Annotated in this window: 48 protein-coding genes (1 of these 48 only partly in view); 30 read left to right on the top strand and 18 right to left on the bottom strand. The window is 45.3% G+C overall.

The genetic code is table 11. From position 1 onward, the window contains the following. Positions 1-221 precede the first annotated feature (221 nt). The 3 genes from ACXAGP_RS20455 to ACXAGP_RS20445 are packed head-to-tail and all read left to right on the top strand — an operon-like array spanning position 222 to position 4,214. Positions 222-938, top strand: a complete 717-nt coding sequence (locus ACXAGP_RS20455) for a fimbria/pilus periplasmic chaperone (RefSeq protein ID WP_475263574.1) — start codon at positions 222-224, stop codon at positions 936-938. A gap of 55 nt (positions 939-993) precedes the next feature. Beyond that, positions 994-3,306 (top strand): fimbria/pilus outer membrane usher protein, encoded by a 2,313-nt coding sequence (locus ACXAGP_RS20450; protein WP_475263573.1) that lies wholly within the window; start codon positions 994-996, stop codon positions 3,304-3,306. Continuing rightward, entirely contained in the window at positions 3,303-4,214 is a 912-nt protein-coding gene (locus tag ACXAGP_RS20445; protein WP_475263572.1) for a hypothetical protein, read from the top strand. The genes ACXAGP_RS20450 and ACXAGP_RS20445 overlap by 4 nt, the downstream gene beginning before the upstream one ends. 69 nt (positions 4,215-4,283) lie before the next feature. Here ACXAGP_RS20445 and ACXAGP_RS20440 read toward each other — a convergent pair whose 3' ends face one another. From ACXAGP_RS20440 to zwf, 5 genes are read right to left on the bottom strand one after another with little or no spacing between them, the layout of a single operon-like run. Next, positions 4,284-4,940: a bifunctional 4-hydroxy-2-oxoglutarate aldolase/2-dehydro-3-deoxy-phosphogluconate aldolase gene (locus ACXAGP_RS20440; RefSeq protein WP_475263570.1), complete on the bottom strand. Its 657-nt coding sequence runs from the start codon at positions 4,938-4,940 to the stop codon at positions 4,284-4,286. 4 nt (positions 4,941-4,944) lie between these two features. Beyond that, a complete protein-coding gene (locus ACXAGP_RS20435; protein WP_475263569.1) occupies positions 4,945-5,898 on the bottom strand; it encodes a glucokinase in 954 nt (317 codons plus the stop codon). Beyond that, positions 5,898-7,724, bottom strand: coding sequence for a phosphogluconate dehydratase (gene edd / locus ACXAGP_RS20430; RefSeq protein ID WP_475263568.1), 1,827 nt, complete (start codon positions 7,722-7,724; stop codon positions 5,898-5,900). Before edd ends, ACXAGP_RS20435 begins: the two co-directional genes overlap by 1 nt. A gap of 9 nt (positions 7,725-7,733) precedes the next feature. Continuing rightward, entirely contained in the window at positions 7,734-8,414 is a 681-nt protein-coding gene (pgl, locus tag ACXAGP_RS20425; protein ID WP_475263566.1) for a 6-phosphogluconolactonase, read from the bottom strand. Positions 8,415-8,443: 29 nt separating this feature from the next. Next, positions 8,444-9,931 (bottom strand): glucose-6-phosphate dehydrogenase, encoded by a 1,488-nt coding sequence (gene zwf / locus ACXAGP_RS20420; RefSeq protein ID WP_475263565.1) that lies wholly within the window; start codon positions 9,929-9,931, stop codon positions 8,444-8,446. 258 nt (positions 9,932-10,189) lie between these two features. Between zwf and ACXAGP_RS20415 the strand changes: the two genes are divergently transcribed. From ACXAGP_RS20415 to ACXAGP_RS20375, 9 genes are all read left to right on the top strand, one after another. After that, entirely contained in the window at positions 10,190-11,035 is an 846-nt protein-coding gene (locus tag ACXAGP_RS20415; RefSeq protein WP_475263563.1) for a MurR/RpiR family transcriptional regulator, read from the top strand. Between the two features lie 182 nt (positions 11,036-11,217). Then, positions 11,218-12,654: a pyruvate kinase gene (pyk, locus tag ACXAGP_RS20410; protein WP_475263561.1), complete on the top strand. Its 1,437-nt coding sequence runs from the start codon at positions 11,218-11,220 to the stop codon at positions 12,652-12,654. 235 nt (positions 12,655-12,889) lie between these two features. Continuing rightward, the gene (locus tag ACXAGP_RS20405; RefSeq protein WP_475263559.1) at positions 12,890-13,894 is read left to right on the top strand and encodes a paraquat-inducible protein A; all 1,005 of its coding nucleotides are present in this window, start codon (positions 12,890-12,892) and stop codon (positions 13,892-13,894) included. Next, complete coding sequence (gene pqiB, locus ACXAGP_RS20400) at positions 13,891-15,555, top strand: intermembrane transport protein PqiB (protein ID WP_475263558.1); 1,665 nt, start codon at positions 13,891-13,893, stop codon at positions 15,553-15,555. The genes ACXAGP_RS20405 and pqiB overlap by 4 nt, the downstream gene beginning before the upstream one ends. 5 nt (positions 15,556-15,560) lie before the next feature. After that, positions 15,561-16,166, top strand: coding sequence for a PqiC family protein (locus ACXAGP_RS20395; protein ID WP_475263557.1), 606 nt, complete (start codon positions 15,561-15,563; stop codon positions 16,164-16,166). A gap of 55 nt (positions 16,167-16,221) precedes the next feature. After that, positions 16,222-17,340, top strand: a complete 1,119-nt coding sequence (locus tag ACXAGP_RS20390; RefSeq protein WP_475263555.1) for a GGDEF domain-containing protein — start codon at positions 16,222-16,224, stop codon at positions 17,338-17,340. Positions 17,341-17,498: 158 nt separating this feature from the next. Further along, the gene (locus ACXAGP_RS20385) at positions 17,499-18,215 is read left to right on the top strand and encodes a SapC family protein (protein WP_475263554.1); all 717 of its coding nucleotides are present in this window, start codon (positions 17,499-17,501) and stop codon (positions 18,213-18,215) included. A gap of 239 nt (positions 18,216-18,454) precedes the next feature. Then, complete coding sequence (locus ACXAGP_RS20380; RefSeq protein WP_475263553.1) at positions 18,455-19,492, top strand: UDP-glucose--hexose-1-phosphate uridylyltransferase; 1,038 nt, start codon at positions 18,455-18,457, stop codon at positions 19,490-19,492. 1 nt (position 19,493) lies between these two features. After that, positions 19,494-20,639: a galactokinase gene (locus tag ACXAGP_RS20375; RefSeq protein ID WP_475263551.1), complete on the top strand. Its 1,146-nt coding sequence runs from the start codon at positions 19,494-19,496 to the stop codon at positions 20,637-20,639. A 96-nt stretch (positions 20,640-20,735) separates the two neighbouring features. On the opposite strand, the gene ACXAGP_RS20370 is transcribed toward ACXAGP_RS20375, so the two are convergent. Together ACXAGP_RS20370 and ACXAGP_RS20365 are read right to left on the bottom strand one after the other, a co-directional pair. Further along, entirely contained in the window at positions 20,736-22,190 is a 1,455-nt protein-coding gene (locus tag ACXAGP_RS20370) for an SLC5 family protein (protein WP_475263550.1), read from the bottom strand. Positions 22,191-22,252: 62 nt separating this feature from the next. After that, complete coding sequence (locus ACXAGP_RS20365; protein ID WP_475263549.1) at positions 22,253-23,503, bottom strand: ABC transporter substrate-binding protein; 1,251 nt, start codon at positions 23,501-23,503, stop codon at positions 22,253-22,255. 523 nt (positions 23,504-24,026) lie between these two features. On the opposite strand from ACXAGP_RS20365, the gene ACXAGP_RS20360 reads away from it, so the two are divergent. The 4 genes from ACXAGP_RS20360 (at position 24,027) to ACXAGP_RS20345 (ending at position 31,401) form a co-directional block, all read left to right on the top strand. Continuing rightward, complete coding sequence (locus tag ACXAGP_RS20360; protein WP_475263547.1) at positions 24,027-26,822, top strand: TonB-dependent receptor; 2,796 nt, start codon at positions 24,027-24,029, stop codon at positions 26,820-26,822. 133 nt (positions 26,823-26,955) lie between these two features. Then, the gene (locus tag ACXAGP_RS20355; RefSeq protein WP_475263546.1) at positions 26,956-28,494 is read left to right on the top strand and encodes a tryptophan halogenase family protein; all 1,539 of its coding nucleotides are present in this window, start codon (positions 26,956-26,958) and stop codon (positions 28,492-28,494) included. A 13-nt stretch (positions 28,495-28,507) separates the two neighbouring features. Continuing rightward, positions 28,508-29,266 carry a SapC family protein gene (locus ACXAGP_RS20350; protein ID WP_475263545.1) on the top strand — a complete coding sequence of 253 codons (759 nt, stop codon included), beginning with the start codon at positions 28,508-28,510 and terminating at the stop codon, positions 29,264-29,266. 17 nt (positions 29,267-29,283) lie between these two features. Further along, positions 29,284-31,401: an alpha-galactosidase gene (locus tag ACXAGP_RS20345; protein ID WP_475263543.1), complete on the top strand. Its 2,118-nt coding sequence runs from the start codon at positions 29,284-29,286 to the stop codon at positions 31,399-31,401. Between the two features lie 68 nt (positions 31,402-31,469). On the opposite strand, the gene ACXAGP_RS20340 is transcribed toward ACXAGP_RS20345, so the two are convergent. Beyond that, a complete protein-coding gene (locus ACXAGP_RS20340; RefSeq protein ID WP_475263541.1) occupies positions 31,470-32,990 on the bottom strand; it encodes a methyl-accepting chemotaxis protein in 1,521 nt (506 codons plus the stop codon). A 299-nt stretch (positions 32,991-33,289) separates the two neighbouring features. Between ACXAGP_RS20340 and ACXAGP_RS20335 the strand changes: the two genes are divergently transcribed. Together ACXAGP_RS20335 and galE are read left to right on the top strand one after the other, a co-directional pair. Next, a complete protein-coding gene (locus ACXAGP_RS20335; RefSeq protein WP_475263539.1) occupies positions 33,290-34,486 on the top strand; it encodes an ABC transporter substrate-binding protein in 1,197 nt (398 codons plus the stop codon). Between the two features lie 27 nt (positions 34,487-34,513). Continuing rightward, on the top strand, positions 34,514-35,491 hold the full coding sequence (gene galE, locus ACXAGP_RS20330) for a UDP-glucose 4-epimerase GalE (RefSeq protein WP_475263538.1): 978 nt from the start codon (positions 34,514-34,516) through the stop codon (positions 35,489-35,491). Positions 35,492-35,563: 72 nt separating this feature from the next. Here the strand turns inward: galE and ACXAGP_RS20325 are convergent, their stop codons facing one another. Then, a complete protein-coding gene (locus ACXAGP_RS20325; RefSeq protein WP_475263536.1) occupies positions 35,564-36,160 on the bottom strand; it encodes a 1-acyl-sn-glycerol-3-phosphate acyltransferase in 597 nt (198 codons plus the stop codon). Positions 36,161-36,522: 362 nt separating this feature from the next. Between ACXAGP_RS20325 and ACXAGP_RS20320 the strand changes: the two genes are divergently transcribed. The 5 genes from ACXAGP_RS20320 to ACXAGP_RS20300 all read left to right on the top strand — a co-directional run bounded on the left by ACXAGP_RS20320 (position 36,523) and on the right by ACXAGP_RS20300 (position 39,949). Then, positions 36,523-36,915 carry a hypothetical protein gene (locus ACXAGP_RS20320; RefSeq protein ID WP_475263535.1) on the top strand — a complete coding sequence of 131 codons (393 nt, stop codon included), beginning with the start codon at positions 36,523-36,525 and terminating at the stop codon, positions 36,913-36,915. 152 nt (positions 36,916-37,067) lie between these two features. Then, the gene (locus ACXAGP_RS20315) at positions 37,068-37,619 is read left to right on the top strand and encodes a glycine zipper 2TM domain-containing protein (protein WP_475263533.1); all 552 of its coding nucleotides are present in this window, start codon (positions 37,068-37,070) and stop codon (positions 37,617-37,619) included. A 94-nt stretch (positions 37,620-37,713) separates the two neighbouring features. Further along, positions 37,714-37,956 carry a PepSY domain-containing protein gene (locus tag ACXAGP_RS20310; RefSeq protein WP_475263531.1) on the top strand — a complete coding sequence of 81 codons (243 nt, stop codon included), beginning with the start codon at positions 37,714-37,716 and terminating at the stop codon, positions 37,954-37,956. After that, positions 37,956-38,630 (top strand): response regulator transcription factor, encoded by a 675-nt coding sequence (locus tag ACXAGP_RS20305; RefSeq protein WP_475263530.1) that lies wholly within the window; start codon positions 37,956-37,958, stop codon positions 38,628-38,630. Before ACXAGP_RS20310 ends, ACXAGP_RS20305 begins: the two co-directional genes overlap by 1 nt. Further along, on the top strand, positions 38,627-39,949 hold the full coding sequence (locus ACXAGP_RS20300; protein ID WP_475263528.1) for an ATP-binding protein: 1,323 nt from the start codon (positions 38,627-38,629) through the stop codon (positions 39,947-39,949). The genes ACXAGP_RS20305 and ACXAGP_RS20300 overlap by 4 nt, the downstream gene beginning before the upstream one ends. Positions 39,950-39,969: 20 nt before the next feature. Here the strand turns inward: ACXAGP_RS20300 and ACXAGP_RS20295 are convergent, their stop codons facing one another. The 3 genes from ACXAGP_RS20295 to pdsO form a co-directional block, all read right to left on the bottom strand. Then, positions 39,970-40,575: a class GN sortase gene (locus tag ACXAGP_RS20295; RefSeq protein ID WP_475263526.1), complete on the bottom strand. Its 606-nt coding sequence runs from the start codon at positions 40,573-40,575 to the stop codon at positions 39,970-39,972. Next, complete coding sequence (locus tag ACXAGP_RS20290) at positions 40,562-42,613, bottom strand: VIT domain-containing protein (protein ID WP_475263524.1); 2,052 nt, start codon at positions 42,611-42,613, stop codon at positions 40,562-40,564. The genes ACXAGP_RS20295 and ACXAGP_RS20290 overlap by 14 nt, the downstream gene beginning before the upstream one ends. A 94-nt stretch (positions 42,614-42,707) precedes the next feature. Continuing rightward, complete coding sequence (gene pdsO, locus ACXAGP_RS20285; RefSeq protein ID WP_475263523.1) at positions 42,708-43,478, bottom strand: sortase-associated OmpA-like protein PdsO; 771 nt, start codon at positions 43,476-43,478, stop codon at positions 42,708-42,710. Positions 43,479-43,760: 282 nt separating this feature from the next. Here pdsO and ACXAGP_RS20280 point away from each other — a divergent pair, with 282 nt between their 5' ends. The 4 genes from ACXAGP_RS20280 to ACXAGP_RS20265 all read left to right on the top strand — a co-directional run bounded on the left by ACXAGP_RS20280 (position 43,761) and on the right by ACXAGP_RS20265 (position 47,649). Next, on the top strand, positions 43,761-43,898 hold the full coding sequence (locus ACXAGP_RS20280; protein ID WP_475263521.1) for a hypothetical protein: 138 nt from the start codon (positions 43,761-43,763) through the stop codon (positions 43,896-43,898). A gap of 35 nt (positions 43,899-43,933) precedes the next feature. Next, positions 43,934-44,626, top strand: a complete 693-nt coding sequence (pdsR, locus tag ACXAGP_RS20275) for a proteobacterial dedicated sortase system response regulator (protein WP_475263520.1) — start codon at positions 43,934-43,936, stop codon at positions 44,624-44,626. A gap of 20 nt (positions 44,627-44,646) precedes the next feature. Next, positions 44,647-46,797, top strand: coding sequence for a proteobacterial dedicated sortase system histidine kinase (pdsS, locus tag ACXAGP_RS20270; RefSeq protein WP_475263518.1), 2,151 nt, complete (start codon positions 44,647-44,649; stop codon positions 46,795-46,797). Between the two features lie 96 nt (positions 46,798-46,893). Continuing rightward, the gene (locus ACXAGP_RS20265) at positions 46,894-47,649 is read left to right on the top strand and encodes a hypothetical protein (RefSeq protein WP_475263517.1); all 756 of its coding nucleotides are present in this window, start codon (positions 46,894-46,896) and stop codon (positions 47,647-47,649) included. Here the strand turns inward: ACXAGP_RS20265 and ACXAGP_RS20260 are convergent. Further along, positions 47,646-48,713: an AI-2E family transporter gene (locus ACXAGP_RS20260; protein WP_475263516.1), complete on the bottom strand. Its 1,068-nt coding sequence runs from the start codon at positions 48,711-48,713 to the stop codon at positions 47,646-47,648. The genes ACXAGP_RS20265 and ACXAGP_RS20260 overlap by 4 nt on opposite strands. Before the next feature lie 148 nt (positions 48,714-48,861). On the opposite strand from ACXAGP_RS20260, the gene folX reads away from it, so the two are divergent. Beyond that, entirely contained in the window at positions 48,862-49,227 is a 366-nt protein-coding gene (gene folX, locus ACXAGP_RS20255) for a dihydroneopterin triphosphate 2'-epimerase (protein WP_475263514.1), read from the top strand. 2 nt (positions 49,228-49,229) lie between these two features. Then, positions 49,230-50,150: a TIGR01777 family oxidoreductase gene (locus ACXAGP_RS20250; protein WP_475263513.1), complete on the top strand. Its 921-nt coding sequence runs from the start codon at positions 49,230-49,232 to the stop codon at positions 50,148-50,150. 69 nt (positions 50,151-50,219) lie between these two features. Here ACXAGP_RS20250 and ACXAGP_RS20245 read toward each other — a convergent pair whose 3' ends face one another. The 4 genes from ACXAGP_RS20245 to ACXAGP_RS20230 form a co-directional block, all read right to left on the bottom strand. Beyond that, positions 50,220-51,197, bottom strand: coding sequence for an AraC family transcriptional regulator (locus ACXAGP_RS20245; RefSeq protein WP_475263511.1), 978 nt, complete (start codon positions 51,195-51,197; stop codon positions 50,220-50,222). A 129-nt stretch (positions 51,198-51,326) separates the two neighbouring features. Beyond that, on the bottom strand, positions 51,327-51,758 hold the full coding sequence (locus ACXAGP_RS20240) for an anthrone oxygenase family protein (RefSeq protein WP_475263509.1): 432 nt from the start codon (positions 51,756-51,758) through the stop codon (positions 51,327-51,329). Next, positions 51,755-52,588, bottom strand: a complete 834-nt coding sequence (locus tag ACXAGP_RS20235) for an NmrA family NAD(P)-binding protein (RefSeq protein ID WP_475263508.1) — start codon at positions 52,586-52,588, stop codon at positions 51,755-51,757. The genes ACXAGP_RS20240 and ACXAGP_RS20235 overlap by 4 nt, the downstream gene beginning before the upstream one ends. 459 nt (positions 52,589-53,047) lie before the next feature. Then, the gene (locus tag ACXAGP_RS20230; RefSeq protein ID WP_475263506.1) at positions 53,048-53,392 is read right to left on the bottom strand and encodes a MerR family transcriptional regulator; all 345 of its coding nucleotides are present in this window, start codon (positions 53,390-53,392) and stop codon (positions 53,048-53,050) included. 104 nt (positions 53,393-53,496) lie between these two features. Here ACXAGP_RS20230 and ACXAGP_RS20225 point away from each other — a divergent pair, with 104 nt between their 5' ends. After that, entirely contained in the window at positions 53,497-54,378 is an 882-nt protein-coding gene (locus ACXAGP_RS20225; protein WP_475263504.1) for an alpha/beta hydrolase family protein, read from the top strand. Between the two features lie 34 nt (positions 54,379-54,412). On the opposite strand, the gene ACXAGP_RS20220 is transcribed toward ACXAGP_RS20225, so the two are convergent. Beyond that, positions 54,413-56,321, bottom strand: the 3' end of a protein-coding gene (locus ACXAGP_RS20220) for a reprolysin-like metallopeptidase (protein ID WP_475263502.1). It continues 2,093 nt past the right edge of the window; the window shows 1,909 of its 4,002 coding nt (coding positions 2,094-4,002); its start codon lies off the right edge, out of view — the gene reads right to left on this strand; its stop codon occupies positions 54,413-54,415.

The following is a 56,321-nucleotide window of genomic DNA, read 5'->3' as shown; positions in this document are numbered from 1 at the left end:
AAAACCGTTTCCATCAGACCACAAGTTAATGGCTTTGAGTACGAAGGCTCTTATTCAGATACCATCACTATCACAGTGTCTTACAACTAAGGTAGCAGATGACTCAAAGCCCATTTTGAGTTATAAATGTGCACTAGATTTTAGCGATAAGTCGGCCTCCTGCCGACTTTTGCTTATTTCTAATTAATATCTGATAAAAATAACAAATCCAGGGTGCGCACATGCTTCATTTTCGCCATGTTAAATGGTTTAGCCTTTTCACTGTTTTACTCTTCTCTAATCAGGGCTTAGCCTATCAAGTACAACCCATGGTGGCAGAGTTGTATACCACAGGTAATCGTTCAGCCGTTACCTATCGAGTTATTAATCCCAGCGATACTCCGGTGCCCATCGAAGTTGTTGTATACAAACGCAGCTTTGATGAAAACCAGAAAGAAATTCTCACCGAAGCAGAAGATGATTTTATCGTTTTACCACCGCAGGTAGACGTACCTGCCAATGGTTATCAGGTTTTCAGGGCCCAATTCTTGGGGGACAGTGAATTTGACAAAACGCAGTCTTACCGCATCGTGTTTAAGCAGTTGCCCATCGAACAGCAAGGGCAAGCCTCGCAGGTAAATATGATTTTTAATTTCGCTACCTTGGTGTTTGTCTCTCAACCTGAAAGCCAGGGCAATTTAACTCAAACACTAGATTGCCCAGACGCTGACAACTGCACGCTTAATATTATTAATGACGGGGATGCCGTTGTGAATCTGGTGCAAAGTGGTATCCACTTCGACGGTAACCTGCAAGGCGACTGGCAGTGGTTGCAAAACAATATGCCAGTCACCTTTTTGATGCCAGAGCACAAGCTCAGTATCAATATAAAAGCATTACTCTCGGAAGATAAATTGCCCAAACTGGTAGAACTGGTTACTGCCAATAATGCGAACTAGCGCATTTTTATTCCTTTTTGTTTTTACTCTAAAAGCTCATGCCGCGTTTTACAGCATGAGCTTGCCTGTTCAATGGCAAGAACGCAAAATTGGCGAAGTGAGTTTTGTACTTGAAAATTTCAGCCTACACAGTGTTGAAGGAGACGCGCTCGCCCTACCCTTATCCGGATTACTGAATGATGAACTTCTGCGTTTTTTAAATCAGAGTCCTTCGGAAATACTCATCTCTACACTTGCGGAACGTGGCCTGTCACTGACCCTTAATACCAAAGATTTGGTGGTGCAACTAGAACTTGCACCTGAAGCCATGGCCGTGGACCAACTCACTTATGGCAACCGTAATTATCTGGCCAAGCCCAGTGATGCGGCGAAGTGGTCGGTGCTTAATGACTTCAACTTGCGTATCGATAAATCTAATATTGACGAAGACCGGCTGGCGCTAGACTGGGTTGCGCAAAGTAATTACGGCGGCCATGATGGTTACAACTTAAACTGGTCTGTTTTTTATGAGAAAGAAGATGATGACCAGGAAGTGTATCGCGGTGATATCACACTATTTAAAGATAATTTTAGTAAACCCAGACGTATTGAAATTGGCGATTTATCCAGCTTTAACAAAGGTCATTTACCAGCGGTAAATGCTGGCGGTATTGGTATATCAACACCTTATCAGCAATTACAGCCGTTAAAACGCATTAGCCCCACAAACTCACAAGAGTTTTACATGCGTCTTGCAGGTGAAGTTCAAGTGGTGGTTAATGGCAATATTGTTGCCAAAGTCAGGCTAAATCCGGGGCGCTATGATCTCAACGATTTACCACTCAGTACAGGCCAGAACGATGTGGAGGTGGTAGCTATTTACGTCAATGGTGAAAGAGAGTCTTTTACTTTTAACACCTTTTTCAACTCCCAATTGCTGGAAGAAGGGCTGACCATTTGGGCCTTTAACATCGGCTACCCCAGCCAATTCAGAGACTTTCGTTATGACTACCTGGATCCATTGGTGATGACGGGCTTTTATGAAACCGGGATCACTAACACCCTATCCGCTGGCGTCAATGCCTTGTATGTAGATGGTGATTTTCTGTTAGGCACTTCTGCGACAGCAGGAACGGCTTGGGGTAATTTCACGCTGCGTATGACCACCAGCGAATATCAAAGCACACCCGGCTCTTCTATTTCAATAGACACTGAGCATACCGTACTCGGCAGTTCGGACTTTGGTGTACCTAACTTGCGTCTTAGTTACCAGCGACGTAAAGACTTTGTGCAATCTCCCTGGCTTGAAAACCCCACAGCCGGAAACGATGAGTCATGGTCTGTCAATTACAGCTGGTTCATTACCGACAAAATTGACTTCAATCTCAACGCCAGACGCACTAAAAATAGCAGTGATGTCACCTCCGAAAACATTTCTGCTCAACTCAATTGGCGCTACAAAAGTATGCGTATCAGTGTGCAATACCAGCGACAAAAGAATGACAGGCTAGTAACCGATGACGAAGACAGTTTGTTTATCAACTTCAACTGGTCAGCCTTTGACAACCAATCTTTGACGCGAAAACGCGTGGATTATCGCAGCCAAAACAACAATCTCAGAGCCAGTTACGCCAAAATAAACAGAAATTATCAGGATGATTGGGGCTACAGTATTGAAGCCAATAAGACTGATGATCTCGAAGCCGTTACACTCAGCGGCAGCTATACCCACAATCGCTTTAGAGCCGATATGACAGCCCGCACTCAACAACGCGAAGGTCTTAGTCGCAGCAACGACTATCGACTCAACTTATCCAGTTCTGTTGCTATTGCTGACGGCAAGATAGGCATAGGTAGCAACGTGCAAACGCCCTTTGCCATCATCGACGTTCACCCAACCCTGAAAAAAGCGGAAGTACAAATCAATCCATCTCCCACCGGACAAAGTCTCGGTAGCGCCAATACAGAGCTGGCGGGTTTGGTGAATCTCGGCTCTGGCTTTACCGAAAACATTGTCAATATCAATGCGCTGAATGTACCTTTAGGTTACGACTGGGGGCCGGGCACCTACAATATTGTGGGCGGAACAAATACTGGTCACGTGATCACAATTGGCTCGGATCTTTCATATACTGCGTTAGGTTATGTCAAAGATGCAGAAAACAATCCAGTTTCGCTGCAACGAGGTACGATCACCGGAGAAGGGATATCTGCAACGCTGTTTACCAATCGCAAAGGTCGCTTTGTTGTGGAAGGTGTGGGTGTTGGTAAATACGAAATTAAATTTGGTGAGGCCACGGCCACCATAGAAATAAAAGCGTCGGAAATCAGTCTGGTGAGGCTGGGAATAGTGAAGCTGTATAAGTCTGCAACAACTGGAACGCAATGAAAACTAAAGCAACTGTAATCACTACAATTAAACAACTGGCGATACTGGCAAGCCTGGCACTTTGCAGTGGGGTAAGCAGTTTTAGCAGCTATGGGAACTCCTACTACTACGACTTCTGCCCTACCGAATTCACTGTCAATACCGATACGTTAGCCTGGCAAGCTAATCGCAATAACTTACAAACCATCCCTATTCAGGTGAATTTTTCAAAACGGACGGATACCTGCGTAACTCACATATTGTTCTACACCGACAATAATACCAGTTTGGTTCTGAGTAATGGTACAGATGACATTGAAACCGATTTAGTGGACCGTCAGCGCAACTTCTACGCCCAATACTCCATTGACGGCCGCATTGCATGGGCGGTACCAATCTACCGCAAGAAACGCTTGAAAGTATGGGCACAGTTGCGTACCACGGAAGCACAGATTGCCGGGAACTATACAGGCATCACCAGTGTTGTCGCTTCATACTATGGCTACCACATTTCGCCGGAAGTCTGGACCAGTGTAAATGCCGAAGTACCGTCAATTCTTGATGTAAGCGTGCCCACCAGTGGAGCGGTTTCAGGTTCTGGAAGTTATTACTATGTTGAATTAGGTAATTTATACAATGGTTCCAGTGCAAACTGGGATATCAATATTTATTCAAATGTGCATTACAACGTGAATGTTGCGTCAGAAAATCGTGGTTTAAAACACGAATCCAGTAATGCTCTGATCCCCTACACCGTAGAAATGGATGGTACAGTCTTCAACGCCGCAAGCGGTTATTCTAAGGGCTACACAAATTACAACCCACTATCAACCAGCTCCATTCCCTTTAAAGTGAACGTTACCGACGTCGACTTTAAGCCCGCAGGACGCTATATCGATAATCTAATCGTCACTGTCAGTGCCCGCTGATATTCTTCTGTCGTTAATACAAAAAAACCAGCGATAAAGCTGGTTTTTAAAAAGTTGATAAAGCGACATTTAACCTTTATTCAGGGTGTTGGCACCAGCTACCGCCTCTTCGGCTAGTTCAGTAATACGCTGCCAATTTCCTGCCGCCATCGCATCTTCCGGCGCTAACCAGGAGCCGCCTACACACTTGATATTAGATAATGACAAATAATCCAGATAGTTGTTTTGGCTGATGCCGCCCGTGGGACAAAAAGTCACATCGGGAAACGGGCCACTGATGGATTTAATCGCCTTAATCCCGCCCGATGCTTCAGCCGGGAAAAATTTGAAGTGGTCATAACCGTGATCTAATCCAGTCATCAACTCAGAGATAGAAGCAATACCTGGTATCAAGGCAATAGAACCTTCTTTCCCTGCCTTTAATAAATCTGGCGTTAGTCCAGGACTAATGGCGAATTGCGCTCCCGCATCAGTAACCGCTTTTAGTTGCTCAGCATTAGTAACAGTGCCTGCACCAATGACGGCCTCTGGAACTTCCTGGGCAATTTTTGCGATAACATCAATGGCAACTGGGGTGCGCAAAGTCACTTCCAATACCTTGATACCACCGGCGATCAACGCTTTAGCTAATGGCACGGCATAGTCCAAATCTTTAATCACTAAAACAGGAACTACCGGCCCTTGGGCGAAAACATCCGCTGAACTGCGGAGCCAATTATTACTCATAATGTTAACCCTTAAAATTCTGTGTCAAATATGCAGCGGTACCAATCAAACCGTGGTCCGGCTCTGTAATAACAAAAGTTGGAATATCAGCCACATATTGTTGAAACCGTCCTTTGGCTTCAAAACGTGTTCTAAAATCACTGGATTTCAAGAAATCCACAAAACGCTGTGCGATACCGCCAGCAATATATACACCACCGTGAGTTGCTGCGTTCAATGCCAGATTTCCGGCAAAAGTCCCCATAAGGGCGCAAAAACGATTGAGTGCTGCCAGGCACACATTACAACTGCCATCCAAAGCATTGCTGGTGATTTCAGCTGGTTGTGTGTAGCGCACGGCTAACTTACGGTGTTGTGCAATAGCTTCATAAATCTGCACCAGACCACGCCCGGACAGAGCCTCTTCAGCTGATGCATATCCATATTTGTCACGCAAAAACTCCCAAACAATCAGGTCGTCTTTGTTATAGATGGGCAGATCCACATGCCCACCTTCACCATCCAGACATTGCCAGCCTTCCGAAACCGGCACCAAATGTCCGACACCAAGTCCTGTTCCGGGACCGAACACAGCGATGTTTTCGCGAGGCTTGACTTCGCCGGGACCAATCTGCACTTTCTGGCTCGCGTCCAATACCGGCAACGACATCGCTACCGCAGTGTAATCGTTGATCACGTGCAACCAATCGAGTCCCAGTTCAGCTTGCAAGCCTTTAACTGAAAACCGCCACGTGTGATTAGTCATGATGATCAAATCACTGTTCACAGGACAAGCGATACCAATACAACCCGCGACAAATTGTTGTTCGGGGTAATCAGCCATATAGGCTTTGATAACATCGGCAATGGTTTCGAAATCATTGCAAAGGTACTTCTTGATGTCCTTCAACTGACCATTTTCAGTTTGCGCCAGACGAATGTTGGTGCCCCCAACATCCGCGACAAAACAGGCAGCCATTAGTTTTGCTCCTGCTCAATAAACAAGGAACACGCCCCCTCTTCTGCTTTACTCAAATGAGTACGCATCGCGCCAAACAACTCTCGTCCCATTCCTACCTGGTGATGGGCAACATTGGCCAGTTTGTTTTCACGCTTCGCCAGCTCTTCGTCAGGAACTAATAAAGTCAGTGCCCCCGTAGTGATGTTCAGTTCAATCATATCGCCATCTTGTACTTTAGCGATGAGGCCACCGTCCCAAGCTTCAGGGGTAACATGAATAGCAGCAGGTACTTTTCCTGATGCGCCAGACATACGCCCGTCAGTTACCAAAGCGACTCGATACCCTTTGTCTTGCAACACACCCAGTGGTGGCGTTAGACGATGCAATTCAGGCATACCGATTGCTTTTGGTCCCTGGAAGCGCACTACAACAATACAGTCTTTATCGAGTTCTCCAGCTTTAAATGCGGCATCCAGTTCAAATTGATCTTCAAATACCACTGCTGGCGCTTTAATTTGCTCAGTACCTGGGCGCATTGCTGAATTCTTGATCACCGCTCTACCCAGATTACCGTTTAATACCGTTAAACCGCCATCCGGCTTGAAGGGTGCAGCGACAGAGGCAACGACCTCTTTATCCAAAGACTTTGTCGGCCCATCAACCCAAGTCAATTCACCATCCAGCATTTTGGGCTCCATGCGATACTTTTCTAAGCTGTCACCACAAATAGTGCGCACATCGTTGTGCAATAAACCAGCATCCAGCAATTCTTTGAATAGCAATGACATACCACCAGCGGCGGTAAAGTGATTGATGTCAGCAGATCCATTGGGGTAAATGCGAGTAAGTAGTGGCACGGCATTAGAAATATCGGAGAAATCATCCCAGTTAATGATATAGCCCGCAGCTCTCGCTACTGCCACAAGGTGCATGGTGTGGTTAGTAGAACCACCAGTAGAGAGTAATCCTACCAAGCCATTAACAATCGACTTGGCATCAACAATGTGGCCGATAGGCAAATAGTTATCGCCCAGATCTGTTAATCTGGTTACCTGAACCGCAGCAGCATCAGTTAACGCATCACGCAATTCTGTGCCGGGATTAACAAAAGATGAACCCGGCAAGTGCAGTCCCATCATCTCAACCACTAACTGATTACTGTTGGCGGTACCATAGAAGGTACAGGTTCCCGCCGAGTGGTAGGATTCAGACTCGGCTTTTAACAATTCATCACGACCCACTTTCCCTTCTGCAAAAAGCTGTCTTATTCTGGCTTTCTCTTTATTTGGCAAACCCGAAGGCATAGGGCCTGCGGGCACAAATACGGTTGGCAAGTGCCCAAAGGCCAGAGAGCCCAAAAGCAACCCGGGTACGATTTTGTCACAAATCCCCAGCATCAGTGCGCCATCAAACATATTATGAGACAGGGCTACGGCTGCCGCTTGAGCAATGATATCGCGACTCATCAAGCTCAGATCCATGCCTGGTGTACCTTGAGTAACACCATCACACATAGCAGGCACACCACCAGCAAACTGAGCCACACTGCCCACTTTGCGCACCGCTTCTTTGATACGTTGCGGATAGTGCTCATAAGGTTGGTGCGCAGACAACATATCGTTGTAGGAAGACACAATGGCGACATTGGCCTTGGTCATGCTGGTTAAATCTGCCTTTTCTTCTTTATTACAAGCGGCAAACCCGTGCGCCAGGTTACCACAGGACAAAGCACCACGGTGCGGTCCTTGACGCCTGGCATCTTCTATTTTCTTTAGATAAGCGGCCCGCGTTTCTTTGCTGCGCTCTTCAATTCTCTGAGTGACTTCCTGAATCAGGGTATTCATGAATGCCTCCTATGGTGCCCAAACCAATTCAACGTCAGCATTTTGCAATACTGCTCGAATTGGCATTTCAAGTGCGTTATCACCAGCCAAGGCTTGTTCAAGCACCGCTTTTTTGCTTTCGCCGGTGAGGTGTAAAAAGATATGTTCGCTTTCCAGAATTGCTTTCAGGGAAAATGACATGCGTTGATGCGGTGCAGTTGTAGGTTGCACCGCCAGTAATTTATCAGCAGTATTGAGCCCCTGCTCTATCTGCTCTGAACATGGAAAAAGTGAAGCTGTATGACCATCTTCGCCCATACCTAAGATCAATACATCCACCGGCCAGCTCATGCTTGCGTAGCGTTCGTTTAATTCCGCCAAGCCATCATTTGCATCTTCATGGTTTGTCTTCATGCCGATAAAGTTGGCCACAGACGCATTACCTTGCAAAAGATTAGCCCGCACCAGCTTTTCGTTACTGGCGTCATCGTCCGCAGAAACCCAGCGCTCATCAGCCAGGCTGATAGTCACTTTTGACCAGTCCAGGTCTGACTGCGATAAGGCTTTGAACAAGGGTAGCGGTGTTCTACCACCGGAAACCAATAAACTGGCTTTGCCTTTTTGCGCTATTGCTTGCGCCAATATAGCAACAATTTTGTTGGCAAAATCCTGGTTAAGCGCATCTGTATTTGGATAAATCGACTGTTTCATAAAATTCTCTTATTCTGGCCTGCAAGGTATTACTTTTTAATTTTACTCTCGTACCAGGCGCGATCCTCTCGTGCCAACAGAGCGATAGAGGCCACAGGTCCCCATGTTCCTGCTTGATAAGGCTCAGGTTTTTCATTGCTCTTCTTCCAGGCATCGAGAATGCTATCCACCCATTTCCAGGCTTCTTCCACTTCATCGCGGCGCACAAACAAAGATTGGTCGCCAAGTAGAACTTCAAGCAGTAACTTCTCATAGGCATCAGGGATGCGTTTAGTATCAAAGGCTTCCGAGAAACTCAGGTTGAGCTTAGATTTTTGCAAATTCATAGAACCGGAACTGGTGAGTCCCGGCACTTTATTCATCACCGTTATTTCAACCCCCTCATCAGGCTGCAATCGAATGGTGAGTTTATTCGGTGGCAAATGATTAAAGCTGTCTTTGAACAAATTGTGCGGTTGTGGTTTGAAATAAATAACAATTTCACTCACTTTACGCGGCATGCGTTTACCGGTACGCAAATAGAATGGCACACCAGCCCAGCGCCAGTTATCCAGCTCTACCTTTAGGGCTACAAAAGATTCCGTCTCACTTTCAGTGTTTGCACCTTCTTCTTCCAGATACCCGGGAACCTCTTCACCTCTGACAAAGCCACTGGTGTATTGGCCGCGTACGGTATTTTCGCGAATGTTCGAGGCGTTGATAGGACGCAATGACTTGAGTACTTTCAGCTTCTCATCACGAACACTATCAGCGTCGAGACTCGCCGGCGGTTCCATGGCAATCAAGGTCAAGATTTGCAAAAGGTGATTTTGCACCATGTCACGCATTTGGCCAGCATCATCGAAGTAGCCCCAACGACCTTCAATACCCACTGATTCAGCAACAGTGATCTGCACATGATCAACGCAATTGTGATCCCAGTTAGTAGCAAATATTGAGTTTGCAAAGCGCAGCGCCATTAGATTAAGCACAGTTTCTTTGCCCAGATAATGGTCAATGCGATAAATCTGACTTTCTTTGAAAAACTCCGCTACCTGATCGTTGATGATCATGGATGTTTCAAGATCATGGCCTATGGGTTTTTCCAGTACAACTCTGACACTCGGATCGATAATGCCTGCCGCATTCAAACCTCTGCAGATGTCACCATAAATGGAAGGTGGTGTTGCCAGGTAGCACACCATGGTGCGAGACTCGTCCACACAACCTTGCAAAGCGGTGTAGCTATCATAGTCTTGCATATCAATCTGAACGTACTCAAGCTTGGCACTGAATCTTCCCCAAGTTTCCGTGCAAAGTGCTTCGCCGGTAAACTTTTCGATGTTTTCTTTAACCAGTGTAACGTACTCTTCTTGCGACATGTCATAACGCGCAACACCGATGAGATGAGTTTTTTCGTGGATCAGCCCGGCTTTTTCCAGCTCGTACAAAGAAGGAAGTAATTTACGTCGAGCCAGGTCCCCTTTGGTCCCAAACAGTACAAAATCACAAGGCTCAATTACTTTATTAGGCGCCATATAATCAACCTTTTATGTAAGAAATTAGTTAGGTACAGATATGTGCTGTAATTTTACTATATTTTAACACATTTACCCTAGCCATATCGCTACAGTAAACTATATTTGTAGTAAATTTACAACCAAATGCATATAATTTTGACGAAGCGTTCATTTCCTGTCAGCCTTAGTCTGTAATTAAGTGACATTTTGCTGTCAAATAATTACAGGGCGAATAACGCAATAAACAACAAGTATAATTAATAATTCCGAGAGCGCATGAATATTCTAGAAAAGATTGCACAGCAAAAAGGTGCATTCAGCAAATCTGAGCGAAAGGTGGCGGAGATCATTCTGGCCAATCCACAGACGGCAATTCATTCCAGTATTGCGACGTTGGCCAAGATGTCAGATGTCAGTGAGCCCACGGTTAATCGGTTCTGTCGTCGCCTGGATACCAAAGGATATCCAGATTTTAAACTGCATCTAGCGCAAAGCCTCGCCAATGGTACCCCTTATGTAAATCGCCACGTTGAAGAGCACGATACACCAGAGGAATACACCAAGAAGATATTTGAATCTACCATGGCTGCATTAGAAGTGGCACGTCAATCGGTGGATGTACTTGCAGTGAATCGCGTCGTTGACTTACTTACTCAAGCTAAGAAGATTTCTTTTTTTGGTATGGGTGCATCGGCTTCTGTCGCCCATGACGCCCTGAACAAATTCTTCCGATTCAATGTCCCGGTCATTTATTTCGAAGATATCCTGATGCAACGCATGAGCTGTATGAACTGCAGTGAAGGTGATGTGGTGGTGCTTATCTCCCATACCGGACGCACTAAGAGCTTAGTGGAATTAGCACAATTAGCCAAAGCCAATGACGCCACTGTAGTAGGGATCACCGCTCTCAACAGCCCGTTAGCTAACGAGTGTAGTATAGTTTTATCACTCGAAGTGCCAGAGGATACCGATATGTACATGCCGATGGCCTCGCGTATCGCACAGCTCACCCTGATTGATATTTTGGCCACAGGCTTTACTCTGCGTCGTGGCTCTAAATTCAGAGAAAACCTGAAACGAGTGAAAGACTCCTTGCGAGACTCTCGTTTCGACAAGCGCTAATAAATATTTATTCATCGAAACTCATCCGATGAGATGGCCTAAATTTAAGGTTTATTTCAGATGAGTTTCACAAATGCTTCATTTTAGACTAGTATTTTGTAATAAAATTACAAATCAAAAGCAGCAACAGTCAGATTGGCATCTGAAATCGTGCTGATAACCACCTAAATGAGCAGAAAATCATGTTAAGACGCACCAAAATTGTCGCTACACTCGGACCAGCGACCGACACAGAAGAGCGTATCGAAGCCGTAATTGCGGCTGGCGCCAACGTTGTCAGAATGAATTTTTCCCACGGTTCCGCAGAAGATCACATTAATCGCGCTCAAAAAGTCAGAAACGCAGCCAAAAAGCTGGGTAAATACGTCGCTATCTTAGGTGATTTACAAGGCCCAAAAATTCGGGTTGCCAAATTTAAAGAGGGCCCGGTAACACTTGCCATCGGCGACGATTTTGTTTTAGATGCCGAGCTTGAACGCGAAGCAGGAACAAAAGAAAGCGTTGGTATCGATTATAAGCAATTACCCAATGATGTAGGCCAGGGCGATATACTGTTGCTGGACGATGGACGCATTCAGTTGCAAGTTACCTCCGTAGAAGGGGCGAAGGTGCACACTAAGGTTACTGTGGGTGGCAAATTATCCAACAACAAAGGTATCAATCGTCAAGGTGGCGGGTTGTCAGCGGACGCATTAACCGATAAAGACAAGGAAGACATAAAAACCGCCGCCAAGATGAAAGTGGATTATCTGGCCGTTTCTTTCCCACGCACAGGCGCAGACCTTAACTATGCTCGCGAACTCGCAGTAGCAGCAGGTTGTCACGCCAAAATATGCTCAAAAGTTGAAAGAGCAGAAACCGTTGCTTCTGATGAAGCGATGGATGACATTATCGCCGCCAGCGATGCCGTTATGGTTGCTCGTGGTGACCTGGGAGTAGAAATCGGCGACGCAGAGCTGGTAGGCGTACAAAAGAAACTGATCTCACGCTCTCGTCAGTTGAATAAGGTGGTAATAACTGCCACACAGATGATGGAATCGATGATCACCAGTCCGATGCCAACACGTGCCGAAGTCATGGACGTGGCCAATGCCGTGCTGGATGGCACTGATGCAGTCATGCTTTCAGCAGAAACGGCAGCAGGAGAATATCCTGTAGAAACGGTAAAAGCGATGGCGCGTGTATGTGAAGGTGCCGAAACTCACCCTAGTGTAAAGATCTCCAAGCATCGAGTATCAGAAGAGTTCACTACTATCAGCGAAACGACAGCATTGTCTGCCGTGTATGCTGCAAACCATTTAAAATCCATCAAGGCTATCGTGGCGCTAACCGAGAGTGGTAATACTGCCAAGCTAATGTCGCGTATCACCAGCTATCTACCCATTTATGGACTATCTCGTCACGATAGTTCACTTAACGAAATGGCTCTGTTCCGAGGTGTTAAGCCAGTGTTTTTTGATTCCAGCTTGAGCAAGCCTGGGGAATTAGCAAGCGATGTCATTGCCTGCCTGCGCGCCAAAGGACTAGTCGATTCTGGAGACCAATTCATTATGACTTATGGGGATGCAATGGAAACCGTTGGCGCAACCAATGGTTGCAAGATTGTTACAGTGCCCTAACCCCCTAGACCGCGTTCCAGGAGCCGGGATTATCCCGGCTTTTTTGTTTCTAAATACAATTATTTTCCTTTGCGACTGTTTTGTTGCACACTTAGTCGTAAGTTAATTTCCCCGGAGTGCTATGCAAGACAGCGTGAAAACGACACATTGTCACGAATGCGCGGCAAACGTAACACTGCCACGCACTCAAAAGCCACACAAAGCATTCTGCCCGAGGTGCGGGAATTTATTGACCGTGTTACGCGCTAAAGCTCATCAAAGGACAGCGATTTTCTCACTCACGGCAATCATATTTTTATTCTTGAGTTTACCTTTTGAATTTATCTCCTTCAGTGCCGCTGGTAAAACACAATCCATCACTATTCCTTCAGGTCTCCTGGTGCTGGTAGAAAACAATTATCTGCTCTTGGCTATTATTGAGTCTTTTTTTATTTTGTTCCTTCCAGCCTTGGTATTATGTTCAATATTCCTGCTTTGCTGGCAGGTAAGCCAAAAACGCCAAAACAAAGTCAACAAACGCTTAACCCACTTCATTTTTCAGCTGCAACCTTGGTGCATGGCAGAAATTTTTCTGATCAGCGTATTAGTAAGTCTGGTGAAAATAGTCACTTTGGCGAATATTGCCTTTGGTCCCGCGTTTTTTACGTTTTGTGGCTTTGTGCTATTCAGCACACTTACTTTCATTTATTTGGACGAGCACCAATTACGCTCTGCCACAGGAGCTCAGCTTCCTGCGCACTTTCACAGTCATCCCGCAAATGTACAAAAAACCTGGGCATTATTGATTACCGCTTCACTGCTCTATATCCCAGCCAATGTCTGGCCAATTATGCAAACCAACGTGTTAGGTCAATCTGAACTATCCACTATCTTAGAAGGTGTCATTCTGCTGTGGGAATCAGGCTCCTACCCCATTGCACTAATTATTCTGGTAGCCAGTGTCGTGGTGCCTGTGGCAAAGCTTATGATACTGTGCTGGCTTAATATGAGAGTGCAAACAGGGAAGATAAAGCACCCCAGGAAAATGATGGGTTGGTATCGACTCACCGAGCTTATCGGCAAATGGTCAATGGTGGATGTGTTTGTGGTGGCCATTTTAGTTAGCCTGGTGCAGTTAGGCGGCACAATGTCGATTTACCCAGGCCCGGCAGCGTTATCTTTTACCGCGGTTGTTGTGCTCACCATGTTTGCAGCCCACAATTTTGATTCAACGCTATTATGGAAACAAAATAGGCCATGACCCAGGAAACCCAACATCAGCATGAGCAGCATCACGCTACTCCAGAAGAGTTAAACAGCATTTCCAAATTATGGCTACTTCCTATCGTCGCCGTCTTCATTGGAGCTTGGTTGATTTATTACCAAATCAGCAATCAAGGTCAGGAAATCACCATTTATTTTAGTTCTGCCGAGGGATTGGAACCGGGAAAAACCAAAATCAAGACCCGGCATGTTGATGTGGGCACCGTAACCGCCATACAACTGCGTAAAAACAATCCCGGAGTAACAGTTACCGCAAGAATAAATAAAGATGAAGAGCACCTGTTAAGAGCGGACAGTAACTTATGGATTGTCACGCCGCGCATATCGTTATCAGGCGTCTCCGGGCTCAGTACTATTTTGTCAGGCCCTTTCATAGAACTGGCCCCGGGAATGTCAGGAGAGTCTCGGTACAGTTTTGAAGGGTTAGAAACCCCACCTCTCACACCCGCGGGAACACCGGGTTTACATGTAACTTTAAATAGCGATGATGAATTTGCTTATAAAAAAGGCGATCCCATTATTTACAAAGGTATCCGAGTAGGAAAACTGGAAGATATCTATTTCAACCTGCAAGAGCGCATCGTTTACTACAATGCCTTCATCGAGGCTCCGTACCATGAACTTATCACTACCAACACACGTTTTTGGGATACCAGCGGAGTGCGCTTGGAATTAGGTGCAGAGGGGCTCATGGTGCATACAGGCTCAGTGGAAACACTGTTAACTAACGGGGTAACCTTTGGAATTCCACCAGGCTTGCCCCGCGGTGAAATCATTGATGAACGTGCCTATTTTGATATTCACGCCAGTCAGGCAGAGGCCAATGCGCGACGATTTAAACACAAGGCTAGATTTACCTTGTTAATTGAAGACTCCGTGCGAGGTTTAAAACCCGGTGCGCCAGTGGAGTATCGAGGCATCCCCATCGGTGAGGTAGAAACCATCAACCCTCACCAGAATCAAACATTTAGCCTGCTTGAAGAAGGTTACAAAATTCCGATTGTTATTGCTATCTATCCAGGGATGGTGGCATCCAATGACACCGAACAAGGGGTAGAAAGAGTGAATGACCAGGTAGCTCTGTGGGTGAAAAATGGTTTGCGCGCCACGTTGGAAACAGGCAATTTGCTCACTGGGGGACAATACGTAGATCTGCAAAATTATGAAGATGTGGAGCCAATAGAATTACAACAAGCTTTGGGCAATCCAATTATCCCAACGATCTCCAATGAGTTTGCCCAGCTCACTCAGAAAATCTCCTCTATCCTGAAAAAAATAAATGACCTGCCCTTTGAACAGCTCGGAGCCAATCTCAACGTCACCATAGAGGAACTTGCGGCTACAGCAACTGAGTTTAAACAGTCCGCTAAAGGCTTTAATAAATTGCTGTCTGAGGCCGAACAACAAAATCTGATAAAACAATTAAATCGTTCATTACGCGCTTTTGAAATATTGGCCAACACCTATGGTAGTCAATCTGCGACCAACGGTTCTATAAACGAGGTTTTATTGGATATGCAGGCGATTATGTTAGAACTAAAACCGATCCTACAGAGGATAAACGAGACACCATCCAGCCTGGTGATCCCAATGGAAGAAAAACAACCGGATCTCATTCCAAGAGTAAAAAGGAACTAATTATCATGAAAGTAGTGATAGCAATATTTTTAGCAGCATGGCTTATGGCCTGCTCCACCAAACCGGGAAGCTTCAGGTATTATCAATTTGATGCAGAAACTCGACAGTCTCAGTCTGGTTTAGAGGACCTGACCCAAAAGACAGCGGTAACCCTTAGTCTCACAGTGCCGGATTACCTAAAGCAAAACAAAATGGTTATCTTGGTTGATGACAATGAGCTGCAATTTTCACCATCACACCTTTGGGCCCAACTCCCCGCTAAAGCGCTGCACAGTCAAATGAGAAAAAGCATCAACCATTCTGCTAGTAACTGGTACGTCACTTCTGGAAATCATAGTGTCAGACAAGACAGTAACTTTCGCTTACACATCAACCTTTCCCATTTATATCCCACTGTCAACGGAGAGGTTGTAATGACTGGCGATTGGCTATTTTCAGTGGATGAAAAACCACACACAAAATCTGGTTTTAGTTATCGACGAGCATTAGATAAAAATGGATATGCAGCCGCTCTAAAGACTGAAGCCATATTAATTGAACAGCTTGCGCAAGAAATCAATGTGCAAATAGAGAGAAACTTACAGCTTAGTGAGGGACACGAAAGCAATTAAGAACTATACTATTTAACATGTATCAGAGCCTGATGGTTAAGCATCGAAATAAATAATGATTAAGCGGTTGTTGTCTCTATATTTGCGCACCGGAATGCGGTCTGATTACGATTCAGAATCTAACCGTAAAATTTTCATGGTGAATCTGTTCGGTCTGGTGGGACTAAGCATCACCGCAATGATGTCAGTATCGGCCTTTGTTAATCAGCAATTTTTGTTAGCGTCAGTATTGATTTTCGCAAGCACAGTTTATTATCTGGCCCACTACTACCAAAAATTAACCGGCAACTTTCAGCTCGCTTCAAATATCATTTTATACAGTTTATTTGCGCTCATGGTGTACCTGGTTTACTCCGGCGGAAAAGACAATACCGGGCCATTGTGGATATTTATGGTGTCACCAGTAGCTTTGTTTTTTGGTGGACTAAAACGCGGCCTGATATCCATATCAATCTTCGTTGTTACGATCAGTATTTTGATGTTTTATCCCGATAATCAATTGCTAGCAACAACCTACACTTATGAATTTAAGTCGCGTCTGATTTATTCATTCTTAACCATTACTTTTCTGTCTGGCTTTTATGAATATTCCCGTCAGCAATCTTTTGATTTTATGCAAGAAATCAGCAACAAATTTGAACAAATGGCCAAACTGGATCCATTAACTCAAATTTCGAATCGACGCGATGCAATGGACCGACTCAATTACGAGGTACGTCGAGTAGAACGCAATGATTCCGCATTGGCCATCATTCTTTGCGACGTGGACCACTTTAAAAAAGTTAATGATCAATTCGGTCACGAAGCCGGTGACAAAGCCCTTGTGTTGTTGGCGAAGTTGTTTCAACAAACACTGCGCAAGCAAGACATAGTATCCCGCTGGGGAGGCGAAGAGTTTTTATTTATACTGCCGCAAACCTCAGCTATGCAGGCACAAATTGTCGCTGACAAAGTGAGAGACAAAATTAAAGCGACCAGCATTGAACACAATGGCAATTTGTTTGATATCACCATCAGCATGGGGATCAGCGAAATCAACAAGAAAAATACCGATATCAATGCCGCAATAGCGATGGCTGATAAATACCTATATCAAGCAAAATCAAACGGTCGAGACCAATACTACCCCCCTTCTATGCGTGATAACGTGACTGCGATTTCTGCTAACGCTTAGGTTGGCATAAGCTAAATAATAATTTGAAACTAAAAGTGCCGACAATAACGCTCAAATAAACAGCAAATTCACCATTTTGGTGGCCACAAAGGTTGCCTTGTGCATGGAACTGTTTAGTATGTCCACTGATTTTTTAAGTTTATCTATTCGGAGTGGCAATGGCCAAGATTGAACAACTGAATGCTCAAGCACACAAGAACATTCGCATTAAACCCAACGCTGATGTGAGCGATCTGACAAACCAAAATATTTTACCTGTAGTGATCGCTGAATTTGCAAACGCAATGGTTGAATTTCCTATTTGTTTCGTACAAAACCCGGAAAATAAAGAATACCAGGTAGTTGCCCTGATGGGTATCGAACGTGGTGAGAACTTATTCGTTGAAGGCACTCAGTGGGATGCATCCTACATGCCTGCACGCTATACCCATGCACCTTTTGGACTGTTGAAAAACCCAGAAGATGAAAATCAGTATGGCATTGCTCTTGACGTTGAGCACAAGCAAATTTCTGATTCAGAAGGCGAGCTTCTGTTTACTGAAACTGGCGAAGAGACTGAGTTTCTGACCAAGCAAAAAGAAGCGATGACCAAGTATCTTGAACAAGAGCACATGACCAAGCGCTTTTGTAAAGAACTCGTTGACTTCGATTTGTTGACCACTCGCAACATTGCTGTATCTATCGGCGAAAAGCGCATGTCAGTGGATGGTGTTGCCATGGTTGATGAAGAAAAATTAAGCAAGCTATCCGATGAAGACTTTTTGAAGATACGTAAAAAAGGCATGTTGCCAGCAATCTACTCCCATTTAAATTCTATGAGTCAGATGACCAACTTGCTGAAAAGAAAGTCTAAGCGTTTGAACGCTGCGAACTAATTCCTTTCGGTTTCGACAAAAGCACTGCTCCTTGCAGTGCTTTTTTTTGCATGCGCAGCCCCCCAGAATCCCTTGCTACGAGCAATAACTAAAACTTCCAGCTATTCTCTATAACAATTAATAAGTAATAAACGCTTTCGAAAATTTTAGTTTTATATAAGATATCTTATTACTTTATGGTTAATCCCCATCATTTGTTCAACACCAGAATAGATGATTCAGTGAGAAGCGGAGCAAATATGCAATTTGATGCCAATGAACACCCCCATCGCAGGTATAATCCACTAACTGGTGAGTATGTTTTGGTTTCCCCCCACAGGACCAAACGCCCTTGGTCAGGTCAAACTGAAGACACCAACGAGGAGCAAAGACCACAGCACGATCCGGGTTGTTACCTATGTGCAGGAAATGTCCGCGCTGGAGGCCACCAAAACCCTGATTACCAAGACGTATTCGTTTTTACTAACGATTTTGCTGCCCTGATGCCTGATGCGCCAAGTACGCAATCAGCCGAACATCCACTTATGCGAATGGAGGCTCAAAACGGCACCTGTCGCGTTATCTGTTTTTCACCACGCCACGATTTAACCATCCCGGAAATGGCTGAAACCGATATTTTGAAAGTTGTAAAAGTCTGGGCGGAACAAGTTACCGAACTTGGAGAAAAATATCGCTGGGTGCAGGTTTTCGAAAATAAAGGGGCAGTAATGGGTTGTTCAAACCCACATCCCCATGGACAAATCTGGGCGGGTAGCTCGATACCTAACGAGCCTACAAAAGAAGACCTAAATCAAAAAACCTGGTTGCAAGAACATGGTAGCAACATGCTGCTTGAATACGCGACACTTGAATCAAAACAACAAGAACGCATCGTTGTGGAAAATGATGACTGGCTCATTGTCGTACCATTTTGGGCCACCTGGCCGTTTGAAACCTTATTGTTACCCAAATTTCCGGTGCAGCGACTCAATGATCTCAATGAGCCCCAACAAACTTCGCTAGCTAATATTTTGAAACGCGGTTTGAGCAAATACGATAATTTGTTTAAAACGTCTTTCCCTTACTCAATGGGCTGGCACGGAGCACCTTTTGATAATGCCGATCACAGCCATTGGCAACTACATGCTCACTTCTATCCCCCTCTCTTGCGCTCTGCGTCAATTAAGAAATTTATGGTGGGCTATGAAATGCTTGGTGAAGCTCAGCGGGATATCACTCCTGAGCAAGCTGCGGCGCGATTAAGAGATCTGCCAGAAAAACATTATAAGGAGCAGTAGCATGAACAACACAGAACTCGTTCAGCAGTTGGAAGCGGCTTTTGAAACACAGTTTGACGCCCCAGCTAAGCACCTTTTCCACTCCCCGGGCAGGGTAAATTTGATAGGTGAACACACAGATTATAACGATGGATTTGTTATGCCAATGGCCATTGATTATGGGATCTGGTTTGCAGTTACTCCGCGCAGCGATCAACAGGTTAACATCCACTCGCTAGAGTTTGACGATGCCTGTCAGTTCAGCTTAGACAACTTCACTAAAACAGAGATGTTCTGGGGCGAGTATGTCAAAGGTGTTGCCTGGGCGCTGCAACAGGAAGGCTATACACTTTCCGGATGGGATGGATATATCGTTGGAAATATCCCCAAAGGAGCCGGGCTGTCCTCATCAGCGGCACTTGAAGTCGGTATTGCTAAAATATTTTCAGAATTGGGCAACTTAAACATTACCCCATCACAACTGGCATTATTGAGCCAAAAAGCAGAGAACAAATGGGTTGGTGTGAATTGTGGCATTATGGATCAGATGATTGTTGCGGCAGGTCAACGAGACAACGCCCTGCTCATCGACTGTCGAGATTTGAGTGTTAAGCCGGGACCACTGCCACAGAATGCCAGTGTGGTAATACTGGACACTGCCACCCGACGCGGTCTGGTGGATTCAGCCTACAACGAGCGTAGACAACAATGTGAAGAAGCCGCCAAATTTTATAATGCAGCCATTTTGCGTGATGTCACTCAAGAGCAAATATTATCTGACAACAGACCTGAGCCGCTAACATGGCAACGAGCGAAACATGTTGTTATGGAAAATGCCAGAACCCAAAGTGCCAATCAGTTGATGGCCTCTGGTGACGCCAAAGCACTTGGACAAAAGATGTATGAAAGCCACGTAAGTTTGCGCGACGATTTTGAGGTGTCCTCTGACGCATTAAACAACATCGTTGAAATTGCAATGCAGCAGCCAGGCTGCTTTGGCGCGAGGATGACGGGAGCCGGTTTTGGTGGCTGTGCCGTTGCCCTGGTGGAAAAAGAACAGGTACAAGCATTCTGTGACACCGTTACCAGGACCTATCAACAGCAGACCGGGCTGACTCCCAACATCTATGCGTCCAACGCAGCGGCTGGCACCCACAAAATATACTAACTGCAATTTACGATTAAGCATCCGGTTCGCTTCTCCCTGCGCACTGGAAATAAAAAAGCGGCCATCACGGCCGCTTCATCTCAATCCTTATCGCAATCAGGCTTCGTCCAATACCTTGGGCCCATCTTTACCAAATCCCATGAATGTGGCTTTCTGGCCAAACAACACGCGATTCAATAACAAGGCAAAACCAATACAGGCTGCTAAGGTGAACACCATCATGTGAATGTAATGAATTGGCATCCAGACAAACGTGAAGAAGGCGTATAAAGCCACACCAAACAGCACGGCCAAAATGGCGGCATTCGCATGGACATTTTTGAACAATAAACCCACCACGAACGCCGAAAGTATAGGCATACTCACTAAGCCCCAGAGTTGTTGCAATAAATTAATAATGCTCTCTGCTTGGGCGTAGATAGGTACTAATGCAATGGCGATCAATACGAAAATAAAGGTAGCAATACCACTCAATACCGGCACATTGGGTTTTTCATTGAAATAACGCTCATGAATGTCACACACATACATGGCTGCTGAAGAGTTTATCTGGCTATTAAAGGTACTCAACACAGCCGTAGCCATTGCTGCAGCAAAGACGCCTGACAGCCATGTAGGCAACACATCACCAACAATTCTGCCATAAGCCGCATCGCCAATATCACCATATAATTTAAACGAGACGATTCCAGGAATAACGATCATGGCAGGAATGAGTAAAACTCGTATTGCCGCAGCGGCGAAAATCCCTTTTTGCGCCTCCTTTACGCTGGGCGCAGCCATAGCACGCTGAGTAATAGTTTGATTGGTACTCCAATAAAAAATCTGAATAAAAATCATTCCAGTGAGTAAAGTATGCCATGGCAGTGGTGAATCGCTGTCGCCAATCAGAGTCAAACGCTCAGCAGGAATTCCAGATAAATCATAATCAATGGCCGACAAAGACATGAACACGATTAACATGCCCATGACCATAATTAAGATGCCACTATAGGTATCGGAGACGGCAACGGCACGTAATCCTCCAAAAATAGCATAACCTGCGCCAATGAAAGCGAAAATGGTAGCAATGGTGAGTACGTTAATATCAGTGCCAAACATAGAAATCATGAACAACGCACCAGAGTAGATAACCGCGGGCTGAAATATAAACACATTGGCGAATAAAAACAGACCCGCGATCAAAGCACGAATATGCTTGCTATCATAACGCTTCTCCAACAGCTCAGTTGTGGTAGTACAGTTATACTTGTAATAAACCGGGACGAAGATTTTGGCGAGGATTAGCAATCCAAAAAAACCTGCGAATTCCCACCAGGCCAGTAATAACATTTGGTTGCCATTCATGCCCACCAACTGATCTGTACTCAAATTAGTCAAGGTGATTGAGCCCGCAATAAACATCCAGGAAAGGCCGCCCCCCGCCAAAAAATACTCTTTATTGGAGTCTGCCGAATGCCTGTTTTGACCGGCACATTTCAGATAAGTTAAAAAGGCGATAACTGCGATAATCACGCAAAATACAATTGCCTGTATGGTTTGTTCGGTCACCTGTGTTCTCCATCATTGGTATGCAACGAAAAATTATTAAAAGCGTTGCGATACATTTTTTATTAATGCGTTATTGTTTTTTGAACCCTTTCCAGATAATCCTTTCTGATGATCTCCATTTTTTTCATGGTATTGGTCACATTTCGTTTATCAATAAACTCGATCCAAACCGGAAATAATGCAGCAGACAGGCTCTCAGGAGCATCTCTATCAAAATACTGAGTTAAGCCACTGGCTTGCGATAGCGTCTGTAAGCCTTCTTGAGCGATTGCCGATTGCGGTTTGCTGGCTCCAGAGTGCAAAGCAAACTGATTTGAGCCTTGCGTCAACTTGGTTTGATTCTCGGCTGTCAGAAAAAATTGTAAGAACTGATAGCTCAATGCTTTGTTTTTACTCACTTTAGGTATCATTAAAACATCCGTGGGTGCCAGTTCATAGTTGGGCACATCCTCATTCAGTTCCGGGAATTTAAAATAATCAATGCGCTCAGCAAGGTGTTCAGGAATGAGTTGCGTCATAAAATTTCCCATGAGTGCCATACCTGCTTTTTCTCTAAATAAATCAGGTATCGCATCACGCCAAAGTAACAAACGGTGCTCTTGCGCATACTGAGCCGCATCTAATAGTTCCGCCCATTTTTTAAGTACTTCCTGAACCTCTTGCGATTCAAAGCTTTCTTCCCCTTGAGTTAAACGTTGGTGAAAAGCCAAACCATTGGTGCGCAAATTAATGTATTCAAACCAAGCGCTTACCGGCCAATGCTCTTTAGTAGCAATCGCCAATGGATTAATATTATTGGCTCTTAGTACTTTGACAGCTTGTAACAACTCATCCCATGTTTGCGGCTCTTGCAACCCTAAACGTGCGAACAGTTGTTTGTTGTAATAAAATCCCCAGTTGTAATAAGACACAGGTATCGCGTAAATATCACTACCCTCTGAAACCAGAGGAAGCACTGTTTCAGGATAAACCTCTGCTAATTTTTGTGCCCTCCAGAAGTCGTTTAGTTGTGTTACTTGCTCCTTTCGAACATATTGAAACAACCTCTCTCCCGCCTGCCACAACACCAGGTCCACATCTTGTTTACCACTCATCCACAAAGGCAGTTCTTGCTTCAAAGTGGCATCTTCAAGAAATAGTAAACGTACATATTTTTTGTGATGTTGCTGCTCAAATTCATAAGCCATCGACAACAATACTTCTCTCTGATGTCCTGAAATCCCGATAACGGCAAATTTCAAAATATCAGATGGATCTGTTTTCTTTGCCGAAGCAGAAGCAGGTCCCGCCAGCAACAAAACAGAAAAAAACACAATTCTTGTAAAAAATCGAACACCGGAAAAAGCCACCGCTGGTGACAAAAAATTAACAAGAATTCGTAACATTTTACTAACGAAAACCGAAGCTCTTACTCTCTTGCTGGCTTCGCCTGGCAAATCAAGTTTTGGGCAAAAATAACATTTATCTTTTACTATCAACAACTTAAATACTCACAACGGTTTAGACCTGCAGTCCACCTTTGCGGCAGACTTATATAAAAACATATCTTATATAAGATATCTATTGTTTTACGTAATTTTAACATGTATCTTATGCAACAGTCTTTGGTCTTATATAAGTTAAATATGATTGCAATTTGCAGAAAATTCGCAAATTGCACCTATAGTTAATAAATAAAAGATAGAAGACTTAAACGTGAAGTACCAAATACAGAGATCGGTATAAGTAAAAAGTACACTCCGTTTTTTGAGGTTGTGGAATCGCCATGATCTCGAAATTTCCAGGACGCTTTATACGAGTGTCCCGGGCAGACCCTATTAAATTGAGGACACACATATGAAGCGTAGCTATATCAATTCTGCCGTAAAAGCAGCGTTGTTAGTGCCAGCCATGGGCATGATTGCTCCAGCGGCTTTGGCCCAAGAGTCTGATGACAACGTCGAAGTCATCGAAGTTAGAGGTATCGTAAGCTCATTAAAACGAGCCATGTCTGACAAGAAAGAATCTGCGATTGTTTCTGACGGAATTGCGGCTGAAGACTTGGGTAAATTCCCAGACCTTAACGTTGCAGAGTCATTGCAGCGTATCACCGGTGTTTCAATCGACCGTGATGGCGGCGAAGGTCAGCAAGTCACGGTACGCGGCTTAGGTCCTCAATTTAATGCTGTATTAGTTAACGGTCGCCAGATAGCAACGGAAAGCCCCGGCCGCGAATTCAATTTTGATGTTTTAGCGGCAGACCAAATTACCGGAGCCAATGTTTACAAGAGCGGTAACTCTGCACTGCAAGAAGGCGGCATCGGTGCCACGATTGGCGTAACAACAGCTCGTCCATTTGATTTTGACGGTTTCCGTGCAACAGCCTCAGTCAAAGGCGTGTACGAAACCCTATCGGAAGACACCTCGCCCGCCGTATCAGGTTTAGTAAGTAATACCTGGAATGACGGTAAAATGGGTGCTTTATTGGCCGTAAGTCATCAAGAGCGTGACGTTCAGATCAATAGAATAGAAACTGCGGGCTGGCGTCCGGGTTTGACCATTTCAAACACCTTGCGTGATGCTAACGGCGCGATTATCCCAGATGCTGACGGTAATCCACAAACAACCGTGCTGGCCAGCAATGTATATCTGCCGCGTAACTGGGATCAAATTGTAGATCAGCAAGAAAGAACCCGCACTAACGCTAATCTGGTATTCCAGTTTGCCCCATCTGATGAAGTCACTGTAACTTTAGATGGTTACATCTCTAAATTTGAAGTTGACTCACTGGTGACCGACCTGGCCTCTTGGTTTGAACCAGATCGTATCAACCAGGTAGAAGTGGATGCAGCTACCAATACTGCCGTGTTCTTTACTCAGGACGTTAATGCCTTTGGAAGCAGTGGTAACCCCGCTACTGACTTTGTATCCCACACCCGTAATTCTCGTGACATCAACAACAGTGGTGTCGGCCTGAATGTAGAGTGGGCCATTAATGATCAGTTAACTGCTACCTTTGATGCCCATACTTCTGAAGCTGAAAATGACCGTGCCGGTCGTGACCGCTTCAACGTTATCGGGATTATCAATAGTTATCAGTTTGATGGTCGCGGTGGCACACCTACTGTAACCCACGATGGCTTTGGCAACGGCAACTTACCTGATGCAGGCCTTGCCCGCATGCACTACAATGAAAAAGGTAACCGTTTTACTGACGAAGACGAAATCACCGAGTTCAAAGCCGATTTCGAATATACACCTGACTCTGATACCTGGACCAAAGGTCGTTTTGGTGTGTTACGTCAAGAACGCGAAAAGAATTCCTTCCAAATCTTTGGTAACCAATGCGCATTCTGCGGATATGGTACTGCAGCACCAGATGGTGCGGTTATGCCGTTTACCGCGCAAAACTTCTTTAGTGGTTTGATTGATACCTGGTACACCTATGACGGTGATGCACACGTCGAATATCTTGCCAGTACAGGTAACCCGATTACGCCAACGCTGCAAGGTAATCGCTATTCCATTAACGAAGACGTCACCTCTTTGTACATGGACTTTGACTTCGCCTATGACTTGGGTGATATGCCATTGACCGTAAATGTAGGTGCCAGATACGCAGAAACCAGTATCGATGTTGCCGCTGTTCAGGCACCAATCGTAGACGTTGTGCCTACAACCGACTTGACGTTGTTTGCCAACGTATTTGGTGCCGAGCAAGCGATTTCTGATGGCGGTAGCTATTCAGATCTGCTTACCAACCTGAACATTAAGCTGGAAGTGGCTGATGACATGATCGTTCGCTTTGCTGCTTATGACTCTTTAACTCGTCCCACTATGGCAGAACTATCGCCAGCCACTATTTTTGGTGAGCCAAGACGTCAGAACCTGACAGCTTCAGGTGGTAACCCCAACCTGAACCCAATCGAATCAGACAACTACGATATCTCGTTCGAATGGTATTACGATGACGCCAGCGCGTTCACCATCGCCATGTTCAGAAAAGAAGTAGAAGGCTTTATATCACTAGGTACCTTCTCTGAAACCTATGCATTGACCAATCGTCAAGGACCGGATTTTTACTGTGATCCTTCAAGCTCTGCATTGTGTGACCTGACCACAACCACACCCGAAATTGCTGCCGCAATACCTACCACCGAAGAACTCAATGGTCAAAGTGAGGTGTACACGGTATCCAGACCTTCAAACGGTGTTGATGCCACCATCAACGGTTTGGAGATTGCCTGGACCCATGTTTGGGAAAACGGTTTTGGTGTTAGCTTAAACGCTACCAAAGTGGATAGTGATACCGATGACGAATCTGGTTTTGCTATCGAAGGTTTAGGTGACTCTCAAAATGCGGTTGTGTTCTATGAGAAAGACGGATTCCAGGCACGGGTTGCGTTTAACAATCGCGAAGGTTTCTTACGTCGCTTAGACAATGGCTTCAATGGCGAGCCAGTAAATACTGGCACATTTGGCCAATGGGATATCAGTGCTAGTTACGATATCAATGAAACCTTTACGGTATTCTTCGAAGGTATCAATATTACCGAAGAAGAGCTTGAGCAATACGGACGTTACGAAACTCAGGTTTACAACATTGAAGACAATGGTTCTCGTTATGCATTGGGCGTAAGAGCCAACTTCTAATCACACGATGAACCAGAAGTTTTAATACTAGAGACAATCAAAAGAGTCCGATTTTCGGACTCTTTTTTTCTGTCCAAAAGCAGCTCAACATGTTTATATTTCCGCAGCAGCATTTAAAAAAATGAATGAGTTTATGAATCAACAAAGCAACCTGAACAAACAGCTTGTTGTGGTGGGCGGTGGCACAGCAGGTTGGTTGACTGCAGCCATAGTCGCTGCACATCACAATTGCCACACTCCCGATTCCATAAAAGTCACCTTGGTAGAGTCTTCCGATATTCCCACCGTGGGGGTGGGTGAAGGTACCTGGCCTACCATGAAAAACACACTGCGCAGTATTGGTATAAAAGAAAGTGAGTTTTTTCGCGAGTGTCATGCCGCCTTCAAACAAGGGGGTAAATTTGTAAATTGGGTCAAACCCGAAAACGAGTTTTACTACCACCCTTTTACCTTTCCGTTGGGCTACGGCAATATTGATTTAGCTCCTTATGTGGCTGATATTGATAAATTTGCGGAACAATCCAATTTCCAGCACCACGTGTGCGAAGCAGGCCTGGCACCAAGAACACTGGCGGAACAGGAGTTTCAGGGACAGTGCAATTACGCATATCACTTAGATGCTGGAGCATTTGCACAATTATTGAAACGACATTGCATTGAAAGGTTGGGCGTAAAACACCTGATTGCCACCGTTAACTCGGTTGAACAGGATGTGCAAGGTAATATCCAGCGTTTGACGTTTAATGAGCAAAATATCCCGCCGCTAGAGGGAGATATTTTTGTGGACTGTACCGGCTTCTCCTCATTATTGTTAGGCAAGACCTTAGGGGTTCCATTCAAATCTACGCAAGATGTGCTATTCAATGACACAGCACTGGCAGTGCAAGTCCCCTACTCGTCCGATAATACGCCTATTGCTTCACATACCATAGCCACCGGACAAACCGCAGGCTGGACTTGGGACATCGGCTTAACCAATCGACGCGGTGTGGGATATGTATTCAGTTCTGCGTTTTGTGAAGAACAAGAAGCCCTGAAAACACTGGCAGATTATGTCGGGAAAGATGCAGATAGCCTGCAAGTAAAAAAGATCCCATTCCAATCTGGTCATCGTGAGATTTTCTGGAAAAACAACTGTATGGCCATTGGCTTAGCTGCAGGCTTCGTGGAGCCTTTGGAGGCCACAGCTTTGATGCTTATCGAGATATCCGCGCGCTTCCTGGCAGAGAATTGGCCAATTGAAAAAGCTCACAATGAATTAGCCGCAAAACGCTTTAATCAGCAAATGCTATACCGTTGGCGCAGAATACTGGATTTCCTTAAATTGCATTACATGCTAACCCAACGTCAAGAAGATTACTGGCGGACACATACAGACCCTAACACCTTGCCCGATTCACTATTGGAAGATCTTGAACGTTGGAAATATCGAGGTCCGGTGGTGGGTGATTTTGATTCAGCATTGGAACTCTTTCCCGCTGCCAGTTACCAATACGTCATCTATGGCATGGGATTCAGACCCGAATTTAATAAACAGCATTGGTTATTAGACAAAAAGCCCCAAGCCGAAAAAATATTGCAGCGCAATAGGCAAGTAACAGAACAAATGCTACGCACGCTTCCAAAACATCGAGACATGATAAAAAACTGGTTGGCACACACCAACCACTAAAGGATATTAGTTTATGAGTGAACTCATCGAATTATCAGCCCAACAACACAAGGGCTTAAGACTAGCGAAAAATAACATTGCCTTGGTGGCAGCCCGGCAACAGATTGTCAACATCACAGCCCAGGAAGTACCACAATCAGCCTGCGACCTTCCTGTGTTTTTTACCCGCAGTGCCACGACAGGACAATGGAGCATCGCCGCCTTAATGACCCTTAGAAATGGCCTCAACGCCATGGTAAGAGACGAGCAATGGCAAGGGCTTTATACCCCCGTAAGCTTGCAAACCTGCCCGGTTTTTCCTATGCGTCACGCAGACAGCAATACGTATACACTGGGAATAGATCCTGATTCGGATTTACTGCAGTCAGAAGATGGTGTAGCACTGTTTGATGATGAAGGTAAAGAATCCGAGTTGTTGGCCCAAATCCGTCATTTGATCGACGGCGATTTAAAAGCGGGTTATCAAACCTACCTGATGACCAAAGAACTGGAAGAACTTGGACTGATCAAAAGCATTGATCTGGTGCTCACGTTTGGCGACGACAGCAAACAGAACTTACATGGATTACACACAGTAGATGAAGAAAAATTGTTGGCGTTGCCCGCTGAGAAAATGGTGGAATTTCATAAAAAGGGCTACGTTACTGTGCTCCACGCTATGCTATTTTCTCTGTTTCAGCTCAACCGTTTAGTGCGCTTCGACGCACAATCAAGTTCAGAGAAAGAGCGGGTGATTAGTGTAAAAATTACCGAAGCAAAATCTAACGGCTGATCCTCGGAGTTTAATAAATGCAAGAAGCCATTCGATTATCAGGAAGCCAGAGCGAATTAATATTTAGCACTTTAAATGGCATTCCGGAGCTTATCCACTGGGGTAGCAAATTAGAAAACTTACAAGGTGTTGATGGCGCAATTAATACACCAGTACCTCAGGGGAGCCTGGACGTGGTTCCGCCACTTTCACTGACTATGGATGCTGGTACAGGTTTGTTTTGTACACCCGGATTGCAAGGCCATCGCAATGGCAAAGATTGGTCACCTGTTTTTGAATTACAAGACGCAGTTGTTAATCCACAGAGTGTGCAATTTATCTATCAGGACAAAGTGGCGCAACTGGGGCTAACTATAGACGTATGCCTTGATGAAGCCACGGGTATGGTAAGCTGGCATAGCACCCTGGAAAACCTGTCCGAGGAAGCGTATAACCTCAATCGACTGGTGCTTACCGTGCCTGTGCCACACCGTCTGAACCAACTCAGATCATTCGGTGGTCGCTGGTGCCAGGAATTTCAGGAACATGATAGCGTGCTCAAACACGGTTCTATTCGCCTCGAAAGTCGCCATGGCCGTACTTCCCATCAAAAATCACCATTCTGGTTGATTGGTTGTCCGGGGTTTTCCAATAGCTATGGTGAAGTTCTGGGTTTACACCTTGCCTGGAGTGGCGATCACAGTTTCAACTTTGAAGTAACCAGTGATGGACGCCAGATGGTACAAATCGGAGAGCTATTGCATCCCGGTGAGGTCTGTCTGAATAAAGGTGAAAAATATCAAACACCCCGCTTGTTTATGAGTCGTTCTGATCACGGCAGTAATGATATCAGTCAGGCTTTTCATCAGTTTATTCGCAGTGCCATTATCAACTGGCCAGAAAACAAACCTCGTCCGGTGATACTAAATACGTGGGAAGGCATATACTTTGATCACGACCCAGACTACATCATCAAAATGGTGGAAGCTTCAGCTAAAATTGGTGTTGAGCGCTTTGTTCTTGATGACGGCTGGTTTCGAGGACGAAATGGCGAACGTGCAGCATTAGGAGATTGGCAGCTGGATACCGTTAAATATCCCAATGGCCTGAAACCAGTTATTGATGCCGTCAAGGCCAATGGCATGGAATTTGGTATCTGGGTAGAGCCGGAAATGATCAATCCCGATTCTGATCTCTATCGCGCTCACCCTGATTGGGCTATGAAGTTGGAAGGTTATGATGCCCCATTAGGGCGTTATCAGCATGTTTTAAACCTGCAGATAAAAGAGGCTTACGACACAATCTTTAACTATCTGGATGAATTACTGACCGCCCATGATATCGCCTATGTCAAATGGGACATGAATCGCCAATTTGTGCAGGCGGCCCATGAAGGAAAGCCCGGAACCAGCGGTCAAACTCGCGCATTTTATCGCCTGATATCAGCGCTAAGGGAGAAACACCCTAAAGTGGAAATCGAAAGCTGTGCTTCCGGCGGTGGACGTGTGGATATGGGAGTTTTAAGACATACCCACCGCTTCTGGACATCCGACTGCAATGACGCCCTTGAGCGAGTAACAATTCAATCAGGATTTAGTACTTTCTTTCCCCCAGAGCTAATGGGAGCGCATATTGGTTCCGATGAAGCCCATACAACCCACAGACGCCACAACAGTCAATTCAGAGCAATTGTGGCCTTGTTTGGTCACCTGGGTCTGGAATTGGATCCTGTGAAAGCCAGTGAGCAAGAGAGTGCTGAATTTGCTGAATATGTAGCACTGCATAAGTCTTTGCGTCCAATATTACACGACACCGAGGGACGTTTTTTGCGACTCGACCACCCGGCAGATGAAACCATCAAATCCTGGCTTGCAGTCAATCACGACAGCAGTGAAGCGGTTGTGGCCTTTTTACAGACAGCCATGCCCAGATTTTCGGTACCGGGCGCTATTCCACTGCACTACCTGGATAGCAAGGCTGTTTACCGTGTTGAAGTGCTTATTCAGGAAGACAATATCGGTTATGCCATGAAGCAAAGACCAGAGTGGATGACCAAAGTTGTAGAAGTCAGTGGTGGCTGGCTAAATCAGCATGGATTACAACTGCCGGTACTTTACCCTGAAACAGGTTTATTGCTGAGGCTCAAAAAGGTTTAATTGTAATAGAGTGCCAAATAAAAAAGCCGGGATCAGTGTCACTGAATCCGGCTTTTTTGAACCATTAGCTATATCTTAAACTTCTCTACCAAGGCCGCAACTTCGCGACTCAACCCGACCATAGATTCGTTACTGGACGCACTCTTACGCGCAATCTCCAGCGTTCTGTCATTGGCAGATTTAATAAACTCAATATTGGCTTCCATGGAGGTCAATGTTTGGCTTTGCTCTTCTGCGGCTGTCGCAATCATAGTGGCACTGTCGAGGTTTCTGGTGATTGCATTTTCAATATCCGCAAAAGTTTCCCCTGCCTGAGCCACCGATTGCACATTATCTTTTGCCTGGCCCAAACCACTGTTCATTATGGCATGAGTGTCTTTCGCTTGAGATTGCAACTGGCCAATAATCTCTTCTATCTCGCCAGTAGAGGTTTGGGTACGCTGCGCCAGTGTGCGAACTTCGTCTGCAACCACTGCAAAACCTCGTCCCTGCTCACCCGCTCTGGCAGCTTCAATAGCCGCATTTAGTGCCAGTAAGTTGGTCTGCTCAGCGATACTCTTTATCACGTCCACTACAGCGCCTATAGACTGGGCATGTTCATCAAGTTTGGCGGTTTTATCTGTTGTAGCTTTAACACTCTCAGCCAACTCCTGAGTTTTGGTATTGGCCATCTTAACATCGGTTAAGCCTTGTTCAGCCATGTGAGTGGTTTCTTGCATCACGTCAGCAGAGCCTGCGGCTTGATTGGCAACGTCTTTAGAAGTGACACTCATTTCCTGCATAGACTGAACAATGTGCACCACTTTTTCATTGAGATCAGATACCAGATTATTCAATTCAACAATATCATGGCGACTGGCCTCAGAAGATTTATCCAGGGTGTTGGATACCTTACATATATCTTTAACAATGTTGTGTACATTTTCAATGAAGTGGTTAATGCCTTCTGCCAAAGCGGCCAACTCACCAGAGGAGATGACTTTAACCCGCTTAGTGAGATCACCATCTCCTTGAGCAATATCGTTCACCCGCTCAGTGATAGTTTCCAGTGGCGTAATGATCAGGAAATTAATTAGAAATCCCATCACCGTTAGCAGTATGACGGAGAGGATAACAATTTGGTAAAAACTGCGTTGCACCGAACGGCTAAAAGCGGCATCCAAGGAGTCATCAGAAAAATACAGGCGCACAGAGCCGGCTTTGAACTCTTCGTCACCATCTTCGTAGACAATGTCTTTTTCTTTGGTAAACAACACATCCCCATCGTAGGAGCCTGTGGTGGCACGATTGTTTTCAGCATCCCACTGAATGCTAAACAAAATATCTTTTTCAAGGTTGTAGGCCGTTAACCCCACCAAATCATTGGTGCCCAATTCCGCCATGGCAATTTTTTCTGCCGAAGCGACATTAAAGTTCCACATAGAATCAGCAAGAGTGATCCCGAGGCGTTTTTCCGAACTTTCCGCGTTTTGCTCAATCCGCTGCTCCAATGCACTTTGACTCAGCCAGGTATCAATAAATGCGTAGATAAAAAGTGTGCTAACCAGTGCAATCAGTAAAGCAATATTAATTCTTCTTCTTAAGCTCACTACAGAACTCCAACCTTAATTTTTGCGAATGCTGTGTTTGTTGTAGGCAAGATGCCTGTTAACTAAATGTTAAGCATAGTCCAAATTGAAATTTTCATGGAGTTTAACTCAACATTCATTTGTATCTTATATAAGACTCTGCAATGATACACTAACTCATACAAAACAAGCACTTCAGATTTAAAAAGGTGCAAAAAACAATGATGTCCTATACTTCTTTGCATCACTGTGATCGAATTGAGCATATGAAAAAAATAGTTAATGTAATCAAGACAGCTTGCTTCTTATGGCTCGCGTTGATGGCATCGCCGTCAACAGCGCAACAAATCTCCGGTCCACAACAGATAGAAGTGGGAATACTCACCAATTCAGGTGCACAACGCGCTTTCTATACGTCATTCGCCCAACAGTTTGAACGCGACAATCCCGGTATAAAAGTGAAGCTCAACTTTAAACCTGACGCGGAGTTTAAACAGTCCCTGATGGGTTGGTTTCAAAATGGTGATGGCCCGCATTTGTTAAACTGGCAAGGTGGCGAACGACTCTTTCAATATGTGCGAGAAGGCTACATTGCAGATATTTCAGACATGTGGCAAGGCAATGATTTACGCAACAAGTTTACGGCAGGTGCAACAGGAGCTGTAACCCTGAACGAAAAACAATACGGTATCCCCATCTCCTACTATCAATGGGGTTTCTATTACCGCAAATCCTTATTCGATAAGTTGAACCTTCGCCCTCCGACAAATTGGGATGAATTCCTCAATGTGTGTCGCGTACTGCAATCTAATAACATAGTGCCAATTACGGTAGGTGCCAAATACCAATGGCCTACGCTAGCCTGGTTTGACTACCTGAATCTACGCGTAAACGGTCTGGAGTTTCATCAGCGCCTGCTAAAAGGCGAAGAGTCCTTTATGGACGATAGGGTCACCCGAGTTTTGAACTTGTGGAAAGGCCTGCTAGACCAGAACTATTTCGTTACTCAATACAACAAATGGAAGTGGGACCAGGCAATGCCATTCCTTTATCATAAAATGGCAGGCATGACCTTAATGGGCAACTTCTTTGCGGGTGCCATGCCGCCCACCTTAAAAGAAGATTTTCGCTTTTTCCGCTTCCCGGTAATTGATGATTCCGTTCCTTTATATGAAGAAGCTCCCTTAGACGTCTTTATGATACCTGAGTATGCCAAAAATAATGCTGCAGCCCGCAGATTTATCGAAGTGCTGGCTGGCAGAGGCTTTCAGCAGGAATTTAACCAGATGCTCGGCACTATTCCACCCAACACTCAAAGCGCCACCAGCAATGATTATTTTATCCAGCAAGGTACTGTGACGCTGGGAGCGGCAGAAGGGGTGTCACAGTTTTTTGACCGAGATACGAACGATGACATGGCAAAAGCAGCTATGGATATCTTTACTCAATTTATGGGCTCCAGAAATGTCACACAAACACAGACACAGCTGGACAGAGCAAGACAACAATATTTGTAATATCAAGCTTTAAATAAAAGGAAAGAAATGGCTAAGTTTTTAGTGTTAGGGGGCGCCGGCTATATCGGCTCTCACATGGTGAACTACCTGCAAAATAATCAGCACCAGGTGGTGGTATTTGACAATCTGTCAACGGGCTTCGAAGGGCTGCTGTTGACTGAGCAATTCCGCAATGTTGATATTCTGGATACTACAGTATTAAAAACGGCATTTGACGATTTCGGCCCCTTCGACTGTGTTATCCACTTTTGTGCTAAATCCCTGGTGGGTGAATCTAAAACGGATCCTAAAATCTATTACCGCAACAACGTCACAGGTACTCTCAATTTACTCGATGTGATGCTACAAACTGGCCACGACAAGATTATTTTCAGCTCTACTGCTGCAACCTTTGGAATACCAGAATCTGAAGAAATTGATGAGAGTCACCCAACGAATCCTATTAACCCCTATGGCCAAAGCAAATTAATGGTAGAGAAAATCTTAAGCGATTATGCCGATGCCTACGGTATGCGTTCCGTATGTTTACGCTACTTTAATGCGGCAGGCGCTGACCCATCGGGAAAAATTGGTGAGATGCACGATCCCGAGACTCATCTGATCCCAAATATTTTAAAATCGGTATTAGGACAAACGGACGCGTCATTAAAGGTATTTGGCACCGACTACCCTACTCCGGATGGCAGTTGTATTCGCGATTACATTCATGTCAACGACTTATCCAGCGCTCACTATAAAGCCTTCGAATATATCGAAAAGCATGCCGGTGCACATCGTTATAACTTGGGTATTGGTAATGGCTTTAGCGTGTTGGATGTTATCCGCACCGCCGAAAAAGTGGTGGGTAAAGCAATACCCTTTGATTTAGGTGAACGACGCGCGGGTGATCCACCAAAACTCATTGCTGACTCAACACGCGCTCAAAAAGAGCTGGGGTGGCAGCCACAATTCCTGGACCTGGAAGAAATCATCCAGACAGCTTGGGACTTTCACAAAAACCAGTAGTCCCGTGCGGCTGTACAAGAATACAAAACGGACCTTCAGGTCCGTTTTGTAATTATAATCCACCGTTGCATCTTAACTTTGTGGTACACACTCACTCAGGCGACGGTTCATATCTTCAATCACTTGGACTTTAAATGCGTTATGTCTGGCCACCAGATCATCAGTTTTTTCACTAAACTGACGTTTATAATCCTGAATATTCACCAACTCCATGTTGGCCCGCAAGGTTTTAAAAAGATTAGGCCATTTATCTCCCGGAGCCTGGATATGATGCAGCCCACCAGAATAGACAAATAGTATCTTTCCCTCATTCAGACATTCCAATATATCAGCAACCCCGCCCCTCACTGACATTGGCTTGCCGAACTTGTCCAATCCGTTGCGGCGTTTCATACGCCCCTCTGGCAATATCGCGGTTATCTTTTGCTCATTTACCTGACTCAAAAAGTGCATCCATGAATGGTCGTTTTTACGCGTAATGGGAATGCACCCTGGCATCAATGCTTTGAGTATGCGTCCTGCCATTGGACGCTTCATGGTGATATCAGCGCCGGGAATTACCAACTTGTGAGCCAACATCCAGATCAAGCGCCACGGAGCAAATCGGATAAACAGCGGCTCAAATAAACTTGTATGGTTAAGCAGTACCAGTAACTTAACCTCTTGCATTGATTCCTCGCGCTCGCGGCTTAGCCAAACGGGCTCGCCGCGATAAAAGATATAGGAAAAAACTTTAATAAGCCCAAGACAAAGAAAACTTAAAAACTGAAAAAACCACTGCATATACAGCTAAAAACTCAATTAACATTTTAATAACATAGTGGCTGAGACCACAGATCCCCAGAAAATATCCCCATTTTTTTATAAAAATTTTCCCCCAAATTGTAAGCAAGTATGCAATTTAAGCCTTAATAAGGGCTTTAGAGATTTTAAAGTTGGCCGATACCCATATCACTATGCCTTAATTTTGAGTTGTAACAATGAACATAGTAGGGTCAATTTCAAAACAATACACAAAGTTAATCTGTATCATGTTTGTCATAGGCAGTTCACTGCTCAGTTCCGGCTGTATGCAAAGCAGCGCTGCGACACAAATTAGTTTTGACTCTGACGAAACCGTTACCGAACCTATGCTCAAGAGTGTTAACGCCGCTTTCCGCACCTCAATCCTGGGTGGGGATTGGTACTACCAAGGAGCACAAGCTGTAAATGGTACTATCAATGCGTACATTCAAATCCCCGAAAAGCTCAACATGTCCAGAGACGAACAAGAAAAGTATTTAAAGATGTCTTTGTGCCCATCATCAGCGAAACGCTATATGTGGAATAAAATTAAAGGCGTACCACTATCAGTGCACGTATATACCTTTAATAAAAAACACACTGTATTTGCCGATTGTGACAACCCAATGGGCAAAGCCTGAGCAAAGGCCTGGCAGTGTATTTAGGAGGAGTCAGGCGGCTCCTTTTTTGTTATCTGGGCAAATAAACCTCCCCCCTTCACTGATTAATAAAAGTTCAGCAGTGATTCAGTCACGTAAGCCTACACTTTCAATATCTACTGAGGAGTATGATTATGAAAAGCTTATTAATCGGTTTGGTTTCTGCGGTTTTATTATTCAGTCAATCGGCAATAGCTGGCCACGATAGTCGCTATTACGACTATGGCAGAGTGATTAAAGTTATTCCTGTTTATCATAAAACTCATGGCCATTATTCTCATCACAATCGAGATTGTAATCACTATCACAAGGGCCACTACTCATCAAGATACAAACAACACAATTCTCTGGCCACGGTAACCGGAGCCGTTGTAGGTGGTGTTATTGGCAATAAATTAGGAAAAGGCAGTAGAAATCGAGATGTGGCTACCGTTGCTGGTGCCGTCGTTGGGGGGGTTATTGGCCATGAGCTGGGCGATGATCATAAAGTATACACCCGTCATGCACACACCAGACACTATGATCACCGCTGTGAATATTCTTCACACCATGATAAACGTAAGAGAAGATTAAAAGGTTATGAAGTAACCTACCGCTACAAAGGTGAGCATTTTACCACCTTTACTCATGAGCACCCGGGTAGAAAAATCAGATTACAGGTTCACCTGATGCCCATGTACAATTGAACAGAAGTGGTTACACTAAAGGTTGATGTCAGTCCAACAGGATTAAAAATGTGAATTATCTGATGTACATCAACCTGATTTTTCGGAATATTGAATGCAGTTTTTAAAGTTTTTTTTGCTTATAACAATGCTGGTAACTGGCTTACCCGCAATGGCAAATGAAGGAGCCAGCAATAAAGCGGAAGCCGCCAAGCTGGCGCAACGACAGGTTACGGGCCGAGTTTTAAAAGTAGAAGCTCATGGCAATAGATACCGGGTCAAAATTTTACAAAGTTCTGGCAGAGTTATCTTCATCGAAATTCAACGAAAAACAACACAAGACAAGGAAAGAGGTTAATGAGGATCTTAATTGTAGAAGATGATGCCCGTTTGTTAACGCAACTGGATCAATTGATGCAAAGACAAGGGTACAGTGTTGATTTGGCAGACGATGGTAAAAAAGCGCTGTTTTTATTTGAAGAATATCCCTATGACGCCGCCATTGTGGATGTCGGATTACCTGAATTAGACGGTTTTGAGTTAGTAAAAAGGATTCGCCAAAAGGATATCGCTTGTCCGGTACTCATCCTGACCGCTCGAGATCGCTGGCAGGAAAAAGTCGAAGGCTTAGATGCGGGTGCTGATGATTATTTGACGAAGCCTTTCCAGGAAGAAGAATTATTAGCCAGAGTTAATGCCCTTATCCGACGAGCTTCCGGACAGTCCAGTCCTAAAGTGCAGGTAGGTCCAATTACACTGGACACAGTAACCCAAGAAGTATTCGTTAGCGACGAAGTCCTTGATTTAACAGCTTATGAGTACAAGGTGTTGGAATACCTGATGATGAATCCTAAGAAAATCATTTCCAAAACCGAACTTACTGAACATATTTACGATCAAGATTTTGATTTAGACAGCAACGTTATTGAAGTATTTGTGGGTAGATTACGCAAAAAGCTGGATCCGGAAAACAGCTACAAACCCATAGAAACCCTGCGTGGAAGAGGCTACCGTATCAATCGGCAATTATGAGCCCAATCTCGTTAAAAGTCAGAACTTTCGCAGCAGCGCTCATTGCGCTGCTGTTTTTCATTCCATTAATGAACTACGCGTTGCAGCAGGCCTATGCAGCCAGCATCCATCAGGCCACCTTTGAGCGTCTACGATTATTAAGCCTGACTTTGATTTCTGAATTCGAGATTGAAGGCAAAGAAGTTTACATGCCGGAACTGATGATCCACGGCGAGTTCAATCTACCTGACTCGGGTATTTACGCTGTTATTCACAATTATGACAAGGTGGTATGGAAATCCATGTCAGCTATCAATTGGCAGTGGCCGGAGATAATCTCCTTTCCAGTCCCCGGTAAGTCACGCTTTGAAACCTTACCTGATGATGAGGGCAACAGGCACTATTTCCGATACAGTTACACAGCCGAATTCGAGACGGATTTGGGATTGTCCCCAGTGGCTTTTCACGTGTTCATGGATAAATCGGCTTATGATGAAGAAATCGCCCGATTTGAATCCACCTTGTTAAACTGGCTAGCGATTATCGCAGCACTTTTACTGCTATTACTTTTGTTTACGTTAAATACCGCGCTCAAACCCATTAACCGCCTGGAAAAGGAGATCTCCGGAATTGAGAAAGGCAGCAATCGACGTATTGCTAGTCACTATCCTCCAGAACTGGAAACGTTAAAAAACAGTCTGAATCACCTGTTAAGTACCGAAGAAAATCAACGAGAACGCTATAAAAACAGTTTGGGAGACCTCGCCCATAGCCTGAAGACTCCGTTGGCCGTACTTTCGGGTATGAAGTCTTTGCCGGAAGAAGGTCGTGAACCCGTAGTTCAAATTGATCAAATCATTCAACGCCAATTAAAAAGAGCTGTGGCCGGTGCCGGTAGTCGCTGGAATCAGAGCACCCAAGTCAGCTCCGTAGTCAATAAGCTCACAGATGCTATGGAAAAAGTGTATGCCGATAAATTTATTGCGATTGAACACGATATTGAGCCTGATACTGAATTCCAGGGCGATGCCACTGATTTGATGGAGTTGCTGGGTAACTTGATGGATAACGCCTGTAAAGCGGCAAAATCACGAGTATTGGTTGAAGTGCATAAGACTGAAAAATTTTTGGAAATAGCCATTAGTGATGACGGTCCCGGCATCCCGGAAGATAAGAAACACCTGCTGCTGGAAAGAGGTCAGCGGCTGGATAGTTATGAATCTGGCCAAGGTATCGGCTTGGCTGTTGTATCGGACTTAACCGCCGCCTATCAAGGCCAGCTGGAGATCAACCAATCAGAATTGGGCGGCACGAAAGTATCCGTTAAATTTTCTGATTAAGGTTGCAATACAGAGGCACGTCACTCAACTTTTATAGCAGTGACTATGTAACGCAAATCAGTGTCAGCCATTAAGGAATCAAAGGGATAACAAGTAATTAAAGTGAGTGTTGCATCCAAGGTGTTTTCCACAGCCCACGCTTGTGACTCATGAGCAATACGCACAGAGTTTATGCGATACAGCGTTGTACCATGCAGCGTCTCTACCTCAATCAGATCGTTATCCTGAACCGATTCCAAAATGGCGAAATGGGTGTCCCGGTGTCCGACAAAAACGCTATTACCCGGTTGACCCGGATAAGCCGATTGCACGAGATGACCGGGGCCAAACGCCATAATAGCATCGGAACTACCCGCTAAGGCATAGATTGGCTTACCGTGAGCAGGAATACTTAACCTGGCGATAGGCCAGGTGTCTGCCCATGGCCAGGGCGGAACCCTTTGCTCAGTGGCCAAAGTTTCCTGCCAGGATTTCGCGATTAACAATTGTGCCACTATGGCTTTTGTATGAATCCAGGCTCCCTGGCCAAATTGCCATGCTGATAAACCCAATAACACAATAATTGCCAGCTTGCGCCAGTTCAGAAAACGCCTTTTGGCAGGGTAATAAAAATCACTTCGCAACATAAACCCGGCCCTTTGTTTTGTGAGCGGTAAACTCCATTCCATGCCAGAGTGTTAACAAAGCCGCGATGACCAGTAAAAAGATAGCAATTGCCAGGTGTTGACTCGATCCGAGTGCGGTCGCCGGCAAGTTGGCTATCAAGCGGGCATCTTCTGAACGATAACGGGCACTTTGGTGGTCAATGGCAATTAAACTGGTATAAGGGCTCACCAAACCATGCTCCAGTGCCGTTTCCAATACTCTCTTTCTCGTCTCGGCATCAGAATTTTGATGTGTTCGTTGCAACCGCATTAAACTGGTGATCTTCTGGCGCGCCCAATGTTTGGCAAGACCTGCATGCTGCGACGCAAACTCTCTGGTCAAAAGCACCTGCCATGGTTCGTTCTGAGTATCAGCCGTGACTTTGATATCCATCACCGGCATCGGCGATTTATAACTTATCATTAGTGGTTCGCCTTGATACAAGTCGGGAACGGGTTCAGGATAAATTTCGGCCTCTACGGCTAAATCAACCTCAATATTTCTTAACACAGGTTGGGCCAACTTATCGAACAACTCCCCCATTCGACTGTGCACCTGGTCTTGCTGAGCTATGTAGGTGTAGATTCCTCGTCCCGCCCTTGCCGCTTCCACCATAAAATAACTATTCGGAGCAGCACCGATACCCACAGTAAAAAGTCGGGCGTCACCCAATTGCTCATTGAGTCGCGTCAGCAAGTCATCTTCGTATCCAATGGCACCATCTGTGATAAAAACCAATTGCGGTAAATTGTCACTTATGCGCTGCACCGACAAGGCGCGATCTAATGCCTCGTAGATATTGGTGCCCCCTTCAGCTTCCAATTGCTGAACATAGTCAACAGCCGCTCGGCGATTGCGTTCACTGCCTGGCAGCACAGAAGTCCACAATGAGTCCGCATGACTGTTAAACTCCACAATATTAAAACTATCTTCTTCATTGAGCTGTTCTATGGCGCTGAGTAATGCCGATTTGGCCTGTCTGATAGCAGGCCCACCCATGGATGATGAGGTGTCTATAACAAAGGTGATGTCTCTTGCTATTGTCTGTTCAGGCCCTTTAATACCGGGTACCAACATTAATAACCCATACTCACCGTCACGCCTGGATTCGCTGAAATGCAAAATTTCCGGTTGCTGATTCTTGTAGCGCCACACAAGCTCCACATCCCTGTCAGGTGTTTGTCCTGCCTGAGCGGTTAAACGCCACTGATGATTTCCCTGAGATTCTGTCTCTGCCACATAGTGTAGGCTGCGCAGATAATCGAGTTCTGAGCCGGCATTGAGCATGAGCGTAAAATCAAACACATTCGGTTGCGCTGCCAGCTGGGATATCCCTTCTTCAAATTCAAAGTTTCCACCAAAACGCGGCGTCACCGTGGTAGGCAGGCGTAAGCGAAATTCACCAGCATCAAACTGCACCTGTTGCTGAAATTGAATTTCAATTTCCACTTCTTCATAAGGGCCAATGTTTGCCACAGCAGTGGTAAATAAGTTGGGCCGCTGTTGACTCACCAATGAAGCTTTTTTACCTGCTGCTTTAGCTCGCTGAAAGTTAGCTTTGGCTTTTTGCTTTTCCTGTATTTGTCCTACAATCTCGCGTTTTCCAATACGTATTTTCAACGCATCCACTGCTGCACTTTCTGGTAGCGGGAATTGATATTGACCAGATAACCAATCAGCACCGGGATTGCGAAAAGTCTGAGTCAGTGTAGAGCGGGCAACAATACCGGAAACCTCAGTTTGAAATCGAGATTCTGTCGCGAGCAAAAAAAGTGATGCCTGTTCTTCCTCGGCCTCTCCCGGTAAAACAAACTCTGACGCACTGTCTTCTTCAGCTGTTGTACCATCGATTTTTGCTTCGTTGTCGGTTTTATGTGTCGTAGTTTCCTGCTTAAAAACCAACATACCATTGGCGATAGACAGCTCCCATTCCGACTGTTTCTTAGTTGACTCCTCAGCCCCGGCCAAATAGGGATGGCAAAGCAATGCTATGAGGAAGAGGACGATGCCTGGCGGCATCGTCCTCCGTGGTTGCTTACAAAAAGCCCGCAAAGTGGTGGCGGACGAGTTTTTCGCCCCCCACTGATAATGAATGCAGCGCACAATAATTCCCCTATTGTTTTGCAGTCATCACCGCGTCTTCAGAAGTCAGACGCACCACCACTCTACGGTCGAAAAAGTCATTTTCCCAAGTTTGTTTTGCGGCAACGGGTTGCGCTTCGCCATAGCCTGCTGTTTCAATCTGCACCGCCTGCACACCACGAGAAAGCAAATAACGCTTAACCTGGTCCGCTCGCTTTTCAGACAATGTCAGGTTGTACTCTTCGTCACCACGGCGATCCGCGTAGCCGAATAATTGCACCACCAACTTAGGGTCGCGTTGTAGTTGCTCAGCCACTTTATCCAGTTGCTCCACATAATGTTGCTCAAGCTGCCATGATGCCGTTTTGAATTGAATGTTCGCTTTCGAATCTAATAGCTCTGAGAGTTCAACAGGAGCGACTTCGCGCTGCAATGCCGCCACTTGAATGCCGTTTTGCTGCGCTTTTAGTTGTTTAAAAGCCGTCAAAGTTTGCTCATATTCTTGCTGCAAAGCGAGCAGTTGCGATTCCGATTGCACAAGTTTTACCTGAAGGTCATCTGCGCGATTTTGGCTATTGATATCATCGCCGATAAAGATGCCAACGATGCCGCCAATAATACCCCCAACGGGACCGGCAACACTGGCACCAATGGCGGCCCCACTGCCCAACCCAATCAATACGTGTTTTTCTTCCTCTTGCGTTGATACCTCATGTAGCTCCTCGCTGGATTCAGCCACAGTGGAAAAAGAGGCGCATAAAGAAATAGCAATCAGTGTTTTATTCAAAGTCTTCAATGTCATAAGTCACCTGTTTGGTTTTGCTTGGTTTGATAACTATTTAAAACTCGACTGATGGCTAAGGCATGGAGAAAAAATGGCAATATTCAGAATAAATGTGGCGAAATAATGGAGTAGAAAAAGTGAGCCAAATCATGGCATTAACGGGCGCAAATGTGGCGAAAAAATGGAAATTGCTCCGTTCCAGCATTTATCTCTGGTTCAGACAGAATTTTTTATTATTCTTACAGTCCATACAAGAGTGTGTTGAACTTTGCAGCTTAATAATAGTGAGTGAGAAAGAGGATGAGCAATAAAGCGAGAAAAGGAGTTTGGGTATTAAGTATCATAACAGCGATTTTGCTGATGTTTTATGTCAATCTGGAAGACTATCAAGAGCAACGCATTCACATGTTAATTAATGACTTCTTGCTATCTCGATAGTAAACCCGTTACGTTAAATTGGATCCATTATTTATATGTCCAAAAGAATTGCACTGGTGGAAGATGATGCCGCCATTAGAGACAATTATCGAGCCGCTCTCAACAAGCAAGGCTACGATGTGTTGTGCTATGAAGATCGCAATAGCGCCTCACAGGCGTTCCAGCAACGACTGCCCGACCTGGCCATCATCGACATAGGCCTGAAAGAAGAAATTGATGGCGGATTTACCTTATGCCAACAACTGCGGGGGTTGTCGCCCTCATTGCCCATCATATTTTTTACCGCCAGAGACAACGATTACGACACCATTTGTGGACTGCGTATGGGGGCAGATGATTATCTGACCAAAGACATTAGTTTGCCTCATTTACTGGCCAGAATTGCCGCCCTGTTTCGCCGTACAGAATTACTTAAAATGCCAGTAAATCAAGAGGATATATTGGAAAGCGGCGCACTTTGTATGGACACCAACCGCATGACCGTTACCTGGCAGCAACAGCCCGTGGAACTCACCATCACAGAATTTTGGATGCTGCACGCCATAGCCCGCCATGCCGGGCATGTTAAAAGCCGGCAACAACTGATGGACGAGTCCCGCATGGTGGTGGATGACACCACCATCACCTCTCACATCAAGCGCATACGCCGTAAGTTTCAACAACTGGATGACAGTTTTGATCGCATTGAAACTGTGTATGGCATGGGGTATCGATGGAAAAGCCAATAATGCTGATCAGGTGTTGAGCCATGTGGCAATTTCGTATCGGCATTCGACTCAAATTACTCCTGTTGTCCTCATTCCTGTTTGCCATTCCATGGCTCGGATACAAGTACATGTGGGAGTTAGAAAATTACCTGCTATTGGGTCAGGAACAAACGCTCATGGGCACCGCCCGGGCCGTTGCGACCGCTTTACACGAGCGCCCAGCACTATTTGATACCCAGGCAAGCTATCAGCAGGATGTCAGACCCGGCACAGACTTATATGCGCATAAAATTCTCGATCCGATTCGACTTGATGGCAAACTTGCCGATTGGCTGGACTATCGTCATCTGGCAATTAATTATGACCAATCTTATTTACTGGCGGGCACCCAGAGCCACTCCATCTCCGATTTAAATTTCACCCACATGGTGGGCATTTATGATGACTATTTGTATGCCTTTTTTGAGGTAATTGATAACCAAACCGTGATGCGGAATAAAAATAGTTTACGGGTGGATCGCAACGACTTTTTGCATATCGCCATGACAGATAGAGACAAACGCTTTCACCGCTACCTGATTTCCAGTTATGCATCTGGCTGGGTAAATGCCTGGGAATTAACTCCGATTGGCGATTCATTCCGACCGCTGGGTATCGAATCCCGAATCCAAGGTCATTGGCAGCTCACAGAGCAAGGCTACAACATTGAGCTGCGTATACCACTTGCCATGCTCTCTGATAAAATTGCTTTTGAAATCAACGATGTTGACGATGCAAATGCACCGCAAGTGCAGGCCAGAATTGGCACCGCCAATCCTGCCCAACCTGACTCGTTAGGTACGGTATTAGTCCCCTCTCCAGAAATAGAGCGTATCGTAAAAGGACTGCAACACTCAGGTGCGCGAGTCTGGGTGCTGGACAAACACAAACGCGTGATGGCCCGCTCAGGAGACATTTTTTCTTCAGTGGGCCTGGAAGCCAGACTGGCACAGCCAACACCACCACAAAATATCTGGGAAGAGTTTGAGCAAAAGTATTTATTCCCTCTGTATTACAATATCTTAACTCGTCCACCAGATGACTTTGTGGATGAACTCACCGATGCATACTCATTGGAAGGCAAAGATATCGATAGTGCTTTGCGTGGCACAGCCGACAGTTTGTGGCGACTGACGCCAGATAATAAAGCAGTCATCTTATCCGCAGCTCATCCGGTTTACCTGGATGACAAAGTATTAGGCGCCGTGATTGTTGAGCAAACTACAAATGGTATTCGCAGTCTTAAAAACAAAGCCCTGGAAGAGCTGTTCAACATCATTCTGTTGGTGATGATTTTAGGGACTTTGGCGTTATTCCTCTTTGCTTCGCGAATATCTTCACGTATTCGAAAATTGCGCAATCAAACCGAAAAGGCCATTGATGGCAATGGTAAAATCTTGAGCAATATTCCGGTCTCAAACACGCAAGATGAAATTGGCGACTTGTCGCGAACCTTCCACAGTGTATTGGACAAGTTGCAGCAATATCACAACTATCTGGAGAAAATGGCTTCCCGATTGTCCCATGAACTGCGTACCCCGGTCGCCATCGTTAAATCCTCAATGGAAAACCTTAGCCTGGAGTCGCCCACGACACAACAGCAGCCCTACATCGACAGAGCGCAAGAAGGATTGGAAAGATTGAGTAAGATACTCACCAACATGAGCGAAGCAGCTCGACTGGAACACGCTTTACAAGCAACAGAACCTGAAGAGTTTGATCTGGTAGCACTGTTACAAAGCTGTGCCCACGGATACCAATTAGCCTACCCCAACAGGCGCTTTCGCTGTGACATCCAGCTGCAGGAATCAAAATTATCAGGTGCGCCTGATCTCTTTGTTCAGATGCTGGACAAGATCACGGCGAACGCGGTGGACTTTAGCCCAATGAATGGTGTGATTGATATTTCATTAACCACAGAAAACAACAAGGTATTGCTAAGAGTTGCCAACGAAGGTCGGTTGCTTCCGGATGACATGCAAGAACAGCTTTTCGATTCCATGATATCTGTGCGCAATGAAACCAGCCACAACGCACCTCATCTGGGACTGGGTTTATTTATCGCGCGAATCGTGGCGGAGTATCATTCTGCCAGGATCCGCATTCAAAATCTTAAGGATAAATCTGGTGTGGAAGTGTTATTGCAGTTTTAATACCAACAATTAGAGATGTGCGCGGGGTCACTGGTACTTGCTAAATCAGATTTATGGCAAATACTTAAGAGAGATAAAGAACATTAACTTCAATCTATGTACAAACTCGCCCTGCTTTTCATTTTTTTGCTGCTTAGCTCACAATCCAGCCATGCAGAAAAACTAAAAGTTTTTGCAGGGATCACCTACGGATTGCACCACCTTGAGGACGATACCCCCAAAGGCACTGTCACAGAAGCCGTCACCGCATTAATGGATGCCACCGGTATTCCTTATGAAATATTAATGATGAACTGGGCGCAAGCACAAAAACAAAACCGGGAAACCCCTGATTCGTTGCTATTTGCCCTGGCTCGCCAGCCGGAGCGAGAAGCCCACTTTTCATGGTTAGTTCCCTTGGGACAACTAGACTTGAAAATTGCCAGATTGACTTCGCGCCCGGAGCTAACCTTATCCAGCTTTGACGAACTTAAACAATATAAAATTGCCGCGGTCAGGACCTTATCCACCCATAAGATGCTGCTCAAAGCGGGGGTCAACGAATCAGAACAGCTGTTACTGGTAGACTCATCATCCAGATTACTCAAAGTCATCGAGGAAGGTTTAGTAGATTTTGTATTTTACGATGCAGCGCTGACGCCCGGGATTCTGCGAAAATTTAATTATCCCTCTGATTTTTTTACCCCCACAGAGGTAAAAGTCCCCTGGCAAAATCTATGGCTATACCTGGTGGCTAATCCACAACTGGATGAAGCCATCAAACAAAAAGTTATGCAAACCCACGAACGCTTGATGGCCTCAGATGCGAATTATCAACTCAAAATAAATCGTATATTAGCCAAAACCAATTAACTCTCGCGGCTTTGTTCCTGCTGCTCAGGCACGTGTTCACTGATATCCCCACCCGCCAACAACAATGCTATCCACCGGGTATCTTGATTGGACTCCAAAATGATTTTGCCAATCATGGTAAGAGGCACAGAAAGCAGCATACCCACTGTGCCCAACAGCCATCCCCAAAAGATTAATGACAAAAACACCACCAAAGTAGACAAGCCCAATCCTTTACCCATATAGCGTGGCTCTATAACATTGCCCATCACGGTATTGATCATGATGTAACCAATAGCGACAATCCCAGCAGAGGCCGAGCCTAACTGGATCAGTGCTAATAGTACGGCGGGAACCGCAGCGATGGCAGAACCAATATTAGGTACATAATTAAGCAGGAAAGCCAATACGCCCCACAAGAAATAGTGATCCAGCCCAAGTACATATAAAAAGGTGCCTGCCAATAAACCTGTGCCCAAGCTAACAACGGTTTTGATAACCAGATAGTTTTTAACAGAGGCCAGCACTTTATCCACTTGAATCATACGCATTTTAGGATCGTCCAGTGCGATATGCACTTTGTGGGGCACGCTGTCAGCTTCCATCAGCATGAAAATCACAGTAAGTAAAATCAGTAGAAAGTTTCCTAAAACCCCGGACAAACCAGAAAGCAAATTAGTAGCCACATTCATTGCCATACCCGGATCCAGGTAAGACACTAATTGCTCCTTATTGATCTGAATATTGAAGCTTTGCAGCTGTGCCACAACCCAAACGAACTCATCCTCTAGTTGCTGTTTATAAAGCGGCATTTTCTCCGAAAAGTCGTTCATGGATTGCCCCACCAAGCCACCCAACATAAATCCAAAAACCACTATGGTCAGTATAACCAGTAACACTGAAATACCTTTGGGAATGCGGTACTGACTCATCCACTTGATAATTGGGTGACTGGCCATCGCGATGAAGACCGATAACAGAAAAGGCACCACTATACTGCTTGCCGCTTTAATGCCCGCAAGGATAATAACCAATGCCGCGCAAACGAGCAGTACCTTGATGGTTGTGGGTAATCGATTTTCCATGTAGCTTTCCCGGCTAAGTGAGTATTGAGAAGTCAAACTCTGCGTCATTTTTTTGCAAAAAGTAGCAGATAGGCTCGGTGTAAACCAGTATTATTAGCGCTTAATAAAATTAAAATAAGCCCTCAGCAACAGGATAGAAAAAGCAAGTATGCAATTAAATCAAGCCGTTATCAGAATCAAAAACCTACGTCTGCGTACTTTTATCGGAATAAAAGACGATGAAATTAAAAACAAACAAGACGTAGTGATCAACGTCATCATCAACTACCCCGCTGATAGTGCCACCGAATCAGATGAGATGGATAATGCCCTGAACTATCGCACTATTACCAAGCGCATTATCGCCCATGTGGAGAATAATCGGTTTCACCTACTGGAAAAGCTCACCTCAGATGTGCTGGAAATTGCCAGTGAACACGATTGGGTCACTTTTGCCTCTGTGGAAGTGGATAAACCTCACGCGCTGCGCTTTGCAGATTCCGTCTCTTTAACCTTGAGTTGCAATAAGGAATAACCATGAAAATTCTGCTCACCGGCGCCTCGGGTTTAATCGGCCGTGAAATTATTAAACAGGCCGCCATCGAAAAACACGACATTGTCGGTATCAGCAGAAATATTCCAGCAGCCAAAAAGCAGCTGCGCAAGTTATACGGTCCGCAAATGGATGCCAAGGTGGAATGGATCTCCGGCATTGATTCTTTCAAACACCTCAACGATTTTGACGCGGTAATAAATCTGGCCGGTGAACCCATCGTCGGCAAACGCTGGAGTGATGAGCAAAAACTAAAGCTGCAAAATAGTCGCTGGCTCATCACCAAACGCTTAGCCGACCTGGTTAAGGCCAGCGAGTCACCACCTTCGGTTTTCATCAGTGGCTCAGCTATTGGCTTTTATGGCAGACAGGACGACACCCCAATTGACGAATCCTTCACTGACGTACATGACGAGTTCAGTCATCAGTTGTGTAACAAGTGGGAGCAACTGGCGCTAGGCGCACAAGAAAAGACACGGGTATGTATATTGCGTACCGGCATAGTACTAAGTAATAAAGGTGGCGCACTGGAGAAAATGCTACTGCCCTTCAAATTGGGATTGGGCGGCCCCATTGGTGATGGCAAACACTACATGCCCTGGATACACCTGGAAGACATGGCCAGAGCAGTAATGCATCTGATACACAATGCAAATTGCCAGGGCGCGTTTAACTTTACCGCCCCTACCCCGGTAACAAACAGGGAGTTCAGTAAAACCCTGGCCAGTGTATTGCACCGCCCGGCCATTTTCCCCATGCCCAAAAAAGTACTGCAAATCATCATGGGTGAAATGTCAGATCTACTAACCACCGGCCAAAACGTCATCCCGGCAAAGCTGCAAGAAAGCGGCTATCAGTTTATGTTCAGGGAACTTAAACCCGCGCTTGAAGATTTGAATTTGTGATTTGAAGCAATACTTTTAAATCAACTCTTAGGCCCAAAAAAGACAATAAAGAACTAATTTACAGGCCCACTAAGACACAGTCGCCTGATAAGCGTTTCGGATTTCTTTGGGGGTTTTGCCAATCACTTTTTTAAAGGCTCGGGAAAACGCCGCTTCTGATTGATAGCCAATATCCAGGGCAATAGCCAACATGGAATCTTTAGTTAACTGTAGCTTCGAGTAAGCCAATGACATACGCCATTCCGTTAAATAATCCATTGGCGTATTACCCACCAGCTTTTTAAACTTTTGCGCAAAACTGGTACGGGACATCCCCACCTTTTGGGCCAGCTCTTCCAATGACCAATGCTTATCCGGCGTGTCGTGGAGCAATTTTAAAGCAGCGCCGATTCGCTCATCTTCTAATGCGCCAAGCCAACCGGTTTTGTCGTCACCTAAGGTCTGTAAATGTTGTCGCAGTGCGGCAATTACCAGAATATCGGCAAGACGTGCGATCACGGCTTCAGTGCCCATCGCCACGTTACTGGCCTCTGTTTCCAGTAGCGCGGTCACATTCTCGATAATATTCAAGGCTGCAATATCCGAACCTCGTCGGATCATGATATGAGAAGGTAATATTCCTAAAAGTTTGATTGCTAATGGATGTTGAAACAACAATACGCCACATATCATGGCAGTTCTCTCGCCCTCTCCACCAAACGTCAGGGTTTCATAGCGCTCGGTTATGGATTTAATAGGCAGTTCACTTAATGGCGTGAAGGATTGACATAAACCATCGCTTAAGTTGTGCCCTTCACCTTTGGGAAAAAGCACAAAATCACCAGGGTTTAACTGCAATTGCTGCTCGCCAATATCAAAGTGAGCCTGACCATGTACTGCAATATGAAACATCATGCAATTGTGTATGGGCGGGATACTGAGTGCCCATGGTGCACTCAACGTAGATTGAGTGAAAAATGCGCTTTCCATGCGAAGACTGTCCAAAAGCTTACCAATGGGTTCGTCTTTTATTGACGTTTTGAGTCGATTTGCATAATCAAAAGTCATGGTTGCCGTGCATTGAATTATTGTCTGCCATCAAGCTACTTTGATTGTCTTCGGATTACAATGCCAATCACTCTCGGGGGGCAGGGTTAATGTGCATCAGGGCTAATGATTTAAGTTAATATACCAACACTAAACCAATAACAAAAAACCGGATACCACCGAACCTAGAGTTCGGACATGATTCCAGAACCCCCATTTCTTAAGATATTGCTCCCAAACAACCGCTTTATTTTGCTCAGAAGCATCTCGCAATTTATTGTTCAGTGGTACGTTGAACAATACAGTGACCAAGGTCGTGCCCAGAAAAAACACGACGCCAGCTAAGGATTTGGCTCCTGAAAAACTGATAAAATAATACAACCCGGCTAATCCTGAAACGATAAATCCGGCCATAAAAAGCGGATTGAGTATCACCTTGTTAATTGCAATCATGGTATCGGCGCCTTCCTTTTGCCGGGAGAACACCGGCATCAAGGTATTGCTGAAAATAAAATACAATCCCATCATCAAGAGCATAGACAACTGCAACAGCACTTCAAGTATCGAGATCACCTCTATCATTGTGCTTCTCCCTTAAAAAGATGAGCATTTTTAAGCACAAAAGATTCAAAGCTGCTTGCAGGTCTGCCAAGGGCCTGCTCAACACCGTTGACGATGTACTCATTCCGACCATCCAATACTTCGGTAAACAAGTATGCCAACATTTCGATTGCCTTTGGCTCTACGCCGCTATGCTCAAGCGTATTGATAAATTCCGCTTGCGATATCTGAATAAAACTTACGGGGCGGCCAAGAACTCGGGTAAACACACCTGCTAATTGCGCAAAGCTCAGTAACTCAGGACCGGTAACTTCATACAATATGCCGCTGTGTTTTTCGTCCGTTAGGGAAGCCACCACTACATCACAGATGTCGTCAACATCAATAAAGGGTTCGGTCATATCGCCTACAGGTAACGCAATAGTGCCCTTATCGATAAAGTCACGGAACATACCTTCACTAAAATTCTGGTTAAACCAGCTGGCCCTGACTATTGTCCAGCTCAATCCTGATGTCTTGATAATTTCTTCGCATACCTGTGCAGCAGGCTCACCACGTCCAGAAAGCAATGTGATGTGCTTTACTCCTTTTATTTTTGCCAGTGCACAAAATTTGGCGATATCTTCCGGTGCTTCAGGGACCGCCAGATCAGGATAGTAAGTCAAATAAACGGCATCGATACCCGACAAAGATTTTGCCCAAGTTTCTGGCGCTCTCCAGTCAAAGTGCACCTCGCCATGACGATGAGCCGCTTTTGCCTTCAGTCCCATTGTGCTGAGCTTTTGATAAACCCTTGCACCACTTTTTCCCGATGCGCCAATAACCAGATAAGTATTACTATTGAAATTCATGTTGCCTTTACTCCTCGTTGTTCAGTAAAGGCACTATAGATAAATGAGGCCGTTCAATATTTACTCAGCGTACCAATCTTTATACCCATCGTTCAGGTGCGCTCTACCCGCTTGTTCAGTGTGTATTTATTGTTGTCATGCTGATATAAGCTGTATTTACCACAAGGCATTGCGGCTACGTATCAACTCATATCTCCAATACAGTCCATAAGCACCATAGAATCAAGGTATCCGGGCCTGCTCAATAATCACGAATGGATTGAGTTAAAGGCGCTGCATCAGCCCAACGATGAAATCTGGCGCTACACCACTGCCCCAAAGACTTGGGAGATGATGGGCGGACGCTCTGGGTATGCCCTGGTAAGAGATGGCAAAGCAATCTTCTATTGCGTTACTTTAATGAATTGAATTTTTTGGGCTGACTATCATTTAATATGCTTGCCGCCAAGAACCGAGAAATCACTCCAGGTGTTTATCCATCCAATATTGTAATTTTTCTTTTGCCTGACCTAACTCTTTGATGCGCTGTTCAATTTCCACCAATTTGTTCTCTATCGCTTTGCGCAATTTAGGACAGCCCGGCTGAGGATTATTCACAAAGGGGATGGCGGGTTTGATCTCATTTAAGGTAAAGCCTACTGATTGCGCCAGCTTTATAAATTTAAGTTCGTTAAGGTTCGCTTTTGAATAACAGCGGTAGCCATTAGCCCCCCGAGGTGGCGCACTTAGCAGACCAATCTTTTCATAATACCGTAGTGTGTCTTTGCCCACCTGTGCTTGAGTGGCTAATTGCTCTGAACGCATAGTTTATGACTCTCTTTAAAAAAAGCATTGACTACGGAGTATACTCCACAGTTTATGATAATTCCCGTAGCTGAGTAATTAAACCACTCAAGGGAGATATCATTATGGTCAGCAGCGCGCAATTATCTATTGTCACCTCAGATCAGGTGGAGCTTGGCGCCACCCATTTTTTTACAGAATTTAAAACCGATGGGATAAAATCGGCTGCGCCACTTATTATTGTTGCGGGCGCCACAGGCACTCCTCAGCGTTTCTACAAACGTTTTGCAGAAGCGGCGGTCAATGCTGGATGCCAGGTGTTAACCTTTGATTATCGGGGAATTGGTCGCTCCCGGCCCAAAACTTTGAAGGGATATCAGGTAGATTATCTGGATTGGGCGAAACAGGATCTGGCAGCGGTTATCGCCCATAGTAAAATATACGAAGCCCCCATCTATATTGTGGGTCACTCCTACGGCGGTCATGCTGTTGGCCTGTTACCGGATTTATCTCCCATTCGCGGGGTCTGGACTTTCGGCACGGGGGCCGGATGGTCTGGCTGGATGCCAACGTTAGAGCGTATTAAAGTACAATTTATGTGGCATATTGTCGCCCCTGTACTTACTCGTTTATACGGTTATTTAGGCTGGAGTCACTTGGGTATGGGAGAAGACCTTCCGTTGAACGTATACCGACAATGGAAGCACTGGTGTAGTTATCCCAATTACTTTTTTGGCGATCCCGAATTGCCAGAACTGCCCAAACAATTTGCTCGAGTCAGATTTCCAGTAACGGCAATCAACGCCACAGACGACAAATGGGCACCGCCCGCTTCTCGCGATGCCTTTATGCAGCATTATGAAAACGCCAACCTCAACCTGCAAACGGTCAACCCCAAATCTGTGGGCAAAGGTATTGGTCACATGGGCTATTTTCGCAGTCATTGTGAATCTCTGTGGCATGAAGTGTTTTCTGCCATCACCCCAAAAGCCGCCAGCCAGCGATAAAAAAGGCCGCTAAGCAGCGGCCTGTAAAAGGGTGTTAATTACTGGCACTTTCGGCCATCGACATGCGAGTGAGTATCGGCCCGGCCAACGGGATATCCCCTGAGTTCCGACCAAACTGCAAGCGCTCAATCTCACCATCACTGCTGCGCAGAATATACTGAAATTGTGTTGATGGACGACGCACTGCGACATCGGCTTTGCCGTCTCCATCGTAATCCGCCACAATCGGAATATCTTCAGATTGCTTACCAAAGTTCAATCGGGTAATTCCGTCTGCATTATCGGAAAGCGAGTCTACGCCTGAAGAGTTTTTGATATACCAGAATTGATTAGACGCTCTTCTCACTGCCACATCCGCTTTACCATCACCGTCGTAATCCGCCGGGACAGGAATATCATCCACATCTCGACCAAATACCTTGCGGTCTATTTCACCATCGCTGGAGCGCAATATGTACCAGGTAAAATTCGACGGACGACGTACCGCAATATCAGTAATACCGTCACCGTCATAATCCGCTGGCACCGGGATATCCGCTTCCTGCAAGCCAAAATTAAAGCGTTGAATTTCACCATCACTGGAGTTCAGGATGTACCAGTATTGATTAGAGGGGCGGCGCACCGCGATATCAGTAATGCCATCACCATCGTAATCCGCGGGTACCGGAATATCCTCCGCTTGCAAACCAAAGTTAAAACGCTGTATTTCGCCATCAGAGCTGTTCTTGATATACCAGTACTGGTTAGATGGACGACGCACAGCCACATCGGCAATACCATCGCCATCAAAATCTCCCGATACCGGAATATCATTTAATGCTCTGCCAAACTGTTCGCGTATGATTTCACCATCGGAAGAGCCGCTAATGTATTGATGATAATTAGAGGGGCGTCGTACGCCCACATCCGCTTTGCCGTCTCCGTCGTAATCGAAGGCCACTGCCGCAGAAGGGCTGCCTGTATCACCACTTGAGGGCAAAGTCACATTATCGATATAAACTCTGTCATCGCCTCTAGTAGCGCTTCCATCCTTTGTGTATGTCCATGTAAGTGTCTGCTCGCCGGCGACTAGCGCATGATTGACCTGCTCAAAGTCAGTTTCACCAGACCAGCGCTCCACCAATTCACCATCAACATAGAACTCCAAGTAATCAAAGCTTTCCTCAGTAGAGGTTTTAACATAAAAACTCAATGTGCCTGCTTCAAAGTTGCCAGTATAACTCACCGAAGAACTTGCACTATTGCCGATAGCGCCAGAGCCTAAGCTGAAGTTTCCGTCCTCAGCAGACCCGGTGGCAAAGCTCCAATCATTCAGAGTCCAGTTATCAAGACCTGAAGTTGACTCAAATCCAAACGGACCAGTTGCCTCTACCTCATCCAAATCAGAAATATAGGTTTGGGTACTGATGGGCAAGGAAATGTTATCTACCCAAGCTATATCATCACCGCGACTGACAGACTCATCCTTTTCATACTGCCAGGAAATAATATGCGCCCCTGCAGTCACATCAAAGCTATAGGTTTGCCAATCAACAAAACCCGAAATTCTGGTAACTTCACTACCATCCAGATAAACCACCAGGTAATCCCATCCTTCCTCAGAAGAGACCTTAGCATCAAAGCTGACTGTGCCAGCTCCGGTGATATCCATGAGTGTGAGACTGGATGTCTCATTGTCATCGATATCGGCAGATTGCAAGCTATTAGTACCTGATGAAGCATCGTTATCCACCACAGTCCAGGCATTGCTGCCTGCTAACGCAAAGCGGGCTAGCTCCGTATCAGTTTCAATATCGTAACTTACTTCGCTTAAGAAGGGGTTTGAAGAAGCATCGTTGGGATCGGTACCTGCCAGATATTCATCCAAATTTGATACCCCGTCTCCATCGGCATCGGCACTGGCATCAGAGGCATCTCCGGGCTGTAAAAAATTGCTCACCTCA

It is taken from the genome of Planctobacterium sp. AWM4_229, from assembly GCF_056160305.1.
Note: the sequence above shows the minus strand (reverse complement) of the source record. Positions and strands in the feature narration are given on the sequence as shown.

Bases quoted from the DNA above. Each gene is read 5' to 3' on its own strand.
- ACXAGP_RS20455 (WP_475263574.1), top strand. From the start codon at position 222: ATGCTTCATTTTCGCCATGTTAAATGGTTTAGCCTTTTCACTGTTTTA.
- ACXAGP_RS20450 (WP_475263573.1), top strand. From the start codon at position 994: ATGAGCTTGCCTGTTCAATGGCAAGAACGCAAAATTGGCGAAGTGAGT.
- ACXAGP_RS20445 (WP_475263572.1), top strand. From the start codon at position 3,303: ATGAAAACTAAAGCAACTGTAATCACTACAATTAAACAACTGGCGATA.
- ACXAGP_RS20440 (WP_475263570.1), bottom strand. From the start codon at position 4,940: ATGAGTAATAATTGGCTCCGCAGTTCAGCGGATGTTTTCGCCCAAGGG.
- ACXAGP_RS20435 (WP_475263569.1), bottom strand. From the start codon at position 5,898: ATGGCTGCCTGTTTTGTCGCGGATGTTGGGGGCACCAACATTCGTCTG.
- edd (WP_475263568.1), bottom strand. From the start codon at position 7,724: ATGAATACCCTGATTCAGGAAGTCACTCAGAGAATTGAAGAGCGCAGC.
- pgl (WP_475263566.1), bottom strand. From the start codon at position 8,414: ATGAAACAGTCGATTTATCCAAATACAGATGCGCTTAACCAGGATTTT.
- zwf (WP_475263565.1), bottom strand. From the start codon at position 9,931: ATGGCGCCTAATAAAGTAATTGAGCCTTGTGATTTTGTACTGTTTGGG.
- ACXAGP_RS20415 (WP_475263563.1), top strand. From the start codon at position 10,190: ATGAATATTCTAGAAAAGATTGCACAGCAAAAAGGTGCATTCAGCAAA.
- pyk (WP_475263561.1), top strand. From the start codon at position 11,218: ATGTTAAGACGCACCAAAATTGTCGCTACACTCGGACCAGCGACCGAC.
- pqiB (WP_475263558.1), top strand. From the start codon at position 13,891: ATGACCCAGGAAACCCAACATCAGCATGAGCAGCATCACGCTACTCCA.
- ACXAGP_RS20395 (WP_475263557.1), top strand. From the start codon at position 15,561: ATGAAAGTAGTGATAGCAATATTTTTAGCAGCATGGCTTATGGCCTGC.
- ACXAGP_RS20390 (WP_475263555.1), top strand. From the start codon at position 16,222: ATGATTAAGCGGTTGTTGTCTCTATATTTGCGCACCGGAATGCGGTCT.
- ACXAGP_RS20385 (WP_475263554.1), top strand. From the start codon at position 17,499: ATGGCCAAGATTGAACAACTGAATGCTCAAGCACACAAGAACATTCGC.
- ACXAGP_RS20380 (WP_475263553.1), top strand. From the start codon at position 18,455: ATGCAATTTGATGCCAATGAACACCCCCATCGCAGGTATAATCCACTA.
- ACXAGP_RS20375 (WP_475263551.1), top strand. From the start codon at position 19,494: ATGAACAACACAGAACTCGTTCAGCAGTTGGAAGCGGCTTTTGAAACA.
- ACXAGP_RS20360 (WP_475263547.1), top strand. From the start codon at position 24,027: ATGAAGCGTAGCTATATCAATTCTGCCGTAAAAGCAGCGTTGTTAGTG.
- ACXAGP_RS20355 (WP_475263546.1), top strand. From the start codon at position 26,956: ATGAATCAACAAAGCAACCTGAACAAACAGCTTGTTGTGGTGGGCGGT.
- ACXAGP_RS20350 (WP_475263545.1), top strand. From the start codon at position 28,508: ATGAGTGAACTCATCGAATTATCAGCCCAACAACACAAGGGCTTAAGA.
- ACXAGP_RS20345 (WP_475263543.1), top strand. From the start codon at position 29,284: ATGCAAGAAGCCATTCGATTATCAGGAAGCCAGAGCGAATTAATATTT.
- ACXAGP_RS20335 (WP_475263539.1), top strand. From the start codon at position 33,290: ATGGCATCGCCGTCAACAGCGCAACAAATCTCCGGTCCACAACAGATA.
- galE (WP_475263538.1), top strand. From the start codon at position 34,514: ATGGCTAAGTTTTTAGTGTTAGGGGGCGCCGGCTATATCGGCTCTCAC.
- ACXAGP_RS20325 (WP_475263536.1), bottom strand. From the start codon at position 36,160: ATGCAAGAGGTTAAGTTACTGGTACTGCTTAACCATACAAGTTTATTT.
- ACXAGP_RS20320 (WP_475263535.1), top strand. From the start codon at position 36,523: ATGTTTGTCATAGGCAGTTCACTGCTCAGTTCCGGCTGTATGCAAAGC.
- ACXAGP_RS20315 (WP_475263533.1), top strand. From the start codon at position 37,068: ATGAAAAGCTTATTAATCGGTTTGGTTTCTGCGGTTTTATTATTCAGT.
- ACXAGP_RS20310 (WP_475263531.1), top strand. From the start codon at position 37,714: ATGCAGTTTTTAAAGTTTTTTTTGCTTATAACAATGCTGGTAACTGGC.
- ACXAGP_RS20305 (WP_475263530.1), top strand. From the start codon at position 37,956: ATGAGGATCTTAATTGTAGAAGATGATGCCCGTTTGTTAACGCAACTG.
- ACXAGP_RS20300 (WP_475263528.1), top strand. From the start codon at position 38,627: ATGAGCCCAATCTCGTTAAAAGTCAGAACTTTCGCAGCAGCGCTCATT.
- ACXAGP_RS20295 (WP_475263526.1), bottom strand. From the start codon at position 40,575: ATGTTGCGAAGTGATTTTTATTACCCTGCCAAAAGGCGTTTTCTGAAC.
- ACXAGP_RS20290 (WP_475263524.1), bottom strand. From the start codon at position 42,613: ATGCCGCCAGGCATCGTCCTCTTCCTCATAGCATTGCTTTGCCATCCC.
- pdsO (WP_475263523.1), bottom strand. From the start codon at position 43,478: ATGACATTGAAGACTTTGAATAAAACACTGATTGCTATTTCTTTATGC.
- ACXAGP_RS20280 (WP_475263521.1), top strand. From the start codon at position 43,761: ATGAGCAATAAAGCGAGAAAAGGAGTTTGGGTATTAAGTATCATAACA.
- pdsR (WP_475263520.1), top strand. From the start codon at position 43,934: ATGTCCAAAAGAATTGCACTGGTGGAAGATGATGCCGCCATTAGAGAC.
- pdsS (WP_475263518.1), top strand. From the start codon at position 44,647: ATGTGGCAATTTCGTATCGGCATTCGACTCAAATTACTCCTGTTGTCC.
- ACXAGP_RS20265 (WP_475263517.1), top strand. From the start codon at position 46,894: ATGTACAAACTCGCCCTGCTTTTCATTTTTTTGCTGCTTAGCTCACAA.
- ACXAGP_RS20260 (WP_475263516.1), bottom strand. From the start codon at position 48,713: ATGGAAAATCGATTACCCACAACCATCAAGGTACTGCTCGTTTGCGCG.
- folX (WP_475263514.1), top strand. From the start codon at position 48,862: ATGCAATTAAATCAAGCCGTTATCAGAATCAAAAACCTACGTCTGCGT.
- ACXAGP_RS20250 (WP_475263513.1), top strand. From the start codon at position 49,230: ATGAAAATTCTGCTCACCGGCGCCTCGGGTTTAATCGGCCGTGAAATT.
- ACXAGP_RS20245 (WP_475263511.1), bottom strand. From the start codon at position 51,197: ATGACTTTTGATTATGCAAATCGACTCAAAACGTCAATAAAAGACGAA.
- ACXAGP_RS20240 (WP_475263509.1), bottom strand. From the start codon at position 51,758: ATGATAGAGGTGATCTCGATACTTGAAGTGCTGTTGCAGTTGTCTATG.
- ACXAGP_RS20235 (WP_475263508.1), bottom strand. From the start codon at position 52,588: ATGAATTTCAATAGTAATACTTATCTGGTTATTGGCGCATCGGGAAAA.
- ACXAGP_RS20230 (WP_475263506.1), bottom strand. From the start codon at position 53,392: ATGCGTTCAGAGCAATTAGCCACTCAAGCACAGGTGGGCAAAGACACA.
- ACXAGP_RS20225 (WP_475263504.1), top strand. From the start codon at position 53,497: ATGGTCAGCAGCGCGCAATTATCTATTGTCACCTCAGATCAGGTGGAG.